Genomic DNA, 55538 nt, shown 5'->3' with positions numbered 1-55538 from the left:
TCATGACTTTACCTCAGTGATAATCGACAATTTCCACATCCTCCGCACCGCCATCGGACCAGACAAAGCAGATCCTCCACTGGTCATTGATCCTGATCGAATGCTGTCCCTGCCTGTTTCCGCTCAAGGCCTCCAACCGGTTTCCCGGCGGCGAGCGTAAATCATCCAACACAACTGCGGCATCGATCATGGCAAGCCGGTTCTCGGCTCGCGCGACAAGATCGGCAGGAAAGCCCTTTGCCCGATTGCCAGAGCCGATAGCGAGGGCAAACTTGCCTTTCAGCGTCCGGATCATTCGAGCTATGTATCACGCCTTGATACGTATATCAAGTGAAGTATGAATCCGGTAACACCTATTCCGCCGCCTTCTCTTCACCCAGCTGCGGATCGAACACTTCCTCGATACGGCACTCGAAAGCCAGCGCGATCTTGAAGGCCAGCATCAGGGACGGATCGTGCTTGCCGGTCTCCACAGCGTTGATCGCCTGGCGGGAAACGCCAACCCGCTCGCCGAGCGCCTCCTGGCTCCACCGTCTCTCGGCGCGCATCACGCGCATGCGGTTTTCCATCAGCGCACCCTCACCTATACCGCATGCGCACGAAAATCTGCGCGATGCCGGCGGTGCCGATCAGGGCCGGAAAGACCCAGATCATGGAGATCGGCGGCACGTCGATCGCGCCCTCCAGAAAGCCATAGGAAAAGCTCGCAAGCCCGACGACCACCAGCGACACAAGACAGCTTTCCGTGATGATGCGCTGCTGCACCTCGTCCATCGCCCGCACGAATTCGAGGATGACGAAGATCATGACGATAGCGGGGATGACCGGGATCAGCGACAGGGCGATCCGCATCCACGGGGCCATGTCATCAGCCGGCAGCAGGTTGATGCCGATGACGGAGACCGTATAGAAGGCGAAGATTGCCAGCATACGGATCGTATATTTCGTTGCTTCCTTCTTCATCTCATTCCCCTTCAACGAAATTTTGCAGCGCTGCGGCGAAAGCCTCCGGCTGGTCAAGCATGATAAAGTGACGCGAGTCGGGCACGACGATGAATGTCACGTTTTCCAGCCCCGTATATTGCGCTTCATAGACGCCGAGCAGCGCCTCCTCGCTGACGCCGATCCCGGCGTGATGGGGCACCAGCACGGTGACCGGCACGGATAGCCCCGCCAGCTGCGCGCTGTAATCGGTCGCCAGCATCTCGCCGGTCGCGGCGGCCGCGCTCGCCTGGTCGGAGGCCTTGGCCGCCTCGAGGATCATCTGCCTGTCGGCCTCCCCGGCAGCCTGCCGTGTCAGCCCGGCAGCGACGAACCCGGCGAATTGCTCCGGCGTCGCGTTGTGCATCTGCATCGCCATCATCGCGCCCTGCTGCGCGGCGGCGTCCGCGCTGATCCCGGGCTGGAACAGCCCCGGCAGGAAGGGCACGGCATCGACCACCAGCACGCTGTCGACCAGATCCGGATGGCCCGCGGCCACGAGCAGCGCCATCAGCCCGCCCATGGAATGACCGACCAGCTTGACCGGCCCGGCATCCCGCGCCGATATCTCACCGGCCAGTGCCGCAACTGCCGGGGCGATATAGGGCGATGGCTCGGCCATCGGCAGTGCCCCCGCCATCCCGGCGAAGCTGACCCTGTTCGCCTCGATATCCTCTACCGCCGTGATGGCGTCATCGAACACATCCGGCGGCGACATCAGCCCCGGCAGGAAATAGACCGCCTCACCATCCCCCGACGTCTGGACGCTGACCCGCTTTACCTCCGGCTCTGGCTGAGGTTCTGCCGCCCACACACCCGCGACCCATAGCGCCGTGACGATCGCCACGACGAGGGCGGTGACAACGCCTGCATTCATTTTTCCCTGTTTCATCTCACTGCTCCTGTCCTGTTCTATCGACACTATGTCATGTATACCTGACAAGCAGGAATGTCAATATAACCTGACATAAATCCAGCTATCCCCGCTTTTCCGGTGCGGTCGTGGTCCGGCGAGTTTTCCACAGCGACACCCTGTCAGCTTCCCGTCCTTTTGCATTGGCGCCAGAATCGGGCTGGTAATCTTTCGTTAACCATCTTTACCAAAGGGGCACCGAGTGGCTGCGCGCGAGCCGAAAATCAGGCCGACCTTCGATATCGAGCGGAAACTGCCCGGTCTCGTCTGCGGCATCGACGAGGCTGGCCGTGGCCCGTGGGCGGGGCCGGTTGTCGCTGCCGCGGTGATCCTGAACCCCGACTGCACGCCCGCAGGCATCTGCGATTCCAAGATGCTCAGCCCCGCCCGCCGCGCGGAACTGGCCCACGCCCTGTGGAAGACCGCGCGGATCGGCGTCGGCATCGCCACCGTCGAAGAGATCGACCGCATCAATATCGCGCAAGCGACCATGCTCGCCATGGCCCGCGCCGCGGCGACCCTTCCCGTGCCAGCGACCACCGCCATCGTCGATGGCAATATGAAGCCGAAACTGTCCTGCCCCGCCTATACGGTGATCAAGGGCGACGCCAGATCCCTGTCCATCGCCGCCGCGTCGATCATCGCCAAGGTCACCCGCGACCGGATGATGCTGGAGCTGGCCCGCGCCTATCCGTGGTATGGCTGGGAGTCCAACAAGGGCTATTGCGCGCCGGTCCACCGCGCCGGGCTGGAACGCCATGGCGTTACCCCGCATCACCGCCGCTCCTTCGCGCCGATCCGCGCCGCCCTCGGTGAGGCGCTCGATGCCGCCCTGCCGCTCTCGGCATAAGTTTTTTCCGGCCCTTCGCGGCAGGATTTGTCCTTTTGCATAAGAACTTAGGTCCGTTAATCTTCCTTAACGCCTTGAATCTTAACGAAAAATTTCAAGCGCGCTCTTGACCGGGGACTCCCGGGGACTCACTATGCCTTCCCGGCTTGTGAGTGATGAGGGATTGGAACGTGGCGGCTAAAGGCAAAAGATCAGCAGGCAGAATACCGGCGGAACAACTGGACACCATCCTGCAGGGCGACTGTATCGAGACCATGCGCACCCTGCCAGATGCCTCGGTCGATCTCATCTTCGCCGACCCGCCCTATAACCTCCAGCTTGGCGGCGACCTGTCCCGGCCCGACAATTCCCGCGTCGACGGCGTCGACAATGACTGGGACCAGTTCGAGAGTTTCAAGGTCTATGACGAGTTCTCCCGGGGCTGGCTGACGGAAGCGCGACGCATCCTCAAGCCCGACGGCGCGATCTGGGTCATCGGCTCCTATCACAATATCTTCCGCCTCGGCACCAGCCTGCAGGATCTCGGCTTCTGGATGCTCAACGACATCATCTGGGTCAAGACGAACCCGATGCCGAATTTTCGCGGCACCCGCTTCACCAACGCCCATGAGACGCTGATCTGGGCCGCGCGCGACCAGAAATCGAGACCGACCTTCAACTACACCGCCATGAAGGCCGGGAACGAGGACGTGCAGATGCGCTCCGACTGGCTGTTCCCGCTCTGCACCGGCGAGGAGCGGCTGAAGGGCGAGGACGGCAAGAAGACCCACCCGACCCAAAAGCCCGAGGCGCTGCTCCACCGCATCCTCATGGCGACGACCCAGCCCGGCGACGTGGTGCTCGACCCGTTCTTCGGCACCGGCACGACCGGCGCCGTCGCCAAGATGCTCGGTCGTCACTTCATCGGGCTGGAACGGGACGAAGCTTACATCGTGGCAGCGACCGCGAGGATAAGTGATGTGCGCCCGGTCGAGAAACGCGACGCCGCGCCAATGCCCTCGCCGCGCGCCGCGCCGCGCGTGCCGTTCAACCAGGTGGTCGAGGCCGGCATGGTCCGTCCGGGCACGATGCTGTATTGCGCCAAGCGCAAATATGCTGCCCGGGTGAAAGCCGACGGCACCCTCGCCATCCCGTCGAAATTCGGCAAGTCGGTCGAGGTCGATCAGGGCTCGATCCACAAGATCGGGGCCGCCGTGCAGAAGGCACAGGCCTGCAATGGCTGGACCTTCTGGCATGTGGAGACCGATACCGGCCTGAAGCCGATCGATACGTTCCGGGAACAGATCAGGCGGAACGGGAAGTAACCTGATAGTATCTGGTTATTAGTTTTCAGTCAGAAGCAAAGAGCTGTCTGCTGAAGACCCACCGCACCATTCTTCTTTCGGCTGCCGATTGTGCCTCAGGTGATGAAGCAGTCAAGGCCGGCTTCGCCGCCGCGTAGCGGGCATGCGCCTTGACGGGTCTGGATCATCAGGCAACGCTGCTCGCCGAGAAAATGAATGGGATAGTGTGAGCGTTTCGCTGAGCCGCCCCTACTCCGTCTTCACCAGCGACTTCGCATCGCGCAGCTCCGGGAACACGACCCACGCAATCCCGGCTACCGCCACCGCGCCGACGCCGCCGAAGATGACGGCGGGCACGGCGCCGATCCACGCCGCCATGAACCCGGCGCGGAATTCGCCCAATTCGTTTGACGCGCCAAGGAACACCATGTTGACCGCATTGACGCGGCCCCTCACCTCGTCCGGCGTCCATAGCTGCAGCAGCGTCTCGCGGATATAGACCGAGACCATGTCCGCCCCGCCGATCAGCGCGAGCGCGACGATCGACAGCCAGGTGATGGTCGACAGGCCGAACACGACCGTGAACACGCCGAACAGGGCGACATAGACCAACAGCCATTTGCCGGCATGATCGCGCACAGGCTTGGCGGCGAGGAACGCTGCGACGATCACCGCACCGATGCCCGGCGCGGCGCGCAACAGGCCGAGCCCCCATGGCCCCATATGCAGAATGTCCCGCGCATAGACCGGGAGCAGCGCCACCGCGCCGCCGAGCAGCACGGCGAACAGGTCGAGGGTGATCGCGCCGAGCACGACCTTCTCCTTGCGGATGAAGCGCAGCCCGTCAAACAGGGAGGAGATCGTGACCTTCCTGCCCTCACCACTGCGCACCGGCGGCCTGGGGATGATCAGTACCAGGATGAGGGCGATGGCCAGCATCGCCACCGAGACGCCATAGGCGACCGGCGCGCCGATCCCGTACAAAAGCCCGCCGCCGACCGGGCCGCCAATGCTGGCGATCTGCCAGGAGGAGGAGTTCCACGCCACCGCATTGGGGAAGACGGATTTCGGCACGAGGTTGACGACCAGCGATTGCGCCGCCGGCCCGAAAAAAGCCCGGGCAATGCCGATGCCGGTCAACGCGATGAAGATCGGGACCGGGCCGGACAGTCCGCTAACGGAGAAATAGAGGATCGCGCCGGCGCAGATCAGCTCAAGTGCGATGGCGGCGCCCATCACCTTGCGCCGCCCGACCGTGTCGGCGACCGTGCCGGTGACGAAGACGAGCAACAGCAGCGGCAGGAACTGGACGAGGCCGATCATGCCGAGATCGGCCGGGTTGCGGGTCAGGTCATAGACCTGCCAGGCAACGGAGACCGAGAGGACCTGCACCGCGAAACTGGCCAGGAACCGCGCCGCCCAGTACAGCACGAAGGCGGGATAGCGGAACGCGATGAATTGCTGCGATCGCGGCTCGTCGGCTTGCGGCTGTGCTGAACTGTCTGGCATGAGGTCCCCGGGCAAGGCGCCTGCCATAGCGCAGTTCAGCCAGCGGGCATAGCGGCGGCGCTGAAATAGCTGACGATGATCCTGTCCACATATCCTCGCCCGCTGCTTTCTAGTCTTCCAGTACCTTCAGCACCTTCCGGAACACCGTCGGCAGACCCTCCCCCGCTGGATCATCCGTCCACCGCCCATAAAGACTTTCTTCCAGCTTGCTTGCCAGCTCATCACCGACCTGCCCCTGCCAAACATCCATTTCCAGATGGAAATGCGTAAAAGTGTGGCGCACGGACTCGCTCGCGATTTGCCAGTCGGTCCTGACGGGCGGCTCAGGGTCCGCCTTCTCGCCCCATTCGCTTGCCGGGAAGGCAAGCATGCCGCCGAGCAAGCCCTTGTCGGGCCGGCGCACCAGCAGGACGGCGCCGTCGCTTTGCCGCGTGATGTGAAACACGGTGCCGAAGCGGGTCGGCTTTGCCGCCTTTTTCTTCTTGCGCGGCAGGTCACCCTGAATGCCCAGGGCTTGCGCGGCACATCCGCCGCGCAGCGGACACAGGACGCAGGCCGGATTGCGTGGTGTACAGATCGTCGCGCCGAGATCCATCAGCGCCTGCGCATAGTCGCCGGGTCTCTTGTCAGGGGTCAGGCTCGCCGCGTGCCCGCGCAGCACCGGCTTGGCATCGGGCAAGGGGGTCTCGACCGCGAACAGCCGCGCCATGACACGTTCGATGTTTCCATCCATCACCACGGCAGGCTCGTCGAAGGCAATAGCTGCGATCGCGGCGGCGGTGTAAGCGCCGATACCCGGCAGGGCGCGCAGCCCCTCCTCCGTCTGCGGAAAGTTGCCGCCATGCTCCCCGGCGACAGCGCGGGCGCATTTGTGCAGATTGCGCGCACGGGCGTAATAACCGAGCCCGGCCCATTCGGCGAGAACGGCCTCCACCGGCGCGGCGGCCAGTGCCTCGACCGTCGGGAACAGCTCCAGGAAGCGTTGATAGCGCGGCGTCACGGTCGCCACGGTCGTCTGCTGCAGCATCACTTCGGACAGCCAGACGCGGTAGGGGTCCGGCCGCGCGCCCCGCTTGCGCGCCGCAGGCCCGGTGCGCCAGGGCAGATCGCGGGCATGGCGGTCATACCAGTCGAGCAGCGCGGCATCGATTTTTACAGGCGCCATGGAAGTCTCCGGTAAGGGCAGGAAGGCGAAATCCAGCTGATAGCCAGCGCCAGCCTGTCGGGCAACGGCATACACGGGCACAGGAATACACGGGCTCAGGCGGGTGGGGACAAGATTTTTCCACCGCGCCCGATAGGCCGTGCCGCACGGCGCGGCATCGGGTATACTCGCCGTCATGGCTCAACCCTTTCCGACAAAACCGCGCCGTTCGCCACCGCCGCACGTCTCCCGCGAGATGGGCAAGCTGCTGGCGGCGCTCGCCTCCAAATCCGGTGCCATGGACCCGCGCCTTGCCGCCGACTGGCACGAGATCGCCGGCGGCGAGATTGCCCGGCTGTGCCGCCCGGTGCGGCTGAAAAGCGCCGGCCGCGCCCGCTCGCTCGAGGTCGCTGTCGCCAATGGCTCTGCCGCGATGCAGCTGCAATACCGCCAGGCGGAACTGATCGAGCGGGTCAATCGCGTACTCGGCAAGGGCACGGTGACCCGGCTTCTCATCCGCCAGACCGGTGCCGCCGGGGCGAAGGCCTCGAGCGGCCCGACCTATTCCCGTCCCGTGATGCCGCCGAGCCTGGCATCGAGAGACAGGACGGTGCCGGCTGCCGCGCCATCAGCAGGACTTCAGGACGCCCTGTCACGGATGCGCGCTCTGATCGCCGCCCGCGAGGGCGATCCTGACGGCGGCAATCGTTAACATATCCGTGGTTGACCTATCCGGGCCTTGCACTGGTCCGCGCAATCGGCGAGGTTGCGAAATGTTTTGACCGACAGGCCGCGTCGTTGCCGGCCCCATCAGATAAAGGATCGAGCAATGAGCGCTCACATCACTTCCGGGCCCGTTTCGAGGCCATTGGCCCTTATCACCGCGCTTGGCGCCTGCCTGGCCCTGGTCGCCTGCGGCAATGACGATGCGGGCGATAGTGCGACCGATAGCGGCACCACGAATACCGGCACGCAGGTGTCGACAGACAACACTGACAACACTGATACCGCCAGCGCCGCCGGCAACCCCAATTCACCGGGCACCCAGGCGATGATCCTCGGTGATCCCGATGCGCCGGTCCTGCTTATCGAATATGCCTCGACCACCTGCCCGGCCTGTGCCGCGTTTCATCTCAACGCCTATCCGGAGCTGAGAGAGAATTATATCGACACCGGCAAGGTGAGGCTGGAGTTCCGCGAATTCCCGACCGCTCCCGCGCAGCTGTCCTATCTTGGCTCGGCGCTGGCCCGCTGTGCTGCCGACAGCAAGGGGTCGCAGGCCTATTTCGCCATGCTCGGCACGCTGTTCAACAACCAGCAGAAATGGGTGAACCAGACCAACTTCCAGTCGGAAATCCTGTCCTATGCCGCCCAGGCCGGGCTGTCGGAAGAAGCCTTCCGCGCCTGTGTCGGCCGTGACGAGATCATCGGCGCGATCAACGACAATGTCCGCATCGGCCGGGACGAGTTTGGCATCGATTCCACGCCGACTTTCCTCGTCGATGGCGAGGAACTCAGCGGATATCGCACCTATGCCGATTTCTTCGACATGCTGGACGCGAAACTGGTCGAGGCCGGTGTCGAGCCGCCGGCGGACGAACCGGCCGATGAGGCCGCTGTCGAACAGGACGCCGTAGCCCCGACCGAAGGCGCCGCTCCGGCGGAGGCCCCGGCGGAAGCGCCCGCTGACGGCGAGGCGGAATAGACCGTGCGGATCATGCCGGTAAAGCACGCGATACGGACCGTTTTGGCTATCTCAGCCGCCCTTGCCATGGTCGCCTGCGGCCAGAGCGGGGCGGACAGCCAGACTGGTGAGGATACCGTTCAGAACGACCGACCGAACGGCATCGCGGATGCATCGGTCGACGGCGCCATCGTCGACGCGGGCGGGCAAGGCTCTGACGATGCCGCGCGCGGCACGAACCCTGGCGCTCAGGCAATGATCCTCGGCGCGGCGGACGCGCCGGTGACGCTTGTCGAATATGCGTCGGTCACCTGCCCCCATTGCGCGGCCTATCACGGCTTCATCTTCCCGATCCTGAAGGAGCATTACATCGAGCCGGGCCTTGTCCGGTTCGAGTTCCGCGACTTCCCGACCGCGCCGCCGCAGCTGTCTTATCTCGGCTCGTCGATTGCCCGCTGCGCTGCCGCCCAGAACGGGTTGCCTGCCTATTTCGACATGGTCGGCACGCTGTTCGAGCATCAGCAGGACTGGGTCAGTCAGGATTACGAAACGCATCTTAGCAGCTATGTGGAACAGGCAGATCTGACCGAGCCGGAACTGCTGGAATGCATCAACAGCGATCCGGTGTTCGAGGCGATCAACGAGAATGTGCGCAAGGGCATGGAGGAGGACGGGATCCAGGGGACACCCGCTTTCGTCCTCGCCGGAGACCGGCTCTCAGGCTACAACACGGCCACTTATGAAGGCTATTTCGAGAAAATCGACGCGGCGCTGACCGCTGCAGGGGCGACCCCGCCGCAAGGATTGCCGCCGCTGCCGGACATCGCGATACCCGGTCACGATCACGATCACTAGGTCCTTGTTTTCGCGTTTCCCCGGTGAACCGGTTTCCACGTCGCCGGGAAACGCTACGGCGCCCGCACCGCCTCTTTTCCACAGACCGGACCCGGGCAGTGGCGTGGACACAGAATCGGGCCAGTTTAATCCTTTCCTAACGGTATCGGCCGTGCTGGCTCAAGGCGGCTGGAACCGTGGGATATTAAGGGGTTAGAATAGCGGCGTCCGGGTTGTGCCCGCGTCCAGTGGAAAGAAACGCGCATGAAAATCGACAAGCTGCGCCTCGTCGGCTTCAAATCCTTCGTCGAGCCGACCGATTTCGAGATCAGGCCGGGCCTGACCGGTATTGTCGGACCGAATGGCTGCGGCAAGTCGAACCTGCTGGAGTCCCTGCGCTGGGTCATGGGCGCAACCTCCGCCAAGGCGCTGCGCTCGACCGGCATGGAGGACATGATCTTCTCGGGCACATCGCAACGCCCGGCGCGGCAATGGGCCGAAGTCACCATGACCGTGCGGAACGACCGCAAGGATTTGCCGGTTGAGTTCAACGAGCACGATTTCCTCGAGATTTCCCGCCGCATCGTCAAGAAGGAAGAAGGCTCCCAGTCGCTCTACAAGGTCAATGGCAAGGAAGCGCGCGCGCGCGACATCCAGCTATTGTTCGCCGACGCCTCGACCGGCGCGAACTCCCCGGCGCTCGTGCGCCAGGGCCAGATTTCCGAACTGATCAATGCCAAGCCCGCCAATCGCCGCAAACTGCTGGAAGAAGCGGCGGGCATTACCGGGCTCTATACCCGCCGTCATGAGGCCGAGCTGCGCCTGCGCGCCGCCGAGACCAATCTGGAGCGCCTCGATGATGTCACCGGCGAGCTGGAAACCCAGCGTGCGACGCTGGCCCGCCAGGCCCGCCAGGCGACGCGCTATCGCAATCTGTCCGGCGATATCCGCCGCACCGAGGCGATGTCGAACTATCTGCGCTGGGCCGAGGCGACCGAGGCGCTCGCCGCCGCGGAAGCCGCCATGGCTGAGATCAACGGCCTGACCGAGGAGACGGCCCGCGTCGCCGCCACCGCCTCCGCCGCCCAGTTGAAAATCCATGAAGCGGTCGACCCCCTGCGCCTGAAGGAGGCCGAGGCCGCCGCCGCGCTGCACCGGCTCACCGTCGCCATGGAAGGTCTCGATGCCGAGCTTGCCCGGGCGAAGGCAGAGGCCAATCGCCTGAGCTCGGAACGCGAGCAGATCGAGCGCGACATCACCCGCGAGAAGGAGCTGAGCGGCGATGCCGATCAGGCGCTGGAACAGCTCGAGGCCGAGGAAGGCCAGCTGCGCGAACGCCAGGCGGCCGAGGCCGGCCGGGTCGAGGCTGCCGCTGCCGCCCGCGACGCCGCCGCCGCGGAACTGTCCGAGGCTGAAAGCGACTATGAGCGCAAGAATGCCGATGCTGCCGAGCATGAAGCCGAACGCCGCGCCCTGAGCCAGAGCCTTGACGAGGCGCGCCGCCGCTATGAGCGCCTGACCGGCCAGATCGCCCGGATGGAAGACGAACGTGCCGGGCTGAAACTGTCGGACACGGAGGAACACGCCCTCGCCGAGGCCCGGCGCCTCGTCGCCGAGGCAGACGAGAAAGTCACGGCGTGCGAGACCCAGGCCCAGCGCGCCGCCGAGGCCCGCTCCATGGCGCGCGAGCGCGAGGAGGCCCTGCGCGGGCCCAAGAGCCAGGCCAACCGCAACCTCGTTGAATTGCAGGCCGAGGCCGACGCCATCCGCCGCGTCATCGCCGCTGGCGAGGACGACGGGTACGAGGCGCTGCTGGAATCGGTCAGCGTCGCCTCCGGCTATGAAAACGCGCTTGCCGCCGCCCTTGGCGACGAGCTGAGCGCCGCGCTGGATGAGGACGCAGCAAGCCACTGGTCGAAAGCCGGCGCCGAGCCGCTGCCGACCGCGCCGCTGCCGCCGGAGGCAGAAGCCCTCGCCGCGCGGGTTACCGCACCGCCGGCGCTGACCCGCCGCCTCAACGCGATCGGCGTCATCGACCCGGCCGATGCGCCCGCTGCCATTGCCAAGCTCCAGCCCGGCCAGCGGCTGGTTTCGCGGGCCGGGGACCTGTGGCGCTGGGACGGGTTCGTGCAGCGCGCGGAAGCCAAGACCGCCGCCGCGATCCGGCTTGAGCACCGCAACCGGCTCGAAGTCCTGAACGCCGATATCGACGACGCCGAGGAACGCCTGATCGCGATTTCCGGCGATCACGATATCGCCGCTTCTGCCGTGCGAGAGGCGGACACCGCCGTGGCGCATACGGAGCAATCGCTGAAGGACGCCCGGCGCATCGCCCGCGACGCGCTGTCGTCGCTGACGGCGATGGAGAAAAAATACGAGCAGGCTTCGGCCCGCCTGTCGGCGCTGACGGAATCGCTCGAGCGCCTGGCCGAGGACAAGGGCGAGGCCGAAGCGAGCGTGCGCGAGGGCGAGGAAGCGCTGTCGCGCCTGCCGGACCTCAGCGCCCTGCGCGAAGCCGTGGCTGAGGCCCGCGAACTGCTGTCCGAGCGCCGCAATGGCGCAAGCGAAACCCGGGCTGCCTATAACGACCTCGCCCGCGATGCGGAGATCCGCGCCAAACGGCTGGAGGAAATCTCCCGCGAGCGCGGCGTGTGGGCGAGCCGGGCGGAGACCGCCGGCAGCCGCATCGGCGATCTTGAAGCCCGCCTGACCGAGACCGTCATAGCCCAGGAAGCGGCCCAGGGCGCACCGGAAGCGGTCGACGAAAAGCGCAAGAGCCTGTTCACCGAACTGGAAGCCGCCGAATCCCGCCGCCGTGCCGCCGCCGATGCCTTCACCGAGGCGCAGGCCGCTGCCGCCACGGCCGACCGTACGCTGAAGCAAGCAGAAGCCGAAGCGGTCAATGCCCGCGAGGAACGCGCCCGGCGCGAAGCCAGGCTGGAAGCGGCGCGCGAGCGCGTTGGCTCCGCCACCGAGCTGGCCCGCGAGAACTGCGAGGCAGAGCCCGAAATGCTGCTCGACATCGCCGAGCACAAGGACGGGACGGATCTGCCCTCGCGCGAGGAGATCGACCGCAAGCTGGAACGCTACAAGCGCGAGCGCGAAAATCTCGGCGGCGTCAATTTGCGCGCCGATGTCGAGATGGAAGAGATCGACCAGCGCCTCAACGACATGACCGTCGAGCGCGAGGATTGCGAACAGGCGATCCGCAAGCTGCGCTCGGCCATCGGCAATCTCAACAAGGAAGGCCGCCAGCGCCTGCTCGATGCGTTCAACACCGTCAACCAGCATTTCCAGACGCTCTTTGTCCGCCTGTTCGGCGGCGGCACTGCCGAGCTGCGTCTGGTCGACTCAGACGACCCGCTCGAAGCCGGCCTGGAAATCTTCGCCTCGCCGCCGGGCAAGAAACTGTCGTCCATGTCGCTGATGTCCGGCGGGGAACAGGCGCTGACCGCGACGGCCTTGATTTTCGCCGTGTTCATGTCGAACCCGGCGCCGGTCTGCGTGCTGGACGAGGTCGACGCGCCGCTCGACGACGCCAATGTCGACCGCTTCTGCGCCATGCTCGACCAGATGGCGAAGGACACCGAGACCAAGTTCATCATCATCACCCACCACGCCCTGACCATGTCGCGCATGGACCGGCTCTATGGGGTGACGATGATCGAGCGCGGTGTATCCCAGCTCGTTTCCGTCGATCTCAACCGCGCCGAGGAAATGGTCGCGGCGGAGTAGACCGGAATCACTCCCGACACGGAACAGCCCGGCCAAAACGCCGGGCTTTTTCATGGCTGCTGCTCTAACACTTTGGAAGCGATCAACTTTTCTGCCTTCAAATGATTCCATTTGAAGGCAGGTTGATCTAGCACCGAAAGCTCCGCAACCTGACGGTTCGGAGATTGGCGGGAGAGAAACCGTGCGGGACACGAGATATCTCTGGTGAAGAAGTGTGGGATGATTGCCCCGCACGCGGCGGCTTACAGGCATTAACGGCTCGGGAACGGCGCGAGGCCAAGACCTCACCTGCCAACCACTCCCTCGCCGCCCTGACCGTGCGCTCCGGGTGCCACGGACGGGGGCCATGCTGCGCCGGCCCCGCCACCCCGCCACGGCTCCGGCAGCCATGACGGGTCTCTGATGGACGGGACGTTGGAGTACAGAATAGCCGGTCTTCAACCGGCGGGGATAAGTCTCGCGCAACAAAAAACGGCCCGCCCCTTATGCATTGGGCGGGCCGTCTGTTTGCCGGAAGCACTCTCTCCCCCCTCACCGGAAATGTGGCTCAGGCAGTGCTGCCGGATGGCTTACGCCAGGCTTTGGCCAAGACTTATTCAGCCAGGGCCGGTACTTCTTTCGGCACGAAGTCCGGATAGGCAGCGCCACCGGTTTCCGACGCGTCAAGGCCTTCATCCTCTTCCTTCGCACCGGCGCGGATGCCGATCGTGAAGCGAAGCAGGTACCACAGCACGATCGAGACACCGAACACGAACACGGCGTTCGCGCCGACGCCGACAGCCTGACCCATGAAGGTCGTGCCGTCATTGGAGAACGGAACCACCATGGTGCCGAGAATGCCGCAGGCAAGGTGGGCCGGGATGGCGCCGACAACGTCGTCGACCCGCATTGCCTCAAGCAGAGGCGTGACGAAGAAGATCACGACACCGCCGGCACTACCGAACAGTGCCGCCTGCCAGATCGCCGGTGCCGATGGCTCTGCGGTGATCGCGACGAGACCGCCAATGGCACCATTGAGGGCCATGGCGACATCGACCTTGCCTTTCAGCAGGATGCAGAGAAGGACAACGCTGATGACGCCGCAGGCAGCGGCCATGTTGGTGTTGACGAAGATGTTGGAGACAGCGATCGCGTCAGCCTGGGACCCAAGGGCAAGCTGCGAGCCGCCATTGAAGCCGAACCAGCCGAGCCACAGGATGAAGACACCCAGTGTCGCGAGCGGCAGGGACGAACCGGCGAAACGGTTGATCTCGCCATTCGGGCCATATTTGCCGCGGCGCGGGCCGAGGGCGATGGCACCGGCAAGAGCTGCCCAGCCACCGGTCGCGTGAACGAGCGTGGAGCCGGCAAAGTCCGAGAAGCCGTAATTGGAGCCAAGGAAGCCGCCGCCCCATACCCACGAAGCCTGGACAGGATAGATGAAGCCGGTCAGCGCAACGGTGAACAGGAAGAACGGCATGATGCGGATGCGCTCGGCAACCGTGCCGGAGACGATCGAGGCTGCCGTTGCCACGAAGACCATCTGGAAGAACCAGTCGGAATGCGAGGAATAACCGGTTTCGAGGGCGGCGGAATCATCCGCCCCCCAGAAGAAGCCGGCCCAGCCGAAGAAGCCGGTCGGATTGTCGCCATAGATGATGCCGTAGCCGACGACCCAGACCATGACGGTGGCGATGGAATAGAGCGTGATGTTTTTCAGACAGATGGTGGCCGCGTTCTTGGAACGCACCATGCCGGCCTCGAGCATGCAGAAACCCGCCGCCATGAACATCACGACCATACCCATGATCATGAACAGCAGCGTGTTGAAGATAAAGGCGGTTTCCGCCGAGACACCTTCCTGCGCAAAGGCTGCGCCTCCGGTGGTCAGCGCGAGGGCGCCCATCGCCCCTGCGAGATAGATCTTTTTCATAACTTAACCCCTCAATAAAAGGCAGCCTTCATGGGCCGCATTTTTTGATATCGACGGGTCATCTTGTCCGAAAATGTGTTGCATCGCAATAGCAATTAGCCATTTATCCCAAAACTTTTGAACTTATTGATTTAATGCTGTTGTTTGCTTGCCCTTCTGGGTTTTATGTGGCTTATTGCCGGGCTGAGGGCTATCATACCGGCCACACGCGTAGGGTATCTTGGGAGTGAATGGGGTTATGTCGGAAGCTGAGGTTGCACAGCAGCTGATCGCCGATCTGCAGGCGAATATCGGGGTTATCAGTATTTCTATCATCGTGTTGTTGCTGGCTGGCCTGCTGGCGCTCGGCACGACATTGAGCAATGCCTCGCGGGCCATGCGCGAATTGCGCGACGGTGTCTCGCGGCAGGGCAATGCCGGGCGCGGGATGCAGATGTCCTACGGCGCACAGCAAGCAGACCCGCATCGCTCCTCCCACCGCCTCGCGCGGACATATGCCACACCGCCCCGCCCGATCGGCCGCGACCTGCCACTGGCCCGCAAGTCATCGCCGCGCCACCAGGCCCGTGCTTTCGCTGGCCCGGAGACAGCGCAGCGGCGGCCGCGTCGCAGGGGCGACCGCCACAGCCTCATCTAGGGATTTCGCACCCCCTCGCATGATCGCGAAAACGCGCCGGAACCGCTTCCGGCGCGCCGCTTTTTCTGCATCGCAGCAGGCTTTGCCAAAGGGCTGGCGTACATGGTGCGAAGTTTTTGAAAATATCCAGAAATATCAATTAGTTGGCAACGCACAGAGTGCTTGACCCCGTTTCTTGCCGTGGTATAAACCGCGCGATTTGACGCTACCGGCACGCGGTCAGCAGGAGCACACCCTTGGACTCCAGGCATCAAGACGACGACCTGCCCTCGATCGACGAGTTCGGCGAGCGGCTGGACAAGTCCCGCCGGAAGGACGACGCGGTCGAGGACCTGCAGCGCAGCGAGCGGTCGGCGTTGGGTCAGGCCTTCCGTATCGGGACGGAAATGCTGGCGGCACTCCTCGTCGCCGGCGCCCTCGGCTACGGCATCGATCAGCTGATCGGGTCCAAGCCGTGGTTCATGCTCGCCGGACTGGCCCTTGGCTTTGCCGCCGGTATCCTGAATGTGTACCGGGCGATGAATGAAATGAACGCCGCTCTTGAAGAAGAGAGCAAAGACGAATAAGAGGCGCGCTGATCAGTGTGCGCCGCGCGCGACATGCTCTGTAACTTGGGCGCTGTAACTTGGGGCTGGTATGACAGCAATAACGACGATGACCGCGGTACTCGCCACCCTGGCCGGGCCAATGGAGCAATTCGAGATCCTGGATATCATCCATCTCGACCTCGCCGGCGTGAACATCTCGTTCACCAATGCCAGCCTGTGGATGCTGATCAGCGTTGTTGCGGTTTCCGTGTTCATGTTCGCCGCGACCAACCGCGCCCAGATGGTGCCGGGCAAGATGCAATCCGCCGGCGAGAGCCTGTATCAGTTCATCGCCGACATGCTGCGCGATGCCTGCGGCTCGGAAGGCATGAGATTCTTCCCCTATATCTTCACGCTGTTCATGTTCATCTTCTCGTGCAACCTGCTCGGCCTGTGGCCAACGATCCCGGGATTGCCGTACGCGCTGCACACTTTCACCCCGACCAGCCACATCATCGTCACCTTCGCGCTGGCCATGGTCACGATCACGATCCTGCTGGTCTATGGCTTCTACAAGAACGGTATCGGCTTCCTGAAACTGTTCGTGCCGTCGGGCGTGCCCTGGTGGCTGCTGTGGCTGATCCCGCTGATCGAGATCGTTTCCTTCATCTCGCGCCCGATCTCGCTGGCCATTCGTCTGTTCGCCAACATGCTCGCCGGGCACATGATCCTGAAGATCTTTGCCGGCTTCATCACGGCGCTGCTGGCGGCCGGTCCGATGGTCGGCTGGCTCGCCATCTTCCCGTTCCTCGGCAATGTCGCCCTGTTCCTGCTCGAACTGCTCGTCGCCTTCCTGCAGGCCTATGTCTTCGCCATTCTCAGCAGCGTCTATCTCAACGACGCGCTGCACCCCAGTCACTAACGGATAATGCAGTTTCCTGCGCGGATGCCGGGCCAGCCGCGATGCCAGGAGTAACGGTCCACTTGAAACGCCAGTTTGAACCATTTAGGAGAAAAAAAATGGACGTAGAAGCAGCAAAAATGATCGGTGCAGGCATTGCAGCCCTCCCGCTCGCCGGCGCCGGTATCGGCCTCGGCATGATCTTCAGCTCGTTCCTGACAGGTGCCTTCCGCAACCCGTCCGCCGCCGCCGGCAACCAGCAGACCCTGCTGCTCGGCTTCGCGCTGACGGAATTCACGGGCCTGCTGGCCTTCGTCGTTGCGATCATCATCCTGTTCGTCGTCTAGTTCAGGCGATCCCAACACCAAGCTGAAAGGGGAGTTGGCATGACGCCGATTCTCATGATCATGGCATTCGCACCGGGAGAGGCCGCTGAAAGTTCCGGCGGCCTCCCGCAGATGGATGTCTCGACCTATCCGAGCCAGCTGTTCTGGCTCGCGCTGACCTTCGGCATCCTCTACTGGCTGATGGACAGGGTATTCCTGCCGAAACTGGGCGGCATCATCGAGGAGCGGCGCAACCGCATCGCCGATGATTACGACAAGGCGGCCGAGTTCAAGCGTGAGGCGGGGGAGGCTGAGGAAGCCTATCGCAAGGCGCTGGCCGATGCCCGTGCCAAGGCTGCCTCGATCGCTGCCGAGACCCGCGCCTCGCTCGACGAGGAAATCGCCGGCATGCAGGCCGACATGGACGAGACGCTGAACCAGCAGATCGCCGCCGCCGAAGCCCGCATCGCGCAGATGCAGACCGCCGCCGAGGCCAAGGTCCGGGAAGCGGCCATTGAGACGACCAAGGCTGTCGTGCAGGTGCTGATCGACGAGCAGCCGGACGATGCTGCCGTCAAGAATGCCATTGAAGCCGCGCAGGCTTCGTAAGGGTTGAATGATGATGCTGCTGCAATATGAAGAAGCCCCCCAGGGTCAACCCCAGGGCGAGCCGACCGCCGCCGAGGTGATGCAGGAAGAACTGGCTGTCGATGCCAATGGCTATGGCGAGTACGAATCGGTACCGGTCTGGCTCGACACCTATCTGTGGACGCTGCTGCCGTTCCTGTGCGTCGTCCTGCTGTTCTGGTTCATGGGCGTGCACAAGACCGTCGGCGGCATGCTTGACCGCCGCGGCAAGACGATCGCCTCGGAACTTGAACAAGCGCGCGACCTTCGCGAGGAGGCGCAGGAGCTTCTGGCCAAGTATCAGCGCCGCCAGCGTGAAGCCGAGGAAGAGGCCCAGGGCATCATCGATCAGGCCAAGCGCGATGCCAAGCGCATGGCCGAGGAAACCCGCAAGAAACTTGACGAGCAGCTGGCCCGCCGCTCTAAGGCCGCGGAAGAGAAGATCGCCCGCGCCGAGGCACAGGCCATTGCCGCAGTGCGCAACCGCACGGCCGATGTCGCCGCCGCCGCCGCCGAGCAGATCGTGCGCCAGCGCCTCGACACCCAGGCCGGCGCCGCCCTCGTCGACCGCGCCATCGCCAATGTGCGCAGCAAGCTGACCTGACCGCTAAAATCTCCGGCATATCGTTAACGGATGACAGCCCGGCCCCGCGGTTAAGCGGTTTGGCCGGGCTTTTTCGTTAACCTTTTATCATGGGTTAAATGGTAGAAAGCTTTCCCGGGCTTAATCGGACGGTCATGTTCCGGCAGGGTGCCCGGGCTCATAGTAGGTTCAACAAGGAGTTGATCCCATGACCTATAAAGGGCGTTTTACCTATCTTCCCGGCACGACCGAGATGGCGCAGCATAATGCGGGCCTGTCCTTCGTTCTCGATGGCGGCTTTGGCCCGATGCGGCTGAATCGCGAGGCAAAGGCCGAACAGGCAGCACCGCGCGAGCCGGTACTACAGCATGCTTTTGCAAAATAGCCGCTCCAGCGCTATATTCCCGTCAGGGGGATATGGAGTTGGAGATTGCCATGACTAAACTCAATATCGGCCTGTTGGCTGCAATACCCATGCTGGCCCTTGCAGGTGCCTGCGCCAGCACTGACGGCCCCGTCCGCTTCGACGAAGCCTCGGTCACCAGCGACAGCCGGTTTGCCGAGTACGAGAAAGTCTATATCGCCGACGTCACCTATGACGCATCTATCGCGGCCCGCGACTCAGGTCTGGCCAGCGCACGCTTCGGCGCCACCGAGCGTCCCGTGCGCGAACGCGACCTGGAGGCCAAGGCCGACGATCTCGAGCGTGTGCTCAAGCGCGAGATCGGCAAGACCAAGCAGATCGTCCGCGCGCCCGGCGATGGCGTGCTGACCGTCAGCGCGACGATCACCGACCTGGCGGCCAACCAGCCGACCATGGCCGATATCTCGCAACAGCCAAGCCTGAGCCAGGACTCGGTCTATACCGGCAAATCGACTGTCTCGATCACGCTGAGCGAGAATGGCCGCACGCTGGCAACGCTGAGCGAGTCCTATCAGGGCGATCTGAACGACAATGTCGGCCGCCCCGGTATCTGGCAGGACGCTGACCGCGGCTTCTATTTCACCGCGAACAAGATCGCCCGTTACATCAGCTAACGGATCGATCACTGCAGACAGAAAGAAAGCCGCCCCTCACCCGGGCGGCTTTTTCGTGTCAGGCCCGGGCGTGGTTTCAGGGCTTGATGGTATAGGTGCAGGCTTCGCCATTGGACGGCCGCTCGACGACGACGCGGGCGAGACCGGCAAAGCGCGGCTGCAGCTTGCCGGCGACCCAGAGGCAGATGTTCTCCAGGGTGGGCATGGACAGCCCCTCGATCTCGTTGAGCAGGCGATGGTCGAGCTGTTCGTGGATGCCGGACAAGGCATCGTTGATGTCGCCAAAATCCTCGACCCAGCCGGTGACCGGGTCGGGCTCGCCTTCAAGCTCGACGGTCAGGCGGAAGGAATGGCCATGCATGCGCGCATAGGGCCGCTCGTCCGAGTCGAGGGACAGGAAATGAGCCGCGTCGAAAGTCACGGATTTGGCGATACGCATCATGTCAGTCGTCTTCTTCGGTTCGGCCTGCTGATGCTCAGGGGATCCCCGTCAGCTTGTGGATCTGCAGGCTCAGCCGCCATTGCGGGTGGCGGCGGCAATACTCTATAGCGGCGGCTGTATGGCGCGAAATCTCCGGGCCGTCCATAGGCTGGAGGAAAAAATGCGCAAAGGAGAGCGCGGCGAACCGCTCCGGCCGGGCCTTTTGCTGGAAATAGACGAGCTTCAATTCATCGCCGGAGGTCTGGACCAGCGGCGCATCGGCCTTGGGGCTGACGCAGATCCAGTCGAGCCCGGTAGGCGCTGCCACCGTGCCATTGGTCTCGACCCCGACCTGGAGACCGGCCTCATGCAGGGCCGCGATCAGGGGCGCATCGAGCTGCAAGAGCGGCTCGCCACCCGTGCAGATGACATAGGGAATGCCCTCGCCCGGGGCGGCCTCGGCGTCCCACATCTGCCGCGCCGCTGCGGCGAGGGAAGCAGGCGTGCCGAACTTGCCGCCGCCCGGCCCGTCCGTGCCGATGAAATCCGTATCGCAGAAATCGCAGACGGCGCGGCCGCGGTCCTGCTCGCGCCCGGTCCACAGATTGCAGCCGGCAAAGCGCAGGAAGACCGCGGCGCGGCCGGTCTGCGCGCCCTCCCCCTGCAGGGTGAAATACATTTCCTTGACTGAATAGATGCGGCTCATGCCGATGGTCCGGGCGCGGCCCTGTAGTCGTTCCAGCCCTTTTCGCGCAGCTCGCAGGCCGGGCAGGTGCCACAGCCATAGCCCCAGACGTGACGGTGGTCCCGGTCGCCGCGATAGCAGGTGTGGCTGTGCTCGACGATCAGGCCGACAAGCTCCGTGCCGCCCTCTGCCTCGGCCATTTCCCAGGTCTGCCCCTTGGTCAGATGCATCAGCGGTGTCTTCAGGCGGAAATCCGCGTCCATACCGAGGCGCAGGGCCTGCATCTGGGCTTCCAGCGTATCGGCGCGGCAGTCGGGATAGCCGGAAAAGTCCGTCTCGCACATGCCGCCGACCAGCGTGCCCATATTGCGGCGATAGGCAAGCGCTGCCGCGAGGACGAGGAAGGCGAGGTTGCGGCCGGGCACGAAGGTGTTGGGCAGGCCGCTTTCGGCCATCTGGAATTCGACGTCGCCGGTCATCGCTGTTTCGCCCAGCGCCGACAGGGCTTCGAGATCGACGAGGTGATCCTCTCCCAGCTTCGCGCCCCAGCCCTGGAAATGGCTGGCAATTTCGCGGCGCAGGGCAAGGCGCGCTTTCAACTCCACATGGTGACGCTGGCCATAGGCAAAGCCGACGGTTTCGACATGGGCATAGCGCGACAGGGTCCAGGCGAGACAGGTCGCAGAATCCTGTCCGCCGGAAAAAAGTACGAGCGCCCTGTCTTCAGCCAGCTTCATGGCAGTCACATCTCCATCGGTCGGAAAGACGCTCCCATACTGCAAAAACCATCGGGATGCCAACGCGGCCCCCGCATTTTTTTGAACGCAGGGCACAACCTGCGCATGCCTTTAGGAGAATTTTAAACATTCTCGCGCATAAGTTGCGTATCGGAGAGGTAACCGCCACACCACCACCTGAAAGCTGATCCCGAAACAGGCTTTCAATTCTCTCCCGATCCGAACGCCGCCGGATTCCGCACCGGCGGCGTTCCTTTATCTTGGCAGGTGCTGCCGCACGCCATCAGCATCCGGCGTCCCGGCTGACAGTTCGGTCGCATCATGGGCGTGGCCGTCATCATGGAGGTCATGATGCGCAAAGCTGAGGCCCATCGCCAAAATCACACCGAGTACATAGACGATAACGGCGGCAAACCGGTTCGTATTGGTAATATGGACGGTCAAATGTGTTGCCCCGACATAGAGCAGGGCACCGGCAGCAACCGATACCAAGATGCCGAGCACATCTGGCGGGGCATCATGCAAATATTCCACCGAGATGAGAGCGCCCAGCGGCGTGGTCAGGGCCGCACCGAAGAAAGCGACGATGACGGCTATACTCGGTTTCATGCCGCTGCCGCGGAGGATGGCAAAGAGTATCATACCCTCTGCGAATTCATGCAGGATCAGCCCGATCGAGGCCATCATGCCAATGAAGATGTCGTGCTCGTAGAGAATGCCGTACTCTATGCCGTCGAGAAAAGAGTGAAGACCGATGCCAAGCAGGGGAGCGATTGCAACCCCGGCATTGGGCTCATGCCTCAACAGGGCATTGATCATATACAGGGACAGATAGCCGCCCAGCGCCCAGTAGGGGGCGTTCGCCGTCATGGCGAGGCCTTCGGGGAACAGGCGCAGCGCCGTCATCACCAGCACACCGGCAGCAAAAGCAGAGAAATAGCCGGAATACTTGTCGGCGAAGGATTCGTTCAGCCAGACGCAGACCAGGCCGAGCGTCGCCATCAGGGCGGCGATCAGGCTCGCAATCAATGCGGGCGAATTCCATTCGACGAGATACGCCAATACCATAAGCGGTAAACTGCAGCCGACTGCATCCCCAAATTCTCGATTCCCCGGGCGGGTCAGCCTGCGCATGGGTCAGCCTGGTGCCGGTGGTTCCCTTAACACCATCTTAACCTTTGCGAAAGACAGCGCAAGCCGTTGTTATATAATCACACACATTAACAGGGGCTTGCTTGTCAACTTAAAACTCTAATCGTTTCGGTCGCGTAACGGCAATTCGGCAACACCCGACCGCCATCCGGACGCCGAACGGCCGGGCGTACCAATCAGGCCGCCGTCGCCTCTTCGACCGGATCGTGCTCTGCGACCCAATGGCCGGGCGAGACCTCGATCAGCTTCGGGCGATATTGCACCGCATCCGGATCGTCTATCACTTTCGACTTGAGGAAGCGCAGCGGCGCCCGGGTGTCGAGCGGTGACGGCAGGTCGCCTTCCAGCCTCACCCGCGGCTTGGATTTCTCGATCTGCGGGTCCGGCGTCGGCACGGCCAGGATCAGCGCCCTGGTATAGGGATGGCGCGCATCCTCGTAGATCGCATTGCGGTCGGCGAGTTCGACGATCTGGCCGAGATACAGCACCATGACCCGGTGGGAAACCTCGCGCACGACGGACAGGTCGTGGGAGATGAAGATCAGCGATGTGCCGAAATCATGCTGCAGGTCGATCAGCAGGTCGATGATCTGCGCCTGTACCGAGACGTCGAGGGCGGAGACGGCCTCGTCGCAGATGACCATTTCCGGCTCAAGGATCATCGCCCGGGCGATACCGACACGCTGGTTCTGGCCGCCTGACAGCTCGTGCGGATAGCGGTTGAGGAAGGCGCCGGGCAGACCGACCCGTTCCAGCAGCGAGCGCACGCGGGCGTTGATTTCCTTCGTACCCAGATTGCTCTTGTGGGTCTTCAGCGGCTCGGCAATGGAGGCGCCGATCGTCATGCGCGGATCGAGGGCGGCAAGCGGGTCCTGGAAGATGATCTGGAAATCCTTGCGCAGGGCACGGATCTTGGCCTTCGACTGCGAGGTCAGATCCTTGCCGAGCCAGACGACCGGCTTTTCGGACTTGCTATCCTTCTTGATCGGCGCGAATTGCAGGATCGCGCGGGCAAGCGTTGACTTGCCGCAGCCGGATTCGCCGACAACGCCCAGCGTCTCGCCGCGCTTGAGATTGAAGCTGACGCCATCGACGGCGCGCAGCGGTTTCTTCTTCCGGAACAGGCCGGAGCCAACCCTGACCGGGTAATGCACCTTGACCTCGTCGACCTCGAGGAGGGTTGGCGCATCGGCCGGGACCGGACGGATGGCCGGACGGCCATGGCGGTCGGGCTGATCGATCCGCGGCATCGCGTCGAGCAGCATCCTGGTATAATCCTGCTGCGGATTATAGAAGATCTCGTCGGCCGTACCGGACTCGACGAATTCGCCATCCTTCATCACCATCACCCGGTCGCACATGCGCGCAACCACGCCCATATCGTGGGTGATGATGGCGATGCCCATATTCTGCTCGGTCTTCAGATCGGCCATGATGTCGAGGATCTGGGCCTGCACCGTGACGTCGAGGGCCGTGGTCGGCTCGTCGGCGATCAGAAGTTCCGGATCGCCGAGCAGCGCCATGGCGATCATCACGCGCTGGCGCATGCCGCCGGACAGCTCGTGCGGAAATTGCCGCAGCCGCCGCGCGCCCTCGGGAATGCGCACGCGCTCGAGCAGCTCGATCGAGCGCTGGCGGGCTTTCTCGCCGGTGATCTTCTTGTGCAGGGCCAGTACCTCGCCCATCTGGTCGCCGATCGTCATATGCGGTGTCAGCGAGGTCAGCGGGTCCTGGAAGATCATGGTGATCCGGTCGCCGAGGATCTGGCGGCGCTTGCCGGCTCGCATCCTGAGGAGGTCTTCGCCATGATAGAGCGCTTCGCCGGACACGCGGCCATTGTCGGCGACGAGACCCACGGCCGACAGGCAGGTCTGGCTCTTGCCGGAGCCGGATTCGCCGACAATCCCGACGCATTCCCCGGCATTGATTGCCAGGGAGACGCCCTTCACGGCATTGACGACGCCATCGGGGGTCGCGAAATCGACGGTCAGGTTCTTCAGCTCGAGGATGGGGCTATCCGGGTTACGCGATACAGACATGAATTCAGGGGCCTCCGGCATGCAGTCACAAACATGCGTTCTGTCGAAAAAGAAGCGCTATATGACCCGGATATGGGCTATGATGCAACTATTGAGACCGTGTCAACGTTTTAACGATAGCCAAACAGGAGGAACTTATGCCCGTATTCAAAATCAGCTTTCTGGCTGCCGGTATTGCCGCGCTACCCCTTCTCGGCGCCTGTTCCAGCGCGCCGTCAGAGACGCAGCAGGAGCGCACCGCCATGGTCGAGGCGCGCAAGGGCGAACAGGTCAACAATGTCTGCTTTGCCGGGCAGATCGATTCCTTCTCCACCATCAATGACAGGGCCGTCGTCGTACGCACCGGCGTGCGCGACCGTTATCTGCTTGAAACGGCAAGCTGTTTCGGCCTCGGCAATGCGCTGTCGCTACAGATCGAGAACCGCGGCGGCTGCCTGACCCGCGGCGATTACATCGTTGCCTATGATTCCGCCTTCGGCAATGACGGCACCGGCCTCAAGCCGTCCCGCTGCCTGATCACGTCGATCCACGAGTGGAAAGACGAAGAGGAAATGGCCGCGCAATAAGCCTGCCGTTCCATCCGTTTTAAACGGCTCCCCGGCCTGCGGCTGCGGGAGCCGTTTTTTGTTGTCTGGCTGCATTCTCCTGCGCATCGGCCTCGACGCGCGCGGGGGCATTTCGATAAGCTCGGCGCAAGCAATGTTAAGGCCCTTGACCATGACCAATCCGGACCGCCTGCAGCCGCTGATCCTGCCCTTTCACGGCAAGACGCCGCAGATCCATGCTTCCGCCTTCATCGCGCCCGGCGCGGTGCTGGTCGGCGATGTCCATGTCGGGCCAGAGGCGAGCGTCTGGTATGGGTGCGTGTTGCGCGCCGACACCAACCGGATCGAGATCGGCGCCGGCTCCAACGTGCAGGACGGCACGATCATCCATGTCGATGCGCCGGACTGGGGCGGCACGCCGGTGATCATCGGGCAGAACGTGCTGATCGGGCACAAATGCATGCTGCATGGCTGCACCGTGGAGGATGGCGGCTTTGTCGGCATGGGCGCGACAATGCTCGACCGGTCGCTGGTCGAGAGCGGCGGCTATCTGGCGGCAGGCGCGTTCCTGTCGCCCGGCAAGACCGTGCCGACGGGCGAGATGTGGGCCGGCATGCCGGCGCGGAAATTCCGTGACCTGAAGGAAGGCGAGGACAGGCACGCGCTGATGGGCTCGGCCCATTATGTCGAGGAGGCGAAAGCCCATGCGGCCGCGCTGGAAGAATTCGACTGCGCCCGGTCCCCTTCCGACTTGTCTGCGGCCGACTTCAAGACGAGTGGCTGTGACTGACGGGTGCAATTGAGGCGGACAATTCAGCCGCCCATGTTGAACGGCAGCAGCACGATGACGGTCAGGATCGCGGCGACGCCGATCCATTTCCACGGGCCCATCCCCTTCCAGGCGATGGCAAGCCAGGACGGTATCTTCATTCGGCTGCCTCCAGCTGGCGCCGGCCGGCCGGCGGCGCTGCGCCCGTCCCTTTTGCCGTGCCCATGGCGGAGCGCACCATGCGCTGGCCATAGATGACGACGCCGGTCACCGACAGGGCCGACAGCGCCGCGCCGAAGACGAACCAGATCAGCTTGGTCCAGATCCCGCCGAAGGTGCCGAAATGCAAGGGGTCGGCCATCTCGGCGATGCGCTGATGCAGCCCGGCATCGCGCGAGCGATGGGTGCCGAGCACGGCGCCGGTCGCCGGGTCGAAGGCGACATAGCTCGCCCGGGCCCTGACCAGCCAGGTGCCGTCCGTATAGCCCTGAAACACCAGCGGCTGGCCGGGGCGGGTCGGCGGCAGCATGACCGAGATATCGAGCCCCGGCTGGACCTCTTCCGCCCGCGCCGCCATCTCGTCGATCATCTCGCCCGTCAGCGTGATCTCGACCTCACGCGCCTTCCCGGTCTCGCCAAAGGACGGTGCCCGCCAGCCAAGGCTTTCGGCCAGATAGAAAAGCCCGGTCAGGGCGATGACCGGCACGAACCACAGCGTCCACAGGGCGACCAGCCGGTGCAGATCGCCGTTCAGGGTGCGGGCGTCGCGGGTGCGCGGTTGCTTCAGGAAGCCGCGCCAGAATTTCTTGTAGACGATCAGCCCGCTGATCATCGAGGCGATCAGCAGGAAGGACAGGGCCGAGACCAGCGGCACGCCCCATTTGACCGGCAGCATCAGATGCCGGTGGGTGTTGCGCAAGAAGCGCTGGAAGCTCATCCAGCCGCGATCGCCGGTCACCTCGCCGGTATAGGGGTTGATGTCGATCAACCGGCGCTCGCCATCGGGCATCTGGCCATAGGCCCCGGCGGCGAACCACGGGTCGAGCGGCCCGGTGAAATAGGACAGGCGCATGTCGGGATAATCCGCCCGCGCCGCCTCATAAAGCGTGCCCCAGCTGACCCGCTCGCTCTGCGCCTGCGGCATCACCCGCATCGACCCATTGGCGAGCCAGTCGAGCTCGTTTGAAATGACCGCCAGCGTGCCGGTGATCAGGATGAAGCTCACGAACAATGAGAGCTTCAGCCCGACCCAGGAATGAATGTCGAACCAAAGACGGCTCTTTTTCTTTCCATTCTTGTTCCCGGGCCGGGCCATACCCCTCTCCTAGAACTTTTTTGAGATCTGCAGGACGACGCTGCGCGGTGCGCCGGGGAAGTGGCCGGTCCGGTCGATAAATCCGGAGGCGGCATATTCCTCGTCGAACAAATTGCGGACATTGACCTGCCCCTGCCAGCCATTGTCGAAGGTCGTGATCCAGGACGCGTCGTAGACGGTATAGGCCTTCACATCCTGACCGGAGAGGGAAATCCGCTCACCGACATAATCGGCGCCGCCGGCGATGGCCGAATTCAGCATCGGCAGCTCATAGCGCGTCCACAGGCCGAAGGCGTGCTCCGGCGCATTGGCAAAGCCGTCGCCCACCGCATTGGTGATCGAGCCCGGCGCGCCGCCGGTGATCGCCGTGTCGTTCCACGCATAGTTGACCTGGAAGGTCCACTGATCGGTGATGTCGCCGACCGCGTCGAGCTCAACGCCCTGCGAGGTCACCTCGCCGATCTGGACGAGGTTGGGCACCCCGCCCGTGCCCGCCGCCGGGTCCGGATTGGCGACGATGACATTGTCTTTGACGATGTCGTAGACCGCCGCCGTCGCGAGGATGCGCCCGTCGAACAGCTCGGCCTTCACGCCGGCCTCGACCTGCTGGCTCTCCTCCGGATCGAACGGCCCGCCATCTTCCGGATCGGTGATGCCCTGCGGGCTGAACCCCTCGCCATAGCTGACATAGAGCGAGACCGGCGGGACCGGCTTGTAGACCGCCCCGGCGCGATAGGAGACGGCCTCGTCATCGGCGCTGTCGCCGCTGAGGGCGTCGGTTTGCTCGAACGAGTCGAAGCGCGCGCCGCCGATGAGGTGGAATTTCTCCGTGATCTCGACCTGGTCCTGGACATAGAGACCATAGCGCTCGCCGCTCGTCTCGGTGCGCCGCCACGGGATCATGTCGAGCTCGTCCTGCAGCAGCAGGAAGCCGGAATTGCCATAGACCGGGTCGATCAGGTCGAGCGGCTGGACCGGGCCGGGGCTGGTGCCGAGCGGGTTGTCCTGACGGGCGGTGCGTGCACGGAAGGTTGCCTCCGTGTCGAAATAGTCGCCGCCGACGAGGATGGTGTGCGCCATGCCGGCGAGGGTTTCCTGCCAGACGAGATCTGCCGTGATCGAGCTTTCCCTGGAGGTGCGGAGCTGATCGCGGAATTCGCGCAAATAGAGCGTCGAGCCCGGCGCGGCAGGGCCGCGGCTCTCGTGATATTGCTGCTGTTCCTCATTGTCGACGATCCGCCCGATCAGCCGCAGCGACAGGGTGTCGGCGAACTCGTGGGTCAGGGTCAGCTGGCCGATGGTCGATTCCAGCGCGAGGAAATCGGTCGCTTCATTGGTGTTCCAGCTGATATCGGTGAGGAAATCCCCGTCATCATTCACCGGCACGCCGCGCAGGCGGTTGCCCGGCAGGTTGATGTCGTAATATTCGAGCGAGGCGACAAGCTCCGTAGACGGACCGGGCCTCCACGCGCCTTGCGCCGTCAGGATGGCGTTCTCCTCGCCGGCATTGTTGCGGAAATCATTGCTCTCTTCATAGAAGCCGCCGAGGCGGAAGGCGATGTCGTCGCGCCCGGCGACAGGCCCGGTGATGTCGCCGGAAACGCCCCACAGCCCGCGATCGCCGAGGGTGACCTCGACCTCGCCGCCTTGCTCATAGTCGGGGGTCTTGGTGACATAGTTGATCAGGCCGCCGGGCTCGCCGCCGCCATAGAGCATGCCCGAGACGCCCTTGAGCACCTCGATCCGCTCGATATTGAACAATTGCGGGACGGAGAAGCCAGCGAAGGGGTCGCCGCGCACGCCATCATAGCGGATCTCGTCCTGGCGGAACCCGCGCGCGACGATACCCGAATAAGAGAAGAAGGTGACGCCGGAAATCGAGCGGTAGAGATCGGTCGTCTCGCGCGCGGCCTGGTCCTCGATCAGCTGGTTGGTCAGCACCTGCACCGACTGCGGCGTGTCGAGAATCGCCGTCGGCGTCTTGGTCGCGAGGCTCGATTCACCGACGCGGTAGAATTCCTGGGCCCGGCCGATGATGACGATCTCGTCGCCATTGTCCTCTTGCCCGCCTGCTTGTGCGCCCTCTTGGGCAAAGGCCATGCCCCCCGCCGAAAACGCCATGACCAGCGCGGCCAAGGCCGCCGACCCGTTCAGATAACCCCTCATGTGATACTCCTGCAATTAATAATGATAATGATTCTTATCTGCAGGAGCCCCCTAACCCACCCGTCATGATGGCGCAAGGGGGGTGCGGCGGCATTTTGAGAATAAGTCGCAAAAAGGCGCCACATTTGCGTGCAGCGGCTTTTCGCGAAGGATGTCGGGAAGAGACCGGGTCAGGCGGCGCGGGTGAAGACCACGCGATTGCGCTCGCCGAGATCGGGCTGTTTTTCATCCCTGATATTGGCCTTGGCGATTTCCCAGCCGAATTTCAGGGCGTTGCCGGTCGTGCTCCACATGGCGGCGTCCTCCAGCGTCAGCTCCATCAGGGCGATATCGGGATCGTCCTTGCCATGCTCGTACCAGGCGGCCACGACCGGGCTCCAATATTCCTCGACCTTGTCGACATTGCCGGAGCGGCGCAGGCGTCCCTTGGCCGAGGCGTAATAATTATTGTGATCGGCAACAAAGGTGAAATGCGCCGTGCATTCCGCGCCGCATTCGGTGACGAGATCGTTCGATTTCCTGGAGAAGAACCAGACCTTGCCATTCTCCGGATCGGCGAAGGGCGCCATGGGCTGCATGTGATCGCGGTTGCACAACAGGCCGAGCATCACCGCATGGACGTCTTCCAGCTCGTCCCAGAACTGTTTTTCCGGGTGTTTGCGGGTCATCTCGGTGTCGGTCATGGCTGTACTCCGGTACTTGGTTTGTTTCAGGATGTGCTGACAGACACCTCGAGCGGGCGCGGGGTTTCACCGGAGAGGATTAAATCAGGCCGCCGCCTGTTTTCCTTGCCAATAGGGGCAAGGACAGACAAAAATGCCGCTCACGCGCCATTTCCGGCCAACGACCAGAATGACGAAAGGGCAGACATCCATGGCAGCCGATGCACCAACCGCCGCACCGAAACAGAAGGGCTTTCTCGGCTGGGTCGAAAAGACCGGCAACAAGCTGCCCGATCCGGTCTTCATCTTCTTCTACCTGATCGGCGCCTTGATCGTGATCTCCCTGATCTGCTGGGCGCTGGGCGTGTCCGCCACCCACCCGACGCTGGTCGGCGAGGACGGCAACCCGGTCGTCATCAGCGCCGTCGCGCTGCTGTCGGGCGACAATATCAGGCGGCTCTGGGTCGAGATGCCGGAGACGTTCACCCACTTCCACCCGCTCGGCTATGTGCTGGTCGTGATGCTGGGCGCCGGTGTCGCCGAACGTTCCGGCCTGTTTGCCAGCGCCATGCGCGCGGCGGTACGCAATGCGCCGAAATTCCTGCTGACACCGGTCGTCGCCCTCGTCGCCATGATCGGCAACCACGCGGCTGACGCGGGTTATGTCGTGCTGATCCCGCTTGCCGGCGTGTTGTTCGCGGCCGCCGGCCGCCATCCGCTCGCCGGGATCGCCGCGGCCTTTGCCGGTGTCTCCGGCGGCTTCTCGGCCAACATCGCGCCGGGCCAGCTCGATGCCCTGCTGTTCGGCATCACCGAGGCCGCTGTCGAAGGCTCCTCCCTCGATCCGAACTGGATCGCGAATATCGCCGGGAATACCTATTTCATCCAGGGCATGACGATCCTGTTCCTGCCGATCATCTGGTTCGTAACCGACGTGATGATCGAGCCGCGCCTCGGCAAATACCAGGGCGGCGGCGACGCGGCCAAGACGCTCGGCGATGAAGACAAGCCGCTGACCGCCGACCAGAAGAAAGGCCTCGGACGCGCCGGGCTCGCCGTTCTCGGTGTCATCGTGTTGTGGCTGATCTTCACCTTCGCCCCGACGACGCCGCTGATCGACGAGACCGCCTGCCCGGCCGCTGTCGCGGCGGCAGGCGACTGTAACCCGATCAGCAACTGGAACCCGTTCTTCAGCTCCCTCGTCGCCGCCTTCTTCATCCTGTTCCTTGCCGCCGGCTGGGCCTATGGCGCGGCTGCAGGCACGATCAGGAACCATCGCGACCTCGTGGAAATGATGGCCGATGCGATGAAGGACCTTGGCTATTACCTCGTCCTCGCCTTCGCCGCAGCCCACTTCGTGGCCATGTTCAACTGGTCGAATCTGGGCCTGATCTCGGCGGTCCATGGCGCCAATGCGATCCAGTCAACCGGCCTGCCGCTGCCGATCCTCCTGGTGCTGATCGTGCTGTTCACCGGCCTGATCAATCTGTTCGTCGGCTCGGCCTCGGCCAAATGGGCGCTGCTCGCGCCCGTGCTGGTGCCGATGCTGATGCTGCTCGGCATCTCGCCGGAAGGGGCGACGGCGGCCTATCGCGTCGGCGATTCAGCGACAAACATCATCACGCCACTGATGGTCTATTTCCCGCTGATCCTGATCTTCTGTCAGCGCTGGCAAAAGGATTTCGGCCTCGGCTCGCTGACCGCGATGATGCTGCCCTATTCGGTCTGGCTGATGATCGGCGGGATCGCGCTGACCTTCTTCTGGGTCTGGGTCGGCTGGCCGCTCGGCCCCGGCGCCGACATGACCTACACCCTGCCGACGGTAACGCCATAAGGCGGCACACTCTCCAAACAAAAAGCCCGGGTCATCGCCCGGGCTTTTTTTGATTCTCATGCGCTGGCGATCAGCCGAGGATCCTCGCTTCGGTCGCTTCCCTGACTTCGTCCAGCGTCACGCCGGGGGCAAGCTCGACGACGCTCAGCCCGCCCTCTTCCTTGCTGACGTCGAAGACGCCGAGATTGGTGATGATGCGGTCGACGCATTTCACCCCGGTCAGCGGCAGGGAGCATTCCTTGAGCAGCTTCGACGCGCCGGTCTTGGACGTATGATCCATCAGCACAACGACTTTCTTCACGCCGGCAACGAGGTCCATCGCGCCGCCCATGCCCTTGACCATCTTGCCGGGGATCATCCAGTTGGCGAGATCGCCATGCTCGGAGACTTCCATGGCGCCGAGGATCGACAAATTGATATGCCCGCCGCGGATCATGCCGAATGAGTCGGCGGAGGAGAAATAGGAGGTCCGCTTCAGCTCGGTGATGGTCTGCTTGCCGGCATTGATCAGGTCCGGATCGACTTCATCCTCATACGGAAACGGGCCCATGCCGAGCATGCCGTTTTCCGACTGAAGCGTCACGTCGATATCCTCGGCGATATAGTTGGCGACCAGCGTCGGGATACCGATGCCGAGATTGACATAGAACCCGTCGCCGAGTTCCTGCGCGGCCCGTTCGGCCATCTGGTTACGGTCCCAGCCCTTGTGTTCGGTCTCAGACATTATGCATTCTCCCGCTGGCGCACGGTGCGCTGTTCAACGCGTTTCTCGAACTCGCCCTGGACGATGCGCTGCACGAAGATGCCGGGCGTGTGGATATGGTCGGGGTCGAGCGCGCCGAGCGGTACGATCTCCTCGACCTCGGCGATCGTCACCTTGCCGGCGGTCGCCATCATCGGGTTGAAATTGCGGGCCGTCTTGCGGAAGACGAGATTGCCCTGCTCGTCGCCTTTCCAGGCCTTCACGAGGGAGACATCGGCGGTCAGGCCCGTCTCCATGATATAGGTCTCGCCGTCGAACTCCTTGTGCTCCTTGCCCTCGGCGATCAGCGTGCCGACGCCGGTCTTGGTATAGAAGCCGGGAATGCCTGCACCGCCGGCGCGGATGCGCTCGGCCAGCGTGCCCTGCGGGTTGAATTCCAGCTCCAGTTCGCCGCCCAGATACTGTTTCTCGAAGGTCTTGTTCTCACCCACATAGGACGAGACCATCTTCTTGATCTGGCGGGTCTGCAACAGCAGGCCGAGGCCGAAATCGTCGACACCGGCATTGTTGGAAATCGCGGTGATGTTCTGGGCGCCTGAATCGCGCAGCGCGACGATCAGGTTTTCCGGAATGCCGCACAGGCCGAAGCCGCCGGCCATGACGGTCATCCCGTCGAATGTCAGGCCGTCGAGCGCCTCGTCCGCCGACCCGTAAATCTTGCTGGGCATAAGCTGTCTCCTTCTGACTGCTGATGTACCATAGCGGTGCCGCAAAGCAACATGACAGTCGATTCACATTCTTGCCGTTGTAGCGGATTTCCTGGGGATGTGTAGAGGCAGTGGCAAATTTTATCAGCCCGTGGCATAGGCGCGTGATGAGCACTCAACTGCAAATCCTCGTCGACGCCGATGCCTGTCCGGTGAAGGACGAGATCTTTCGCGTGGCAGAGCGCCATGGCGTGCCGGTCGTGGTCGTGTCCAACTCCTATATGCGGCTGCCGGCCGACCCGCTGATCGAAAGGGTTGTCGTTTCTGACGGGTTCGATGCGGCGGACGATCATATTGCGGAGCGCGCCGGGACGAAATCCGTGGTCATCACCGCCGATATTCCGCTGGCGGACAGATGCCTGAAAGCGGGTGCCACCGTGATCGCCCCCAACGGCAAGCCGTTCACGCCCGACATGATCGGCGGGGCGCTGGCGACACGGGCGATCATGCAGGATCTGCGGGCCGGGTCAGTCGGCGGGAATATCGGCGGCCCGCCGCCTTTTTCGAAGGCGGACCGCTCGCGCTTTCTCTCGGTGCTGCATGATACGCTGGAGAAAATGGCCCGGGACTAGATCAACCTGCCTTCAAATGGAATCATTTGAAGGCAGAAAAGTTGATCGCTCCCAAAGTGTTAGAGCAGCTCCTCTGCGTCCATCCGGACGCAGGCTGCTCTAATCGTCCGGGTTACTCGTCCCAGCCCCGCACGATCTCGCGGATCAGCAGGCCCGCCTCGGTATAGTCGTCGTCGGTCCAGCCGCCGGTCGGCGATGCGCCGGCCTTCAGGATCGACGCCCCCTCATCCTTGTCGAACAGCGACCAGTTGGCCATGGACAGCTCGTTCGCCTTCAGGAAATCCACCCACACCTGCGTCGCCTCGTGGTCCGGCGCGCCCTTGCCATAGGCATCGACGGAGCCCCATTCGGTAACGAACAGGGCATAGCCATTGTCGAGCGCGATCTGCGCCTTGTCACGCAGGCTCTGGCCGTGCGTGGCGGCATAAAAATGCAGCGTATACGCAATATTGTCATGGCCTTCGATCGGGCTTGCCGTCGCTTCGTCCACATCCTGCGACCAGCTCTGCGTGCCGACGACGATGAGATTGTCCGGATCGACGGCGCGGATCGCCTCGATCACCTCCAGCGAATAGGGCTTGATCACCGTTTCCCAGTCCGTGTCCTGCAGCGGCTCGTTATAGATCTCGTAGATCACGTTGGGCGTGTCGCCATATTGCTCGGCCATCAGGGTGAAGAATTCCACCGCGTCCTCCGGCCGGTCTTCGGCCGAGTGGGAATGCCAGTCGATGACGACATAGACACCGGCCTCGATCGCGCCGTCGATGACGGCCTGCGCCATCGCGATCTGTTCGGCCGGATATTCAGCATACCCGCCCTTCTCCTCCGCGGCGATTGCGGCGCGCACGACAGAGGCGTCAAAGTCCTCTGCGACATAGGCCACCGCCTCCTTGTTATAGAATTTTTCCGCCCCCCAGCCGATGGTCGACCAGAACCAGGATACGCCGGCGAGGGAGACATTCTCGCCGTGCTCGCCGACAATGCGATTGCCCTCGACGGACAGCTGGCCGTGGGTCTCGACAGGGGTCATGTCCGGGCGCTCGGCCGCAGGGCGGTCTTCATCCGCAGGGGGAGCATCGTCAAACGCCATCACAGCGAAGGCAAGCGGCAGGACGGCAACGCCGCGCAGTAATGTTTTCATGGTCAAATTCCTTATACAAAGCCCATATTGGTGTTGGAAAAATTGCCGATATTCGGGAACACGTCCGGCAGCTCGCTCTCGCTCGCCCCGAACCAGCGCGCCAGCGTCGCGGCATATTCATCGACTGCCGTCGTCGGCAAGAGGCGGCCCTGGCCGACCTGGTCGTCCGTGTCGAGAGAAATATGCGGCGCCGTGCCGTAATAGCGCCCGCCCTTGACCGCGCCGCCGACGATAAAGTGATGCCCGCCCCAGCCATGGTCGGAGCCATCGGCATTCCTCGCCAGCGTGCGGCCGAAATCGGACGCGGTGAAGGTCGTGACCTTGTCGGCAACGCCCATTTCAACGGTCGCGGCATAGAAGGAACCGATCGCTTCATCCACCTGGCCGACCAGTGCGGGGTGGTTTTCCATCAGCCGGTCATGATTGTCGAACCCGCCGAGCGACACGAAGAAGACCTGTCGCTTCGAGCCCAGCGCCTTTTGCGCCCCGATCAGCCGGGCGACGATCTTCATCTGGTCCGCCAGCGGATTATCCCCGCTCCGCGTGTCGAAGGATGTCGACAGGTTCACCCCGTCAAGCGCGCCATTGACGATCCCCTCCATCTCCATGGAACGGCGGGTGACGTTGACGAATTCCCTCTCCAGCGTGTTGGCGCTGTCCTTCGAGATGATCTGCCGCATGGCATAGGCGATGGCGTCATTGGCATAGGCAGGCTCGCTCAGCATGTTGACATCGATCGCGCCCGACGGGCTGATCTGGTATTGCAGCGCCTCTCGGCCCGCAACAAAGACGGCATTGCCCGACGCCGATATGCAGGTCAGCAGCGATTGCTCATTGGCATCCATGGCGAGGTCGCCGAGACGCCCGCCCCAGCCGATGGTCGCGCCTTCCGACCCCAGTGCCTGCCAGACCGATTGCTGGTCGTTATGGGAGAACAGCTTGGGCGGAAGCGGATAGAGATCGCGGTTATTGCCCTCGAATTGCGCTTTCGTCAGTGGGGTAACCAATGGCCCGACATTGAGCTGCACCGCCGCGCGGCCCTTGTTGAACAGGCCGGCGAGGTTCGGCATGTTCGGGTTAAGCGCGAATTGCATGTCGTCAGTCAGCGCCGGTCCGCCCAGCGGCGTCAGCGCCGTGCGCTCCAGTGCACTGCGGGCAACGGCGATACCGCCCGGCCCGCGATCCGGCCCGCCGCCGCGGATATGCGCATATCTGTCATAGTTCGGAATATCGAACGGGATGACCGTATTGGCATAGTCATTGCCGCCATAAAGGAAGACGCAGACAAGCGCCTTGTAGTCGGTCGCCTCGAAGGCTGCCGCCTCGCCGACACCGGCGAGCGACATGGCGAGCGGCCCCGCCGCGCCCATGAACCCGATATGACCGGCCCGCTGCAACAGCGCCCGGCGCGTCAGGGAGGTGTGATCCGTCTTGCTCATCTTCTCGTCTCCCTATTTCTGGATCAGGTATTCAGGGCTCGCCATGACGAGCAGGCAGGCACTGGCGAGCAGGTCCTTCTTGTCGCTATCGGCGCTGTCCTCGGTCACCCCCTTGGAGGCGAGCGCGGTGCCGATGACGGCGCAGGTCTCTGCGGACAATTGCCCGGCGGCAAAATGCAGATTGAGCCAGTCGACCAGCGCTTGCGTGTCATGCGCCAGCGGCAGGAGCGGCGCATAGGTCGGGCGCATATTGTCCGTACCCCACCGGATCATCCATTGCAGGAAGTTGATATAGCCGGCGGTCGATGTCTCGTTATGCAGCTGGAATTCCGGCATCGTCGCATCGGCCCTGGCCATCGCCGTCTGCGGCGGCACATAGCCGGGACGGAAATAGTTGAACACCGATGGCGAGCGCAGCGGGCTCTGGCCCAGGGCATTGTCGCTGCGCGAGGTGTTGAAGACCCAGACCGTACCTGTCTCCGCCTCGACGCCGACCGTGCGCGCCCATTGGGCAAACCGCAGCACCGGTTCGCGCAGCTTGCCGTCCAGGTCTCCGGTGCCCACGGTGCGGGCTTCCGGGTCGAGCAGCACGGCCTTCCACACCGCCTTCAGGTCGCCGCGCACGCCCTCGCCATTATCGTTGAACGCCGCCGTCACCCGGGCGACATAGGACGGGCTCGGATTACTCTTGACCAGCCGCTGGATCATCTGCCGGCCGAAGAACGGCCCGACATTGGGATGGTTGAACAGCACGTCATGGACGTAAGGAAACTTGCGCGACGGATGCGTGCCGGCCGGGATATGCTTGCCGAGGAAATTGACCTCGAGGAAGGAATGCTCCGCGGCATCCAGCGCCATCGGATCGAGCGCGAAATCGACACTCGGCACCGGATAGTCGAGCCATTCGACATCGGTGCGCTTGACGTTTTTCTGGTTATAGTCATAGCCGGTGAAGACGCGGGCGAGATTGGTAATGTCGTCCTGGGTATAGGTCTCGATCGGCTCGCCATTGTCATCGCGCTTCAGCGTGCCGTCCGGGTTGAGCTCGTACAGCCCGATGGTGAACAGCTGCATGATCTCGCGGGCATAGTTCTCGTCAGGCCGGCGACCGGTCGCCTCGTCCTCTTTCAGATTGCCCTTGGTGTTGAGATAGAGCCCCATCGCCGCGTTGAGGGATATCTTTTCCAGCAGGTCGCGGAAATTGCCGAAGGCATTCTTGCACAAGAGGTCCCAATAGGCCGCGATCATGTAGGGCGGCCAGAACCCGTCGATCGGGTCGAGCGAGACGACGAAGAATTGCGACAGGGCGAAGGCGGCGCGCTTGCGCATCTGGTCGTCGCCGGTCAGCATCTGGTTCCAGGCCATCCAGTCGCCATATTGGGGCCAGAAATATTCGCCTTCCGGGGTGACCTTGTCGAAGCCTTCGGCGGTCAGCCAGTCGACCCCGGTCTGGCCGCGCGGGCGGGCAAATTCGGCCTCGAGCCAGCCTTCGGGCCCAAGCTCCTGCACCGCCGCGATGTCCTCCGGCCGGGCGGTCATCTGCGCCTGCAGCAGGAACCGCGCTGCGTCAGTCCCGGAAATCATGGTTGCATTCTGCTGGTCAGACGCGACACCGCCACCGGTGTCATCCACGCCCGGCATCATGAGGGATAGTTTCAAGTCCGCCTCCGTTCGCGGAGCGGCCCTGCCGCCCCGTGCCCTATATACTGTTACGATTCCGGGTCTGATGCCCTTTGTGATAAAGCGTAACCCGGCATGGCGAAACGGGCAAGGGCGGGGTTAAGCCAGAAAAGTGAACAACTTAGCCTTCAGCTTTTCGAGATTACCAGTCTCACATTCCCATACCGTGAGAACCTCCCATCCATCAGCGATAAGCTCGGACCTCACTTTTTTATCTCTTTGTACATTTCCTTCCAGCTTTTTTCGCCAATACCCTACGTTGCTTTTCGGCTTTCGGGCATCTTTGCATTCCTCGGATGGGTGGAGGTGCCAAAAGCATCCGTGCACAAATATGACTTTCCTTTTCCCCGCGAAAACCAGATCTGGCTTCCCCGGTAACCCAGGCTTATGCAATCTGTATCTGAAGCCATGTGAATGAATAAGCCTTCTAACCAGCATTTCGGGTTTTGTATCTTTGTGCCGGATCGCGGCCATGTTCTTGCTGCGGAACTCTTTCGATATCTTATCAACCATAACTTTCAATCATGACCAGAATCATTGGCTATATGAAGGCCTTGACAAAAAGTTAAATGTTGCCATTTTGTTCCGCAATCGGCTCCCATTTTTCACGCATCCGGAGACCCAAAAGATGATAAGAAATCAACTCACTTCATTAGAAGTTTGCGCCGGGGCCGGCGGACAAGCCTCCGGTTTGGAAAAGGCTGGTTTTTTCCATGAAGGCGTCGTCGAAATCGACGCAAACTGTTGCGAGACGCTTCGCGCCAACAGGCCCGAATGGAATGTTCATGAGCAAGATTTGGCTACTTTCGATGCAGATAAATATAGAGGCATAGATCTTTTTGCAGGGGGACTGCCCTGCCCTCCTTTTTCTGTCGCAGGAAAACAACTCGGTGAAAAAGACGAAAGAAACCTTTTCCCGGATGCAATTAGAATTATCGATCAGACACGTCCTAAAGCGGTGATGATCGAGAATGTCAGAGGGTTTCTGGACGCCGTTTTTGAAGATTACCGGAACTCTCTCAAGCAGCAACTCAAGAAGCTGGGTTATGAGACTCACTGGCGCCTCTTCAACGCAGCCGACTTCGGCGTGCCCCAACTGCGGCCCAGGGTGGCAATAGTTGCTCTGCGGAATGATATCAAAGACAAGTTCAGTTGGCCTTCGCCAATTCCATTTGATGCTCCTACCGTGGGAGAAGCTATTGGCGACCTGATGGGGGCCAATGGCTGGCTTGGGACAGAACGCTGGATTGCCGGAGCGAATGAAATCGCACCGACTCTGGTTGGCGGAAGCAAGAAGCATGGCGGACCTGATTTGGGGCCTACCCGTGCCCGGAAAGCTTGGGCATCTCTCGGTGTGAATGGGAAGTCGTTGGCAGAAACGGCCCCTGAAAGAGAGTTCGTCGGTATGCCACGGCTTACCGTGCGTATGTGCGCCAGAATTCAAGGCTTTGATGACTCGTGGGAAATCACAGGCAGAAAGACTGCTGCGTACCGCCAGGTTGGCAACGCGTTTCCGCCGCCAGTGGCCGAGGCCGTGGGCCGGCAGATTTTTCAGGCCATCACGGCAGCCTCTTCATCCAGCCAGCTTAAGGCAATAGCCTGATTAATGAGCTAGTAACCAAGATAAAAGCAATGTGGGCGCATGAGTATGCACCCACTTTCTTCTGAGCATCCGGATTACGAAGTTCTGTCACCTCTGGTTGTCGCAATCCTTAAAGCGGCTGGAGGATTAGAGAAGTTCAAACTCGATATACCTGTTCTTTTTCGAACTGCGATTGATGAGGTTATCGATGCTCCTCGAACAAATCGCTTCACACTGAATGAAATCGAAAAGACCGAGAAAACTTATCTTGGAACCAAGATCGAGATACTGCTCAGAAATCATCTAAAACTTCCTAAGGGCAATCTGTTAGACTTAAATGTCAACAACACTGAATGCGATATAAAGCATACGATGCATGCGAGCTGGTCGATACCGCAGGAGAATTACAATCATCCAGCAATCCTTCTTAAAGAGAATGAAAAAACCGCTCTAATGGATTTTGGTCTGGTCAACATTAGACCGGAGTATCTGAGAGGCGGGATGAACCAAGACCGTAAAACAGGGATATCTGCCGCAAATATGGTTCATGTCTGGTGGATATTGAAAAACTATCCCTATCCTCCCAATTTTTGGGAAAAATTGCCACCTTCAGTAAAAACAAGAATACTCAATGCAGGCTCTGCATCATTAAGAATAGCCGAACTATTTCGGCAAATCCAAGAAAAACCAATAACAAGAACACAAATCCATGCCATTTCTCAGCAGCATGATTATATGAAGAGAATGAGAAAGAACGGTGGCGCACGGGATATTCTTCATAAAGAGAATATCTATATTCTATGGGGTTCTGGTGATAAAAAGCTTATAAAAGAGTTGGGATTGGGCACACTTCACAAAGACGAATTCGTCTCAGTTTCGCCGAAGAACGACGCTGAGAGAAAATTAATTACCAGTTCCCGGCACGGAAAGTGAGACCTACTCCAGATCCGCCGCCTCGAAGGGCTGGACCATTTTTTCCTTGCCCGCTTCCGGGCCGCCGGCCTGTTGCGCGATCAGGCGGTCCTTGTCGCGCTGGCGGAATTCCGCGATCATTGCGCGGACGCGGTTATCGCCGAAGCCGAGATTTTCCAGCCCCTTCTGCGCCATCACGATGCTCGACTCGAAGGTCTCGCGCATGACGAAATCGATATCGTGGTCCAGCAGGTCGATCTCGTGCATCCGGTCATAGGCGCGCGCGATGATGCGGATGCTGGGGCAATGGGCCTTCAGGGTCCTGACGGTATCGTCCATGATCGCCCGGTCGCGCATCATCAGGAAGACCATGTCGGCGGAATTCGCGCCGGCGGTGAGCAGCAGGTGAATATTGGTGGCGTCGCCGAAATAGACCTTGGCGCCGAAGCGGCGGGCGCGGTCGATCTTGACCGGGTCGTTGTCGATCGCCGTCACCGCGACACCGGCGCCATTGAGGATCTGCGCGACGATCTGGCCCATGCGGCCATAGCCGACGATCAGCGCGGTTTCGTTCATCTCGGTCAGCTCCTCGATACCGTCCATGTCGACGTCCTCGTCGCGGCTCGTGGCCATGCGCGCGCCGAGCATGGCGAGCACGGGCGTGAACACCATGGAGATGGTGACGATGGCCGACAGAACGGTCGCGATTTCCGCCCCGAACAGACCCTCGCCCGCGCCGAGCGAGAGCACGACAAAGGCGAACTCGCCGCCCTGGGACAGGGTCAGGCCGGAGCGCATGGCGTCCGAATGGCGCGAGCCGAACAGCCGCGACAGGCCATAGATGATCGCAGTCTTGCTCACGATCAGGCCGATGGCGGCAGCAAGGATGACCACCCACTGGGCAATGATCACCGGCACGTCGAGCTGCATGCCGACACCGATGAAGAACAGGCCGAGCAGCAATTCGCGGAACGGCTCGATGTCTGCTTCGATCTGGTGGCGGTAGGAGCTTTCGGCCAGCATCACGCCGGCGACGAATGCCCCGAGCGCCATCGACAGGCCGGCGGAGGCGACCAGAAGGGCGGTTGCGGCGACGACGAACAGTGCCGTGGCCGTGAACGCCTCGCGCGAGCCGGAGGCGGCGACGAGCCGGAAGACCGGGTTCAGCACATAGCGGGCGACCAGCACCACGATGGCGAGGACCACCAGCGCCCAGGCGAGCGGCTGCCATTCGAAATCGCGCGCCATGTCGCCGTTCATGACATCACCGGGATTGACCCCGCTCATCCCCACCGCGAACGGGATCGCCGCGAGCAGCGGGATGACGGCGATGTCCTGGAACAGCAGGATCGAAAAGGATTTGACCCCGTAGGGCGTCTTCAACTCATTGCGCTCCTGCAGCAGCGACAGGGCGAAGGCGGTCGAGGAACAGGCGAGCGCGAAGCCGGCAATGGCTGCCGCATTGCCCGGCAGGATATCCATCATCCACAGGAACAGGGAAATGGCGATGCCGGTGACCAGCATCTGGGCGAGGCCGAGACCGAAGATATTCCGGCGCAGCGACCACAGCCTTGAAAGAGACAATTCCAGCCCGATCACGAACAGGAACAGGACGACGCCCAGCTCGGCGACATGGAACACGCCCTCCTCGACGGCCAGCAGGCCGATGCCGTATTCGCCGAACAGGACGCCGGCGCCGAGAAAGCCGAGAATGGTGCCGAGCTTGAGCTTGCGGAACAACGGCACCGCAATGGCGGTCGCGCCGAGAAAGATCGCGGCCTGTAACAGAAAGTCGTTGTTTTCAGCGCCGCCAGCGAATGCGAGTATCATAGATGTTGCTCTCCTGCCGCCCCACTATAGGAAAGCAGGCCGTGCCGCCGCAAGGAAAACAGCGGTCGGCGGGCGCAATAATGCGGCCTTGCTCAGCGATCGGCTGTTATCCCCGCCAGTTCGTCCAGCCCGAGGGCGAGATTGAGGTTCTGGACCGCCTGGACCGCCGCGCCTTTCAGCAAATTGTCCTCGGCGCACAGCACGACAAGGCGGCGCTGGTCCTCGATAACTGTCAGCCCACCGATGATCGCGCCGTTAATGCCGGTGCCATCCTTCAGTTCGGGCGCGGCATCCTGCACCTGGACCAGCGGCTCATGCGCATAGGCCTCGTCATAGAGCGCCTTCACGGCGTCGAGCGAGACCGGCTGGCTCAGGCGGGCGTGGACTGTGACGAGGATGCCGGAAAAGGCCGGGTGCACATGCGGGGTAAAGGCGATCGGCCGGCGCAAATGGCGGGTCACTTCGTGCTCATGCTTGTGACCGCTGAGCGCATAGGGCATCAGATTGCCGGCGAGGGCATCGGTGTCGTTCTTGCGGCTCGGTGTCGTACCCGCGCCGGAATAGCCCGAGACGCCAAAGACGGACGGGTAATCCTCGATGATCTGGTTGACCGGATGCAGCGCCAGCTGCGCCGCCGTCGCATAGCAGCCGGGATTGGCGATGCGTCTGGCACCGGCAAGCCCCTCGCGCTGGCGATAGAGCTCCGGCAGGCCATAGGCCCAGGCATCGTCGAAGCGATAGTCGGCGGAGAGGTCGACCAGCACGGTGTCGGGCGCGGCAGCCTCGAATGCCGCGACGAAGGCGGCGCCTGCGCCGTCCGGCAGGGCGAGGACGCAGGCATCGGGCCGGCGGGCGGCGGCCTCTTGCGGCGACAGCGCCTCGAAATCGACGCCGGTAATCTCCGGCGCCATGGCGCTGACCGGGGTGCCCGCCAGTTCGCGCGAGGAGGCGAAGGCGAGCGCGAACGCCGGATGCCCGGCGATCAGCTTCAGCAGCTCGCGACCGGTATAACCGCGCGCGCCGATCAGGCCGATGGAGAATGTCTGGCTCATGATTTCCTGCTCATCAGGGCTCCCGTTTCAGGACCGGACTTACTCAGGAGGCGTGAAAAGCGCAAGGCCCGGAGCGCGCTGCCCCGGCGCTGCGGTTCGCACGCCCTTGCTCCCACTTCGCTTGACCCTATCTCACGGATCACAGGCAATAACATGGAAGAGGGATCACGGCATGAGCGGACACAGGGACCATCGCGAGCCGGGGCCGGATCACCCGATCACTATCGAGCCGGTCAATTCCCGCTTCGATGCGGTGGCCGGCGGCATTGTCATTGCCGCCACGATCCAGCCGCTGATGCTGAGCGAGGCCGATTACGATCCTGTCTGTTACGTGCCGCGCGACCATGCCGACATGGCGGCGCTGGAGCGCTCGGACCGCACGACATGGTGCCCCTACAAGGGCGAGGCCAGTTACTATCATGTCCGCACCGGCGACGGCCTGATCGAAAACGCCATCTGGACCTATGAGACGCCGTTCCACGCGGTCCACCCGATCGAAAAGGCGCTTGCCTTCTATCCCGACAAGGTCACCCTCGACCTGCGCCCGGCGGACCCGCCGCCGGGGGAATCCAGCCGTGTACTGAGTTTCTGGCTCGACGAGCTGGAACCCAAGGAGCGCTTTCAGGCAGACCCCAAGATCGATGACGAGATCGAGCAGCGCTTCGGCTCGCTGCAGCGGGCGGCGGGCAAGGGCGAGTATGATGAGTGGCAGTCGAGCCCCGGCGGGGCGCTCGCCCTGCTGATCCTGCTCGACCAGTTCTCGCGCAATCTCTATCGCGGCTCAGGCAGGGCCTTTGCCAATGACGCCAAGGCACTGGAAATCGCCCGCGCCGCCGTGAAGGCCGGCCATGACCTGACCGTGACCGGCGACCAGCGCGCCTTTTTCTACATGCCCTATATGCACGCCGAGGACATGGCAGCGCAGGACGAGAGCGTGCACCTGTTCAGGACCCGCCTGCCGGGCACGACCTATGTCGACTTCGCCATCCAGCATCGCGACATCGTCGAGGCATTCGGGCGCTATCCCCACCGCAACAACGTTCTGGGCCGCGAGATGACGCCGGAGGAACAGACCTATCTGGATGAGGGCGGCGCGACGTTTTGATCAGTCAGTAGAGACAGGCAAGGTCTCGAAGAAGGTCAGCCGGTTGCCGAAGGCGTCGCCAATGCTGATGGCTATCTCGCCCCACGGCATTTCCTCCGGCTCGCCCGGTTTGGCGTAGCGATAGTCCTTTTCCCTCAGACCACGGATATACGCGCGCAGATCCGCGACGGGCACACGCACCCGCGCGCCGGGCGTGCAGTCGCCGGGGTGTTCCGACAGATGAAGATGACACTCGCCGCGATGGATACCCATGTAGAGCGGGAAATTGTCGCCGAAGCGATGCTCGAACGTGATCTCGAAGCCGAGAAAGTCGAGATAGAATTCCCGTGCCTTCGCTTCATCGAAAATGCGCAGGATCGGGGTCGGCGGGCCGAAAGTCGTCATGGTGATCTCCCTCATGCGAATTTCGCACGGCAATTCGGGCCATGACAATCGAATTCAGCCCTCGACGCTGTTGAAGAAGGTCACGATGTCTTCCAGCACCGGTGCCTCGTCGCGGAAGGGCCGCGAGATCGCGCCGGCGATGCCGACATGGTCGATGCCGTCATATTTCTTCACCGTCACCGGCACGCCCAGGTCGCGCGCCCGCGCCGCCAGCGCATCGACATTGCGCGGCTTGACGGTGGTGTCGTCCAGCCCCGTCATCAGCAGCAAGGCCGGTGCATCCGCCGTGATCAGCGCGACCGGCTGGGTCGTGTTGGCCGGATCGCTCGCGCCCTGAAAGGCCGCGCGCGAGACATCCGTGTCCCATGGATAGAAATCGTATGGCCCGGCGAGGCCCGCCACCGCGTCAATGAGGCCGTCGCTGACGCCGGCCGCTTCCAGCCATTGCGGGTCGACCGCCAGCATCACCGCGTTATAGGCCCCGGCCGAATGCCCGGCGAGATAGAACCGCTCCGGATCGCCGCCATACTGGCCGATATTGTCCTCGATCCACGCGACCGCCGCCGCGCCATCCTCGACAAAGGCCGGGAAGCGCACTTGCGGCACCAGACGATAGTCGGCGATCACGGTGACGAAGCCCTGCGCCGCGAAGGCCCGCCCGGCGAAGTCATAGAGGTCCTTGTCGCCCTCCTTCCACGACCCGCCATAGATGAACATCAGCACCGGCGCACCATCGGCGCCGTCTCTGGGCGTATAGACATTCAGTTTCTGGCGCTCGCCCGAGCCATAGGCGATGTCCCGTTCCGCGAGGACGCCGCCGGCATCCTTGGGCGCGAATGTGTCGAACAGCGCCAGGGTCGAGCAGGCCGACAGGGCAAGGCCTGACACCGCCAGAAGAATGAATTGTCTCAACGCCAACAGGGCCATCCGCATACTCCTTCGCAAAATCCTGAACTCATAAAGTAGTGTTTGGTTAACCTACGGCTAACGGGGCATAAAAGCTTCCTTAAGCCAGCTCTGATATGATGGCATCTTCGGGATCAGATCAGGGGTTGTCTCGTGGTTCAGCCTAAACCGCTCGACACCGCCTCAGAGGCGGCGGAAAGTACACAAAACCAGCCTGAAAAAGGCACCGGTAATCCGGTTCACGCGCAACAGCGGGCGCTTGCCGACCAGCTGGCACAGGCGCGCGCCGTCTTCGGCGAATATGACCTCGTCACCCGCCTGCCCTCGCGTCACCAGTTCCTGAAGGATTTCCCCGACCGCGACGCGCTGGCACAGGCCGGACCGCTGATGCTGGTCACGCTGTCGACCGCCGGGCATTACAACCAGCTTCTGCGCGTCCTCGGCCATGACGCCGCCGATCACTTCGTCATCGAATGCGCCGAACGGCTGATCGCCCTTTTATCGGACCAGTGCAGCCGCGCCTATCATGTCAGCGTGATGAGCTTTGCCTTCTGCCTGCCGGCGGACGGATCGCCGTCGCCGGAGGCGCTTGCCGCTGCGATCCAGAAAGCGTTTGAAGCCACGGTCACCTGCCGCGACCTGCCGGTCAATGCCGGTATCGGCATCGGCGTGCTCGAAACCTCCCGGCGCGCCTTCGATCCGGCCGAGGCCCTGCGCGCCGTCATGACCGCCGCGCAAGCCTCGCGCATGCAAAGCGATACCGCGATGCGCTGGTATGATCGCGACACGGACGAAGCCTTCAAGCGCTCGTTCATGCTGTTGACGGATCTGCGCCATGCGCTTCATGACGACCCGGCGCAATTATCGCTGCATTACCAGCCGAAGATGGACCTTGCCTCCGGCCGTATCACCAGCGCCGAAGCGCTGATGCGCTGGCAGCATCCGCGCCTCGGTGCCATCTCGCCGGGCGAATTCATCCCGCTGGCGGAGGCCACCGCGCTGATCCAGCCCCTGACCCAGTTCGTCATGGAACATGCTGTCGCCGCTCTTTCGCGCTGGCAGGAAGGCGGTTTGTCGCTCAACCTTTCGGCCAACATCTCTCCCGCCAATCTGAACGAGACCGATTTCATCGACCATCTGCTCGACCGGCTGCACCGCGGCGCGGTGGCAAGAGGCACGTTCGAGCTGGAATTCACCGAAGGCGTCCTCAACGACAACCAGCATCAGATGCTGGCGCGGCTCGAGCGGCTGGTGGATGAGGGCATCGAGATCGCCATCGACGATTTCGGCAGCGGCTATTCGAATTTGAGCTATCTCGCCGACCTGCCGGCAACGACCCTGAAGATCGACCAGTCTTTCGTGCGTCCCATGGACGAGGACCCGCAGAAGCAGCGCCTCGTCCAGTCGATCATCGGCCTCGGCAAGAGCTTCGATTACCGCCTTGTCGCCGAGGGGATCGAGACCGACGCGTCCTTGCGTAGTCTCACCGCATGGGGCTGCGATACCGGTCAGGGCTATTTCATCGCCAGGCCCATGCCCGAACAGGCCTTCATGGATTGGGTCGGCGCGCGCTGATCCTTGCCAGTGCTTGGCCAGTGCTTGGCCGGTGCTTGCCGCGTCATTTTCCGGAAACTGCGCCCCTATGGGTGCGTCTTGTCGATCGTTTTCTGGATCACCGGGGGCATGTTGCTGCGCCAGCGGATCAGCTTTTCGTTGATCGAGGCGTTTTTCCGGCGGAGCGTGCGGATGACGTTTTGCACCGGAATGATGTAAGGCGCGAGCAGCGCCAGGCCGATAACGATCATGATCAGGCCGAAGGGGATGGGGAGCGGCAACACGACAAGCCCGGCGAGGAAGAGTATTCCCCCCAAGACCTGATGAAATATCGCCAGCATTTGTTACCCTTGACCCGTTCCAACCCAGAGCCGAATGATTAAGATATAGTGTCACATTCAGCAATAGCGATTCTATCGAACAACACAGAATACACAGTTAATACGGCTTAGCGGCGATTCCAGATCGCCGCCCACCCGCTCTCGCGGCTGTTATGAGAAAGCCGGTTTTGACAGCGGATATCGGGAAGCGAACACCCCGGCCCGCGGCATAGCATGGCCTTTTTCAGGGCATTATCAGGGCACAGGAAAAAATGTTCGATACGGATGACAGCAAATGGGAAGCGGTGACATCACGCGCGACGGCGGCGGACGGTCATTTCTGGCTCGGCGTCATCTCGACCGGCATCTATTGCCGGCCAGGATGCCCGGCCAGAACGCCGAAAAGAGAGAATGTGCGCTACTTCACCTCCCCCGGCGCGGCGCGGGCGGCGGGCCTGCGCCCCTGCAAGCGCTGTCAGCCGGACGGGCAGGGCCTGCCCGCCCGCGACACCGGACTGGTCGAGCGCCTCTGCCGCACCATTGAAGCAGCGGAGACGCCGCCCCGGCTTGGCGACCTCGCGGCGCAGGCAAGGCTCACACCCGGCCACCTCTCCCGCCTGTTCAAGCGCCAGCTCGGCATCACCCCTCGGCACTATGCCGATGCGGTACGCGACGAACGGCTGAAAACGGCCCTGCAGGCGACCGGCCGGGTCACCGATGCACTTTACGATGCCGGATTCAACGCGCCATCCCGGGCCTATGAGGCGGCGGGCAAGCGCCTCGGCATGACACCGGGCGCGGCAAAGGGTGGCGGCACGGGGCAGGTGATCCGCTATGCCATCGCCTCGTCCTGGCTCGGGCGGACCCTGGTCGCGGCGACGCAAAAGGGTCTGTGCGCCGTCCAGCTTGGCGATGACGACCGCGACCTCGTCGCAGCGCTCAGCCGGCGTTTCGCCAAGGCCCGCCTGGAAGAGGCCGAGCCCGGCTCGCCCTACCGGCAATGGATCGATGCCGCCCTCGCCGCGATCGAGCGGCCTGACCTGGCGGCAAGCCTGCCGCTGGATATTCAAGGCACGGCGTTTCAGGAACAGGTCTGGCAGGCGCTGCGCCGGATACCGGCGGGGCAGACGGTCACCTATGGCGAGCTTGCCGCCTCCATAGGCCGCCCGACCGCGACCCGCGCCGTTGCCGCCGCCTGCGGCGCCAACCGCATCGCGGTCATCATCCCGTGCCACCGGGTGATCGGCAAGGACGGGACGCTGACCGGCTATCGCTGGGGCCCGGAACGCAAGGCGAAGCTGCTGAAGGCAGAGACCGGAACCAGGAAGCCAATCCCCTGAATTCATGGTACGCTCCCCCGGGCAAGGGAGGGCGAGCCATGCAGATCATCCTGTTCCTGATCATCAGTTTCGCGGTCAGCTGGACCGTTGCCGGACGGCTTTACACCGCCGGCGGGTTCGAGGGCGCAGGCGCGACCGCGGGCATCTACCTGTTCGTGATGATGCTGGGCCCGGCCATCGGCGCGCTGATCATGACGCTGATCTATGACAGGAGTGTATTCCTCAGCACTCTCGGCCTCAGCGGCAGGCCGGCGCTCAAGGTCATCTCGTGGTCGGCGGCTGGCTGGCTGGCCGCGATCCTGGTCGTCAGCATTGCCGCTCTGATCGCCGCGCTCGCAGGGCCCGGTTTTGCCGATCCGGCAGCCTCCATGGCGGCGCAGCTGGAAGCAAGCCTCGCCGCCCAGGATATCGACATGGCCGATCTGCCGATGCCGGTGGAGACGCTGGTCATGATCCAGTTTGCGGTCAACCTGCCGCTCGGTATCGTGATCAATACATTCCTCCTCACCTTTACCGAGGAACTGGGCTGGCGCGGCTGGCTGCAGCCCCGGCTGGCCTTTCTCGGCTTCTGGCCGATGTGCCTCGCAACCGGGCTGATCTGGGGCGTGTGGCATGCGCCGATCATCGCCATGGGCTATAATTATCCCGGCCTGCCAGTGCTCGGGCCGATCCTGATGACGATCTTCTGTGTCCTGCTCACGCCCTATGTCGCCCTGATGCGCGAGCGCGGCCTGACCTGGGCGGCAGGCGCCTTCCATGGCGCGATCAATGCCGTTGCCGGCGTGTCGCTGCTGTTCATCGCCAGCAGCGATGGCTGGATCTGGAACGGGATCATGGGGCTCGGCGGGTTCATCGTGATGGCTGCCGGCTGCGGCCTGATCTGGTGGTGGCGCCGGAACAATCCGGTCACGGCAGCAAGCCCTGCGGCACGCTCCCCGGATAATCCTCCGCCTGCAGATACATCATCATCTGGCTGAGCGCGTCGTTGTCGGCGATGTCGCGGCAGAAAACCCTGTCGCCAGCCGCCGCCTCGTCGCGCACGGGACCGGCCTGTTCGCGGCACCGGTCGAGGCACAGACCGGCATCGATCCCGGCCGCCGGATCGTCCATAAACGCGACCATCATGTCGAGCTCGCATTCCTGCCACGCCCAGAACACGACGCCATGGGCCTCTTCATTGTTGAGCACGAAATGCCCGCCAATATCCGCTGCCAGTTGCTCGCCATAGGCCGGCGGCGTGATCACATCGCGCCAGCCCGAGACGACGAGCGACGGCACACCGGCATGGTCCGACGCATCGAACCGCCGCCCGTCCCAGTCCGTCCCGGCCATGGCACAGCCATCGCGCTGCAGGGCGGCGTCCTCCGCCGTCATCAGCGGCCAGGGCGACCCGCGCGCCGGCGTTCGCGTATCACTCTCCGTACACGTCGTCGCCAGATAGACCGGAAAGGAGAAAGTGTCGTCGTGATAGGACCATGACAGGGAATTGTACCAGTCGATATTATTTTGCGACAGCGAGGCGAAATAGCCGGACCTGGCCTGCTGGAAATGGCTGAGCATGTAGGCAAAGTCCTTCCAGCCATCACCGGAATAGAGCTTTTCATGGAACAGGCTGATCGCCTCGCGCGACGTCAGGTATACCGGATTGGCGAAAGGCTGGTTGCGCAGCGTCAGCGGGCGCTCGTCGAGCTGGATCAGCACCTGTTCAAGCCGCGCCAGCGTATTGCCTGTGCACGGATCGTTTGAGGTCTCGTCCATATAGGAGATTGCAATCTCGGGGCTGTCGTCCAGATCCTGATACAGCTCGCTTCGGCGTTCCTCGCAAAACGCCGCCACCATTTCCACCGCGCGGTCGAAGGCCGCCTGGTCGCCGGGCAAGAAGTCGAGACGGCCATAGCTCGGCGAATCGAAGGTCGCCGTGCGCACGCCGTCCCGGTCGGCCTCAAGCAGGGCCAGCAGGGATTGCGCCCCGTAGGAAACACCATAGGCATTCCACTGGTTGAGCCCCAGACCCTCGCGCAGGATCTTGAGGTCGCGGCCAAGCTGGCCGGAATGATAGCTATCGAGCGCGACGCCCTTATCGGTCAGCGCTTCGAGGCAGGCCTGCATCGCGGTGCGCTCGCGCGCCGTCGAGCGCTGCGCCGGCGGGCGTTTCAGCTCTTCCCATTGGGCCTTGTCGAGGCCGGGGCAATCGAGCGCCGGCTGGGCCAGCCCGAGCCCGCGCGTATCGACCAGCACCACGGCCCTGCCACTGTCGAGCACGCGCCCAAAGAACCAGCGCGCATTGCCGGACGGGCCATAATCCTCCCAGCCGCGAAAGACCGAGGCATAGCCGGGCCCGCCCTCGAGATAGAGGAACGGATCGGCTTTCGTCGCGCCGCCCAGCGGTTCGATCACCGTCGCGAAGATAGAGATGGGGCGCGATGCCGGATCGTCATGATCCTGCGGCACATAGGCCCGGTAACAGGTCACGCCCGGATCGCGCCGGTGCCGGAACGGGCAGTCAACCGCCGCTACCGTCCCGGCCGCGATTGCCTCGCCGGGAAAGACCACGGGCGCGGTCACCGCCTCCTCGTGCAGCCACAGGAAGGGCAGGCTGACGACAAGCGCAAAGGCAGCGCCGGCCAGCAGTGTCCGCAATACCGAAACAGGCCGCCTGTAGCGTGGTTCGCCCATCAATCCCCTCTCGTCCCTGTTGGCCTTATCGGCTGCCCTCAGCGAAAGGACAAGACTGCAACAATGCCGGTACCCTTGCAAACAGGCGGCCAGGTCGATTGCCTATTGGTTAACAGGAAAGAAAGAAAAAGGGCAGACGCGCCAACAGGTACCAGCTTTGGGAAAACGGGACCATGGGTGCGCGGCGCGCCTGCTTGTGAGCCTGTACTGCCGGCCCATTCATAAAGGCGTGGCCGGACCCGATTCCGGCTCACGCCAACGCACGAAAACCTCAATAGGCCGGCGACAGCCGCTTGCCGTCCATCGGGTCGAAGAACTGGTCGTCGGTGACGACGAAAGACCCGTCATTCATCTGCCACGCGCTGGAATAACCCGACGGCAGCGAAATCTCGCCGCTCGGCGTGTCCGCCGAGAACGTGTCCTCGCCGCGGATCGCGTCAATCTCCTTGCGCCGGATCGCGTCATCATTGGAGCCGCGCCAGATGTCGATCGAGGACGAACTGGTCGCCCTGTAGCCTTCCATGATCGCCTCGTGCCGCTTGCGGCTGCCCTCCATCATGATGCCGGACATCTTTGCCTGATGCTGGGCCATGCGCCGGGCATAGGCCGGGTCCTCCCGGTAATTGGCGACGAACGCATCGAAGACCGGCATGTGCTGTTCCAGCGTGCCCTTGCGCGCGGCAAAGGCGGTGACCAGCATCGTGCCACCCGCCGCCGCCTGACTGTCAGGCCCGAAGCCATAGCCGGGCATGGTCATCAGCATGTGAAACGTCATCAGGCTGACGATCGCCTCATAGGGCGCGCCCTGATAGGTGTACTCGATCCGCGCGCTGGTCGCATCGAACCAGGTGCGCGAATTGGGATCGCCATTATAGATCTGGCTCGACATCATCTGCGCCGCCTGCTTCATCTCCGGCGCGGCCTGTATCGCGACGACGCGCCCGCCGGGCATTTGCCGGGCCAGATGGGCCGCGGCCTCGTCCGCGCTCTGGTACGCCGCGGCCACGCAATCCTGCGGCACGGGCATGCCCATCGTGTTCGCCCGCCAGCCGAAGCCGGGCATCAGGAAGATGCCCGCCGCCTCGCCCGGCGCGGTTGCCTGCCAATTGCTGGTCGCGCCCATGGTGCAATCGCCCTGGCGCCAGATCACCCCGCCCTGGGGCGTCCAGCCGGCGGGAATGACGGAGCTTGCCGCCAGCATCGGCTGCTCGAATCCGGAAGGGTCCATGATCTTCGCCGGCTGCAGCCGCAGCTGACTGCCGCTGCCAGCCGCTAGGGCAGAGGACTGGCCAGCCGTCTGGGCCGCGTCGCTTCTCTCCGGCCCGCAGGCGGCAATCGCGACACTGAGACTCAACAGCATGACGGCAATCCGGCGCATGGGGGCTCTCCCTGTTAAGGCGCAAAGGCACTCTCTCCAGTGAGGTAAGCGTGAAAGGTATGGAAAACGGGTCAGGGAATTTTGGGGAGCCGCCGCAAAATTGCGCTCGCGGAGGCGCCCCTGTTTTGTCAGCCAAGGCCGCTAAGGCATAGTATGCCTTAGTCGGCACGGCTGCCCATTGTCTTGCCGGATATGAATAGTCAAGGAGCGTAGCCCGCCGGAGGCGGCGGCCCTTCGGGCAGTCCTTGACGATTCATATCCGGTAAGACCACCACCGCACCCATGACATCGCGACACCCCGTCCCTTCCCTCGCAGCCGAAACCCGTTAGATATGAGACATCCAACGAAAAGAGACCCTCATGGCTGACACCAAACCCCTCAAACACGGCCCCTACCGTAGCTTGCGCGATTTCATGGACATGCTCGAGCGCGAGGGCGAGCTGGTCCGCGTCAGCCACCCGGTCTCCACCGTGCTGGAGATGACCGAGATCCAGACCCGGCTGCTTGCCGAGGGCGGCCCCGCCGTCCTGTTCGAGAAGCCGGTGCTCGACACGGGCGAGCCCTCGCCGATCCCGGTCCTCGTCAACCTGTTCGGCACGGTCCGGCGCGTGGCGCTCGCGGTCACCATGGGTAACCAGGTCCGCACCGAAGCCAAGGATTTGCGCGAGGTCGGCGAGACGCTGGCCTTTCTGCGCCAGCCGGAGCCGCCGGCCGGTTTGAAGGACGCGCTCGACCTGTTGCCGCTCGCCCGCCAGGTGCTCGCCATGAAGCCGGGCTCGAAGAGCTTCGGCACCGCGCCATGCCAGGAAGTGGTGTGGGAGGGCGACGATATCGATCTTACCCGCCTGCCGATCCAGACCTGCTGGCCGGGTGAGCCGGCGCCGCTGATCACCTGGCCGCTGATCGTCACCCGCGGGCCGTCCGACAAGCGCGAGGACAATTTCAACCTCGGCATCTATCGCATGCAGCGGCTGAACAAGACCCAGACCATCATGCGCTGGCTCGCCCATCGCGGCGGGGCGCAGCATCACCGCCGCTGGGGCAAGGAGAAGACCGAGCCCCTGCCCGCCGCCGCCGTGCTCGGCGCCGACCCCGGCACCATCCTCGCCGCCGTCACCCCGGTGCCCGACACGCTGTCGGAATACCAGTTCGCCGGCCTGCTGCGCGGCAAAAAGGCCGAGCTGGTCGACTGCAAGACCGTGCCATTGAAAGTTCCCGCCGAGGCCGAGATCGTGCTCGAGGGCCATGTCTCCCTCACCGACTATGCCGATGAGGGCCCCTATGGCGACCACACCGGCTATTACAATTCGGTCGAGCGCTTCCCGGTCTTCACCGTCACCGCGATCACCATGCGCCGCGAGCCGGTCTATCTGTCGACCTTCACCGGCCGCCCGCCGGACGAGCCGAGCGTGCTGGGCGAGGCGCTGAACGAGGTGTTCATCCCGCTGCTGCGCCAGCAATTCCCCGAGATCACCGATTTCTGGCTGCCGCCGGAGGGCTGCTCCTACCGGATCGCGGTGATCAGTATGAAGAAGGCCTATCCCGGCCACGCCAAGCGGGTGATGATGGGCGCCTGGAGCTTCCTGCGCCAGTTCATGTACACAAAATGGGTGATCGTCGTCGATGACGACATCAACGCCCGCGACTGGAAAGACGTGATGTGGGCAATCTCCACCAAGATGGACCCGGCAAGAGACATCACGGTGATCGAGAACACCCCGATAGACTATCTCGACTTCGCCAGCCCGGAAAGCGGATTAGGGTCCAAGATCGGGCTGGACGCCACCGACAAGTGGGCGCCGGAGACCAAACGCGAATGGGGCGAGGAGATCAGGATGGACGCGGATGTGGTGCGCAAGGTGGATGAGATGTGGGGGGCGCTGGGGCTGCCGGGGAGTGGGAAAGGGATTTGGTGATATCTAATCTAGGTCGTCTCTTGGCACTAACTTGTAATGTCTTTCTCTTGAAATTTTCATTTCATAATTGTCAATTACCACTTCAAACATAGCAATTACATCATCTGAGGCAAATTGAGCGCTAATTGCCCTTACAGGCAAGCCCGGAAATTTTTCTTTACAACATTCGTGGTCTTGTATCGACTGAACAACACCAATCTCGTCTTTGCCGGTTTTGGCTTGCACTGGAATTACGTAATGCTTCCCATCACTATCTATACCAGCATAGATCTCGTCAATTTCAACCTGAATACCTTCCCCGTAGGTTGTTCTCCAATGATTTTGAAGAGAATATGTTGTCACGCCCAAGAAAATATCAATTAGTCTATTATATCTAGGGGCTGACCTAGGAGATTAACGTCTCTAAGGTTGGCTGATGCAGCTAAAGCATTCAAAACTCACGCATTTCCAGACCGACAGGCTGCTTGAGCA

55 protein-coding genes (1 of these 55 running past the window's edge) are annotated in these 55538 nt (G+C 62.8%); 25 read left to right on the top strand and 30 right to left on the bottom strand.

Features of this window, described 5'->3' with window-relative positions; all coding sequences use genetic code 11:
• The 5 genes in view from IEV88_RS00275 to IEV88_RS00255 are tightly spaced (at most 58 nt apart) and all read right to left on the bottom strand, a layout consistent with a single transcriptional unit that may run on beyond the window.
• A protein-coding gene (locus IEV88_RS00275) for a HigA family addiction module antitoxin (protein WP_188159309.1) crosses the window boundary here: on the bottom strand, positions 1–4 show its start. 293 nt of this gene lie to the left of the window's left edge; 4 of the gene's 297 nt are visible here — the first part of the coding sequence; its start codon is at positions 2–4; the stop codon falls past the left edge of the window.
• A 9-nt stretch (positions 5–13) separates the two neighbouring features.
• Positions 14–295, bottom strand: a complete 282-nt coding sequence (locus IEV88_RS00270; protein WP_188159308.1) for a type II toxin-antitoxin system RelE/ParE family toxin — start codon at positions 293–295, stop codon at positions 14–16.
• A 58-nt stretch (positions 296–353) separates the two neighbouring features.
• On the bottom strand, positions 354–569 hold the full coding sequence (locus IEV88_RS00265) for a helix-turn-helix transcriptional regulator (protein WP_188159307.1): 216 nt from the start codon (positions 567–569) through the stop codon (positions 354–356).
• Positions 570–579: 10 nt separating this feature from the next.
• On the bottom strand, positions 580–963 hold the full coding sequence (locus tag IEV88_RS00260) for a hypothetical protein (RefSeq protein ID WP_188159306.1): 384 nt from the start codon (positions 961–963) through the stop codon (positions 580–582).
• A gap of 1 nt (position 964) precedes the next feature.
• Complete coding sequence (locus IEV88_RS00255; RefSeq protein WP_188159305.1) at positions 965–1873, bottom strand: alpha/beta fold hydrolase; 909 nt, start codon at positions 1871–1873, stop codon at positions 965–967.
• Positions 1874–2096: 223 nt separating this feature from the next.
• Here IEV88_RS00255 and rnhB point away from each other — a divergent pair, with 223 nt between their 5' ends.
• Positions 2097–2744, top strand: coding sequence for a ribonuclease HII (rnhB, locus tag IEV88_RS00250; protein WP_229731383.1), 648 nt, complete (start codon positions 2097–2099; stop codon positions 2742–2744).
• A gap of 254 nt (positions 2745–2998) precedes the next feature.
• Positions 2999–4048, top strand: coding sequence for a site-specific DNA-methyltransferase (locus IEV88_RS00245; protein ID WP_206711373.1), 1050 nt, complete (start codon positions 2999–3001; stop codon positions 4046–4048).
• Positions 4049–4276: 228 nt separating this feature from the next.
• Here IEV88_RS00245 and IEV88_RS00240 read toward each other — a convergent pair whose 3' ends face one another.
• Together IEV88_RS00240 and mutY are read right to left on the bottom strand one after the other, a co-directional pair.
• Positions 4277–5536 (bottom strand): MFS transporter, encoded by a 1260-nt coding sequence (locus tag IEV88_RS00240; protein WP_188159303.1) that lies wholly within the window; start codon positions 5534–5536, stop codon positions 4277–4279.
• A 109-nt stretch (positions 5537–5645) separates the two neighbouring features.
• Positions 5646–6701: an A/G-specific adenine glycosylase gene (mutY, locus tag IEV88_RS00235; protein WP_188159302.1), complete on the bottom strand. Its 1056-nt coding sequence runs from the start codon at positions 6699–6701 to the stop codon at positions 5646–5648.
• A 175-nt stretch (positions 6702–6876) separates the two neighbouring features.
• On the opposite strand from mutY, the gene IEV88_RS00230 reads away from it, so the two are divergent.
• From IEV88_RS00230 to smc, 4 genes are all read left to right on the top strand, one after another.
• On the top strand, positions 6877–7392 hold the full coding sequence (locus tag IEV88_RS00230; RefSeq protein ID WP_188159301.1) for a DciA family protein: 516 nt from the start codon (positions 6877–6879) through the stop codon (positions 7390–7392).
• Positions 7393–7509: 117 nt separating this feature from the next.
• A complete protein-coding gene (locus tag IEV88_RS00225) occupies positions 7510–8385 on the top strand; it encodes a DsbA family protein (RefSeq protein ID WP_188159300.1) in 876 nt (291 codons plus the stop codon).
• Between the two features lie 12 nt (positions 8386–8397).
• Positions 8398–9219 carry a thioredoxin domain-containing protein gene (locus IEV88_RS00220; protein ID WP_188481174.1) on the top strand — a complete coding sequence of 274 codons (822 nt, stop codon included), beginning with the start codon at positions 8398–8400 and terminating at the stop codon, positions 9217–9219.
• A gap of 243 nt (positions 9220–9462) precedes the next feature.
• Positions 9463–12933 (top strand): chromosome segregation protein SMC, encoded by a 3471-nt coding sequence (gene smc / locus IEV88_RS00215; RefSeq protein WP_188159298.1) that lies wholly within the window; start codon positions 9463–9465, stop codon positions 12931–12933.
• Between the two features lie 592 nt (positions 12934–13525).
• Here the strand turns inward: smc and amtB are convergent.
• Positions 13526–14845, bottom strand: a complete 1320-nt coding sequence (amtB, locus tag IEV88_RS00210; RefSeq protein WP_188159297.1) for an ammonium transporter AmtB — start codon at positions 14843–14845, stop codon at positions 13526–13528.
• A 238-nt stretch (positions 14846–15083) separates the two neighbouring features.
• On the opposite strand from amtB, the gene IEV88_RS00205 reads away from it, so the two are divergent.
• The 8 genes from IEV88_RS00205 to IEV88_RS00170 all read left to right on the top strand — a co-directional run bounded on the left by IEV88_RS00205 (position 15084) and on the right by IEV88_RS00170 (position 19484).
• The gene (locus IEV88_RS00205; protein ID WP_188159296.1) at positions 15084–15482 is read left to right on the top strand and encodes a hypothetical protein; all 399 of its coding nucleotides are present in this window, start codon (positions 15084–15086) and stop codon (positions 15480–15482) included.
• Positions 15483–15718: 236 nt separating this feature from the next.
• Complete coding sequence (locus IEV88_RS15180) at positions 15719–16048, top strand: AtpZ/AtpI family protein (RefSeq protein WP_206711288.1); 330 nt, start codon at positions 15719–15721, stop codon at positions 16046–16048.
• A gap of 70 nt (positions 16049–16118) precedes the next feature.
• Positions 16119–16931 (top strand): F0F1 ATP synthase subunit A, encoded by an 813-nt coding sequence (locus IEV88_RS00195; protein WP_206711287.1) that lies wholly within the window; start codon positions 16119–16121, stop codon positions 16929–16931.
• A 98-nt stretch (positions 16932–17029) separates the two neighbouring features.
• On the top strand, positions 17030–17257 hold the full coding sequence (locus tag IEV88_RS00190) for a F0F1 ATP synthase subunit C (RefSeq protein WP_155140961.1): 228 nt from the start codon (positions 17030–17032) through the stop codon (positions 17255–17257).
• A gap of 39 nt (positions 17258–17296) precedes the next feature.
• Complete coding sequence (locus IEV88_RS00185; protein ID WP_188159295.1) at positions 17297–17845, top strand: F0F1 ATP synthase subunit B family protein; 549 nt, start codon at positions 17297–17299, stop codon at positions 17843–17845.
• Positions 17846–17852: 7 nt separating this feature from the next.
• Entirely contained in the window at positions 17853–18467 is a 615-nt protein-coding gene (gene atpF / locus IEV88_RS00180) for a F0F1 ATP synthase subunit B (protein WP_229731382.1), read from the top strand.
• A 187-nt stretch (positions 18468–18654) separates the two neighbouring features.
• Positions 18655–18831, top strand: coding sequence for a hypothetical protein (locus IEV88_RS00175; RefSeq protein WP_188159294.1), 177 nt, complete (start codon positions 18655–18657; stop codon positions 18829–18831).
• A 50-nt stretch (positions 18832–18881) separates the two neighbouring features.
• Complete coding sequence (locus tag IEV88_RS00170; protein ID WP_188159293.1) at positions 18882–19484, top strand: DUF3313 family protein; 603 nt, start codon at positions 18882–18884, stop codon at positions 19482–19484.
• Positions 19485–19560: 76 nt separating this feature from the next.
• On the opposite strand, the gene IEV88_RS00165 is transcribed toward IEV88_RS00170, so the two are convergent.
• From IEV88_RS00165 to IEV88_RS00145, 5 genes are all read right to left on the bottom strand, one after another.
• A complete protein-coding gene (locus tag IEV88_RS00165; protein ID WP_188159292.1) occupies positions 19561–19926 on the bottom strand; it encodes a 6-pyruvoyl trahydropterin synthase family protein in 366 nt (121 codons plus the stop codon).
• A gap of 34 nt (positions 19927–19960) precedes the next feature.
• Positions 19961–20611, bottom strand: coding sequence for a 7-carboxy-7-deazaguanine synthase (gene queE / locus IEV88_RS00160; protein WP_188159291.1), 651 nt, complete (start codon positions 20609–20611; stop codon positions 19961–19963).
• Positions 20608–21327, bottom strand: coding sequence for a 7-cyano-7-deazaguanine synthase QueC (gene queC, locus IEV88_RS00155; protein WP_188159290.1), 720 nt, complete (start codon positions 21325–21327; stop codon positions 20608–20610). Before queC ends, queE begins: the two co-directional genes overlap by 4 nt.
• A gap of 255 nt (positions 21328–21582) precedes the next feature.
• On the bottom strand, positions 21583–22461 hold the full coding sequence (locus IEV88_RS00150) for a ZIP family metal transporter (RefSeq protein WP_188159289.1): 879 nt from the start codon (positions 22459–22461) through the stop codon (positions 21583–21585).
• A gap of 194 nt (positions 22462–22655) precedes the next feature.
• Positions 22656–24518: an ABC transporter ATP-binding protein gene (locus IEV88_RS00145; protein ID WP_188159288.1), complete on the bottom strand. Its 1863-nt coding sequence runs from the start codon at positions 24516–24518 to the stop codon at positions 22656–22658.
• A 137-nt stretch (positions 24519–24655) separates the two neighbouring features.
• Here IEV88_RS00145 and IEV88_RS00140 point away from each other — a divergent pair, with 137 nt between their 5' ends.
• Complete coding sequence (locus IEV88_RS00140) at positions 24656–25084, top strand: DUF6491 family protein (RefSeq protein WP_188159287.1); 429 nt, start codon at positions 24656–24658, stop codon at positions 25082–25084.
• Positions 25085–25235: 151 nt separating this feature from the next.
• The gene (locus IEV88_RS00135; protein WP_188159286.1) at positions 25236–25853 is read left to right on the top strand and encodes a gamma carbonic anhydrase family protein; all 618 of its coding nucleotides are present in this window, start codon (positions 25236–25238) and stop codon (positions 25851–25853) included.
• A 136-nt stretch (positions 25854–25989) separates the two neighbouring features.
• On the opposite strand, the gene IEV88_RS00130 is transcribed toward IEV88_RS00135, so the two are convergent.
• The 3 genes from IEV88_RS00130 to IEV88_RS00120 form a co-directional block, all read right to left on the bottom strand.
• Positions 25990–27147: a PepSY-associated TM helix domain-containing protein gene (locus IEV88_RS00130; RefSeq protein WP_188159285.1), complete on the bottom strand. Its 1158-nt coding sequence runs from the start codon at positions 27145–27147 to the stop codon at positions 25990–25992.
• A gap of 9 nt (positions 27148–27156) precedes the next feature.
• Entirely contained in the window at positions 27157–29313 is a 2157-nt protein-coding gene (locus IEV88_RS00125) for a TonB-dependent siderophore receptor (RefSeq protein ID WP_188159284.1), read from the bottom strand.
• Positions 29314–29483: 170 nt separating this feature from the next.
• Positions 29484–29996, bottom strand: a complete 513-nt coding sequence (locus tag IEV88_RS00120) for a pyridoxamine 5'-phosphate oxidase family protein (RefSeq protein ID WP_188159283.1) — start codon at positions 29994–29996, stop codon at positions 29484–29486.
• 190 nt (positions 29997–30186) lie between these two features.
• Here IEV88_RS00120 and IEV88_RS00115 point away from each other — a divergent pair, with 190 nt between their 5' ends.
• Complete coding sequence (locus IEV88_RS00115) at positions 30187–31809, top strand: AbgT family transporter (RefSeq protein ID WP_188159282.1); 1623 nt, start codon at positions 30187–30189, stop codon at positions 31807–31809.
• Positions 31810–31879: 70 nt separating this feature from the next.
• On the opposite strand, the gene IEV88_RS00110 is transcribed toward IEV88_RS00115, so the two are convergent.
• Together IEV88_RS00110 and IEV88_RS00105 are read right to left on the bottom strand one after the other, a co-directional pair.
• Positions 31880–32533, bottom strand: a complete 654-nt coding sequence (locus IEV88_RS00110; RefSeq protein ID WP_206711286.1) for a CoA transferase subunit B — start codon at positions 32531–32533, stop codon at positions 31880–31882.
• Positions 32533–33240: a CoA transferase subunit A gene (locus IEV88_RS00105; protein WP_188159281.1), complete on the bottom strand. Its 708-nt coding sequence runs from the start codon at positions 33238–33240 to the stop codon at positions 32533–32535. Before IEV88_RS00105 ends, IEV88_RS00110 begins: the two co-directional genes overlap by 1 nt.
• 158 nt (positions 33241–33398) lie before the next feature.
• Here IEV88_RS00105 and IEV88_RS00100 point away from each other — a divergent pair, with 158 nt between their 5' ends.
• Positions 33399–33851, top strand: a complete 453-nt coding sequence (locus IEV88_RS00100; protein WP_188160476.1) for a YaiI/YqxD family protein — start codon at positions 33399–33401, stop codon at positions 33849–33851.
• Positions 33852–33963: 112 nt separating this feature from the next.
• Here the strand turns inward: IEV88_RS00100 and IEV88_RS00095 are convergent, their stop codons facing one another.
• The 4 genes from IEV88_RS00095 to IEV88_RS15355 all read right to left on the bottom strand — a co-directional run bounded on the left by IEV88_RS00095 (position 33964) and on the right by IEV88_RS15355 (position 38585).
• Complete coding sequence (locus tag IEV88_RS00095) at positions 33964–34992, bottom strand: glycoside hydrolase family 5 protein (RefSeq protein ID WP_206711284.1); 1029 nt, start codon at positions 34990–34992, stop codon at positions 33964–33966.
• Between the two features lie 11 nt (positions 34993–35003).
• Positions 35004–36431, bottom strand: a complete 1428-nt coding sequence (locus IEV88_RS00090) for a DUF1501 domain-containing protein (RefSeq protein ID WP_188159280.1) — start codon at positions 36429–36431, stop codon at positions 35004–35006.
• 12 nt (positions 36432–36443) lie between these two features.
• Positions 36444–38090, bottom strand: coding sequence for a DUF1800 domain-containing protein (locus IEV88_RS00085; RefSeq protein ID WP_206711283.1), 1647 nt, complete (start codon positions 38088–38090; stop codon positions 36444–36446).
• A 120-nt stretch (positions 38091–38210) separates the two neighbouring features.
• On the bottom strand, positions 38211–38585 hold the full coding sequence (locus IEV88_RS15355; RefSeq protein ID WP_206711282.1) for a very short patch repair endonuclease: 375 nt from the start codon (positions 38583–38585) through the stop codon (positions 38211–38213).
• Positions 38586–38739: 154 nt separating this feature from the next.
• On the opposite strand from IEV88_RS15355, the gene IEV88_RS00075 reads away from it, so the two are divergent.
• Both IEV88_RS00075 and IEV88_RS00070 read left to right on the top strand, forming a co-directional pair.
• Complete coding sequence (locus IEV88_RS00075) at positions 38740–39714, top strand: DNA cytosine methyltransferase (RefSeq protein WP_188160473.1); 975 nt, start codon at positions 38740–38742, stop codon at positions 39712–39714.
• A gap of 39 nt (positions 39715–39753) precedes the next feature.
• Positions 39754–40626 carry a NaeI family type II restriction endonuclease gene (locus IEV88_RS00070; RefSeq protein ID WP_188159278.1) on the top strand — a complete coding sequence of 291 codons (873 nt, stop codon included), beginning with the start codon at positions 39754–39756 and terminating at the stop codon, positions 40624–40626.
• Positions 40627–40629: 3 nt separating this feature from the next.
• Here the strand turns inward: IEV88_RS00070 and IEV88_RS00065 are convergent, their stop codons facing one another.
• Both IEV88_RS00065 and argC read right to left on the bottom strand, forming a co-directional pair.
• The gene (locus tag IEV88_RS00065; protein ID WP_188159277.1) at positions 40630–42435 is read right to left on the bottom strand and encodes a monovalent cation:proton antiporter-2 (CPA2) family protein; all 1806 of its coding nucleotides are present in this window, start codon (positions 42433–42435) and stop codon (positions 40630–40632) included.
• A 92-nt stretch (positions 42436–42527) separates the two neighbouring features.
• Positions 42528–43487, bottom strand: a complete 960-nt coding sequence (gene argC, locus IEV88_RS00060) for an N-acetyl-gamma-glutamyl-phosphate reductase (RefSeq protein ID WP_188159276.1) — start codon at positions 43485–43487, stop codon at positions 42528–42530.
• Between the two features lie 172 nt (positions 43488–43659).
• On the opposite strand from argC, the gene IEV88_RS00055 reads away from it, so the two are divergent.
• Positions 43660–44592: a DUF924 family protein gene (locus tag IEV88_RS00055; RefSeq protein ID WP_188159275.1), complete on the top strand. Its 933-nt coding sequence runs from the start codon at positions 43660–43662 to the stop codon at positions 44590–44592.
• Here the strand turns inward: IEV88_RS00055 and IEV88_RS00050 are convergent, their stop codons facing one another.
• Together IEV88_RS00050 and IEV88_RS00045 are read right to left on the bottom strand one after the other, a co-directional pair.
• On the bottom strand, positions 44593–44976 hold the full coding sequence (locus IEV88_RS00050; RefSeq protein ID WP_188159274.1) for a glyoxalase superfamily protein: 384 nt from the start codon (positions 44974–44976) through the stop codon (positions 44593–44595). It abuts the gene before it with no gap.
• 54 nt (positions 44977–45030) lie between these two features.
• Positions 45031–45909, bottom strand: a complete 879-nt coding sequence (locus IEV88_RS00045; RefSeq protein ID WP_188159273.1) for an alpha/beta hydrolase — start codon at positions 45907–45909, stop codon at positions 45031–45033.
• A 126-nt stretch (positions 45910–46035) separates the two neighbouring features.
• Here IEV88_RS00045 and IEV88_RS00040 point away from each other — a divergent pair, with 126 nt between their 5' ends.
• On the top strand, positions 46036–47457 hold the full coding sequence (locus IEV88_RS00040) for a putative bifunctional diguanylate cyclase/phosphodiesterase (RefSeq protein WP_188159272.1): 1422 nt from the start codon (positions 46036–46038) through the stop codon (positions 47455–47457).
• Between the two features lie 65 nt (positions 47458–47522).
• Here IEV88_RS00040 and IEV88_RS00035 read toward each other — a convergent pair whose 3' ends face one another.
• Positions 47523–47777 carry a PGPGW domain-containing protein gene (locus IEV88_RS00035; protein WP_188159271.1) on the bottom strand — a complete coding sequence of 85 codons (255 nt, stop codon included), beginning with the start codon at positions 47775–47777 and terminating at the stop codon, positions 47523–47525.
• Between the two features lie 251 nt (positions 47778–48028).
• Between IEV88_RS00035 and ada the strand changes: the two genes are divergently transcribed.
• Together ada and IEV88_RS00025 are read left to right on the top strand one after the other, a co-directional pair.
• Positions 48029–49096 (top strand): bifunctional DNA-binding transcriptional regulator/O6-methylguanine-DNA methyltransferase Ada, encoded by a 1068-nt coding sequence (gene ada / locus IEV88_RS00030; protein WP_188159270.1) that lies wholly within the window; start codon positions 48029–48031, stop codon positions 49094–49096.
• Positions 49097–49134: 38 nt separating this feature from the next.
• Positions 49135–50073 (top strand): CPBP family intramembrane glutamic endopeptidase, encoded by a 939-nt coding sequence (locus tag IEV88_RS00025; protein WP_188159269.1) that lies wholly within the window; start codon positions 49135–49137, stop codon positions 50071–50073.
• Here the strand turns inward: IEV88_RS00025 and IEV88_RS00020 are convergent.
• Together IEV88_RS00020 and IEV88_RS00015 are read right to left on the bottom strand one after the other, a co-directional pair.
• Positions 50003–51772, bottom strand: a complete 1770-nt coding sequence (locus tag IEV88_RS00020) for an alpha/beta fold hydrolase (protein WP_188159268.1) — start codon at positions 51770–51772, stop codon at positions 50003–50005. The genes IEV88_RS00025 and IEV88_RS00020 overlap by 71 nt on opposite strands.
• Positions 51773–52043: 271 nt before the next feature.
• The gene (locus tag IEV88_RS00015) at positions 52044–53150 is read right to left on the bottom strand and encodes a hypothetical protein (RefSeq protein ID WP_188159267.1); all 1107 of its coding nucleotides are present in this window, start codon (positions 53148–53150) and stop codon (positions 52044–52046) included.
• A gap of 360 nt (positions 53151–53510) precedes the next feature.
• Here IEV88_RS00015 and IEV88_RS00010 point away from each other — a divergent pair, with 360 nt between their 5' ends.
• Positions 53511–55067, top strand: a complete 1557-nt coding sequence (locus IEV88_RS00010) for a UbiD family decarboxylase (protein WP_188159266.1) — start codon at positions 53511–53513, stop codon at positions 55065–55067.
• Between the two features lie 3 nt (positions 55068–55070).
• On the opposite strand, the gene IEV88_RS00005 is transcribed toward IEV88_RS00010, so the two are convergent.
• On the bottom strand, positions 55071–55415 hold the full coding sequence (locus tag IEV88_RS00005) for a hypothetical protein (protein ID WP_188159265.1): 345 nt from the start codon (positions 55413–55415) through the stop codon (positions 55071–55073).
• Positions 55416–55538 lie beyond the last annotated feature (123 nt).

Source organism: Aquisalinus flavus (assembly GCF_014640095.1).
Taxonomy (GTDB): Bacteria; Pseudomonadota; Alphaproteobacteria; order Caulobacterales; family Parvularculaceae; genus Aquisalinus; species Aquisalinus flavus.
This window is presented reverse-complemented; position numbering and strand designations above follow the sequence as displayed.

What these genes read in the sequence shown, in the direction of transcription:
- IEV88_RS00270 (WP_188159308.1), bottom strand. Translation starts at nt 295, where the DNA reads ATGATCCGGACGCTGAAAGGCAAGTTTGCCCTCGCTATCGGCTCTGGC.
- IEV88_RS00265 (WP_188159307.1), bottom strand. Translation starts at nt 569, where the DNA reads ATGGAAAACCGCATGCGCGTGATGCGCGCCGAGAGACGGTGGAGCCAG.
- IEV88_RS00260 (WP_188159306.1), bottom strand. Translation starts at nt 963, where the DNA reads ATGAAGAAGGAAGCAACGAAATATACGATCCGTATGCTGGCAATCTTC.
- IEV88_RS00255 (WP_188159305.1), bottom strand. Translation starts at nt 1,873, where the DNA reads ATGAAACAGGGAAAAATGAATGCAGGCGTTGTCACCGCCCTCGTCGTG.
- IEV88_RS00245 (WP_206711373.1), top strand. Translation starts at nt 2,999, where the DNA reads ATGCGCACCCTGCCAGATGCCTCGGTCGATCTCATCTTCGCCGACCCG.
- IEV88_RS00240 (WP_188159303.1), bottom strand. Translation starts at nt 5,536, where the DNA reads ATGCCAGACAGTTCAGCACAGCCGCAAGCCGACGAGCCGCGATCGCAG.
- mutY (WP_188159302.1), bottom strand. Translation starts at nt 6,701, where the DNA reads ATGGCGCCTGTAAAAATCGATGCCGCGCTGCTCGACTGGTATGACCGC.
- IEV88_RS00230 (WP_188159301.1), top strand. Translation starts at nt 6,877, where the DNA reads ATGGCTCAACCCTTTCCGACAAAACCGCGCCGTTCGCCACCGCCGCAC.
- IEV88_RS00225 (WP_188159300.1), top strand. Translation starts at nt 7,510, where the DNA reads ATGAGCGCTCACATCACTTCCGGGCCCGTTTCGAGGCCATTGGCCCTT.
- IEV88_RS00220 (WP_188481174.1), top strand. Translation starts at nt 8,398, where the DNA reads ATGCCGGTAAAGCACGCGATACGGACCGTTTTGGCTATCTCAGCCGCC.
- smc (WP_188159298.1), top strand. Translation starts at nt 9,463, where the DNA reads ATGAAAATCGACAAGCTGCGCCTCGTCGGCTTCAAATCCTTCGTCGAG.
- amtB (WP_188159297.1), bottom strand. Translation starts at nt 14,845, where the DNA reads ATGAAAAAGATCTATCTCGCAGGGGCGATGGGCGCCCTCGCGCTGACC.
- IEV88_RS00205 (WP_188159296.1), top strand. Translation starts at nt 15,084, where the DNA reads ATGTCGGAAGCTGAGGTTGCACAGCAGCTGATCGCCGATCTGCAGGCG.
- IEV88_RS00195 (WP_206711287.1), top strand. Translation starts at nt 16,119, where the DNA reads ATGACAGCAATAACGACGATGACCGCGGTACTCGCCACCCTGGCCGGG.
- IEV88_RS00190 (WP_155140961.1), top strand. Translation starts at nt 17,030, where the DNA reads ATGGACGTAGAAGCAGCAAAAATGATCGGTGCAGGCATTGCAGCCCTC.
- IEV88_RS00185 (WP_188159295.1), top strand. Translation starts at nt 17,297, where the DNA reads ATGACGCCGATTCTCATGATCATGGCATTCGCACCGGGAGAGGCCGCT.
- atpF (WP_229731382.1), top strand. Translation starts at nt 17,853, where the DNA reads ATGATGATGCTGCTGCAATATGAAGAAGCCCCCCAGGGTCAACCCCAG.
- IEV88_RS00175 (WP_188159294.1), top strand. Translation starts at nt 18,655, where the DNA reads ATGACCTATAAAGGGCGTTTTACCTATCTTCCCGGCACGACCGAGATG.
- IEV88_RS00170 (WP_188159293.1), top strand. Translation starts at nt 18,882, where the DNA reads ATGACTAAACTCAATATCGGCCTGTTGGCTGCAATACCCATGCTGGCC.
- IEV88_RS00165 (WP_188159292.1), bottom strand. Translation starts at nt 19,926, where the DNA reads ATGATGCGTATCGCCAAATCCGTGACTTTCGACGCGGCTCATTTCCTG.
- queE (WP_188159291.1), bottom strand. Translation starts at nt 20,611, where the DNA reads ATGAGCCGCATCTATTCAGTCAAGGAAATGTATTTCACCCTGCAGGGG.
- queC (WP_188159290.1), bottom strand. Translation starts at nt 21,327, where the DNA reads ATGAAGCTGGCTGAAGACAGGGCGCTCGTACTTTTTTCCGGCGGACAG.
- IEV88_RS00150 (WP_188159289.1), bottom strand. Translation starts at nt 22,461, where the DNA reads ATGCGCAGGCTGACCCGCCCGGGGAATCGAGAATTTGGGGATGCAGTC.
- IEV88_RS00145 (WP_188159288.1), bottom strand. Translation starts at nt 24,518, where the DNA reads ATGTCTGTATCGCGTAACCCGGATAGCCCCATCCTCGAGCTGAAGAAC.
- IEV88_RS00140 (WP_188159287.1), top strand. Translation starts at nt 24,656, where the DNA reads ATGCCCGTATTCAAAATCAGCTTTCTGGCTGCCGGTATTGCCGCGCTA.
- IEV88_RS00135 (WP_188159286.1), top strand. Translation starts at nt 25,236, where the DNA reads ATGACCAATCCGGACCGCCTGCAGCCGCTGATCCTGCCCTTTCACGGC.
- IEV88_RS00130 (WP_188159285.1), bottom strand. Translation starts at nt 27,147, where the DNA reads ATGGCCCGGCCCGGGAACAAGAATGGAAAGAAAAAGAGCCGTCTTTGG.
- IEV88_RS00125 (WP_188159284.1), bottom strand. Translation starts at nt 29,313, where the DNA reads ATGAGGGGTTATCTGAACGGGTCGGCGGCCTTGGCCGCGCTGGTCATG.
- IEV88_RS00120 (WP_188159283.1), bottom strand. Translation starts at nt 29,996, where the DNA reads ATGACCGACACCGAGATGACCCGCAAACACCCGGAAAAACAGTTCTGG.
- IEV88_RS00115 (WP_188159282.1), top strand. Translation starts at nt 30,187, where the DNA reads ATGGCAGCCGATGCACCAACCGCCGCACCGAAACAGAAGGGCTTTCTC.
- IEV88_RS00110 (WP_206711286.1), bottom strand. Translation starts at nt 32,533, where the DNA reads ATGTCTGAGACCGAACACAAGGGCTGGGACCGTAACCAGATGGCCGAA.
- IEV88_RS00105 (WP_188159281.1), bottom strand. Translation starts at nt 33,240, where the DNA reads ATGCCCAGCAAGATTTACGGGTCGGCGGACGAGGCGCTCGACGGCCTG.
- IEV88_RS00095 (WP_206711284.1), bottom strand. Translation starts at nt 34,992, where the DNA reads ATGAAAACATTACTGCGCGGCGTTGCCGTCCTGCCGCTTGCCTTCGCT.
- IEV88_RS00090 (WP_188159280.1), bottom strand. Translation starts at nt 36,431, where the DNA reads ATGAGCAAGACGGATCACACCTCCCTGACGCGCCGGGCGCTGTTGCAG.
- IEV88_RS15355 (WP_206711282.1), bottom strand. Translation starts at nt 38,585, where the DNA reads ATGGCCGCGATCCGGCACAAAGATACAAAACCCGAAATGCTGGTTAGA.
- IEV88_RS00075 (WP_188160473.1), top strand. Translation starts at nt 38,740, where the DNA reads ATGATAAGAAATCAACTCACTTCATTAGAAGTTTGCGCCGGGGCCGGC.
- IEV88_RS00070 (WP_188159278.1), top strand. Translation starts at nt 39,754, where the DNA reads ATGAGTATGCACCCACTTTCTTCTGAGCATCCGGATTACGAAGTTCTG.
- IEV88_RS00065 (WP_188159277.1), bottom strand. Translation starts at nt 42,435, where the DNA reads ATGATACTCGCATTCGCTGGCGGCGCTGAAAACAACGACTTTCTGTTA.
- argC (WP_188159276.1), bottom strand. Translation starts at nt 43,487, where the DNA reads ATGAGCCAGACATTCTCCATCGGCCTGATCGGCGCGCGCGGTTATACC.
- IEV88_RS00055 (WP_188159275.1), top strand. Translation starts at nt 43,660, where the DNA reads ATGAGCGGACACAGGGACCATCGCGAGCCGGGGCCGGATCACCCGATC.
- IEV88_RS00050 (WP_188159274.1), bottom strand. Translation starts at nt 44,976, where the DNA reads ATGACGACTTTCGGCCCGCCGACCCCGATCCTGCGCATTTTCGATGAA.
- IEV88_RS00045 (WP_188159273.1), bottom strand. Translation starts at nt 45,909, where the DNA reads ATGCGGATGGCCCTGTTGGCGTTGAGACAATTCATTCTTCTGGCGGTG.
- IEV88_RS00035 (WP_188159271.1), bottom strand. Translation starts at nt 47,777, where the DNA reads ATGCTGGCGATATTTCATCAGGTCTTGGGGGGAATACTCTTCCTCGCC.
- ada (WP_188159270.1), top strand. Translation starts at nt 48,029, where the DNA reads ATGTTCGATACGGATGACAGCAAATGGGAAGCGGTGACATCACGCGCG.
- IEV88_RS00025 (WP_188159269.1), top strand. Translation starts at nt 49,135, where the DNA reads ATGCAGATCATCCTGTTCCTGATCATCAGTTTCGCGGTCAGCTGGACC.
- IEV88_RS00020 (WP_188159268.1), bottom strand. Translation starts at nt 51,772, where the DNA reads ATGGGCGAACCACGCTACAGGCGGCCTGTTTCGGTATTGCGGACACTG.
- IEV88_RS00015 (WP_188159267.1), bottom strand. Translation starts at nt 53,150, where the DNA reads ATGCGCCGGATTGCCGTCATGCTGTTGAGTCTCAGTGTCGCGATTGCC.
- IEV88_RS00010 (WP_188159266.1), top strand. Translation starts at nt 53,511, where the DNA reads ATGGCTGACACCAAACCCCTCAAACACGGCCCCTACCGTAGCTTGCGC.